General features: G+C 73.0%; 47 protein-coding genes (2 of these 47 cut by a window edge). 39 read left to right on the plus strand and 8 right to left on the minus strand.

Translation table 11 applies throughout. The annotated features are described in order from the left end of the window. Both FHR36_RS04775 and FHR36_RS04780 read left to right on the plus strand, forming a co-directional pair. Window positions 1-640 carry the 3' portion of an IucA/IucC family protein gene (locus FHR36_RS04775; protein WP_253793985.1) on the plus strand. The gene continues 1,226 nt to the left of window position 1, outside the view, so only the last 640 of its 1,866 coding nucleotides appear in the window; its start codon lies off the left edge, out of view; the stop codon is at window positions 638-640. Between the two features lie 12 nt (window positions 641-652). Continuing rightward, entirely contained in the window at window positions 653-2,737 is a 2,085-nt protein-coding gene (locus tag FHR36_RS04780; protein ID WP_253793986.1) for an ATP-dependent DNA helicase, read from the plus strand. A gap of 99 nt (window positions 2,738-2,836) precedes the next feature. On the opposite strand, the gene lexA is transcribed toward FHR36_RS04780, so the two are convergent. Continuing rightward, window positions 2,837-3,565, minus strand: a complete 729-nt coding sequence (lexA, locus tag FHR36_RS04785; protein ID WP_253794748.1) for a transcriptional repressor LexA — start codon at window positions 3,563-3,565, stop codon at window positions 2,837-2,839. Between the two features lie 402 nt (window positions 3,566-3,967). On the opposite strand from lexA, the gene nrdR reads away from it, so the two are divergent. From nrdR to FHR36_RS39820, 17 genes are all read left to right on the plus strand, one after another. After that, window positions 3,968-4,465, plus strand: a complete 498-nt coding sequence (nrdR, locus tag FHR36_RS04790) for a transcriptional regulator NrdR (RefSeq protein WP_253793988.1) — start codon at window positions 3,968-3,970, stop codon at window positions 4,463-4,465. 157 nt (window positions 4,466-4,622) lie between these two features. Beyond that, the gene (locus tag FHR36_RS04795; protein ID WP_253793990.1) at window positions 4,623-7,514 is read left to right on the plus strand and encodes a vitamin B12-dependent ribonucleotide reductase; all 2,892 of its coding nucleotides are present in this window, start codon (window positions 4,623-4,625) and stop codon (window positions 7,512-7,514) included. Between the two features lie 158 nt (window positions 7,515-7,672). After that, window positions 7,673-8,422 (plus strand): dienelactone hydrolase family protein, encoded by a 750-nt coding sequence (locus FHR36_RS04800; protein WP_253793992.1) that lies wholly within the window; start codon window positions 7,673-7,675, stop codon window positions 8,420-8,422. Between the two features lie 196 nt (window positions 8,423-8,618). Continuing rightward, window positions 8,619-9,371, plus strand: coding sequence for an SDR family oxidoreductase (locus FHR36_RS04805; protein WP_253793994.1), 753 nt, complete (start codon window positions 8,619-8,621; stop codon window positions 9,369-9,371). Window positions 9,372-9,435: 64 nt separating this feature from the next. Next, a complete protein-coding gene (locus FHR36_RS04810) occupies window positions 9,436-9,666 on the plus strand; it encodes an RNA polymerase subunit sigma-70 (protein WP_253793996.1) in 231 nt (76 codons plus the stop codon). Between the two features lies 1 nt (window position 9,667). Continuing rightward, window positions 9,668-10,225: a Clp protease N-terminal domain-containing protein gene (locus FHR36_RS04815; RefSeq protein WP_253793998.1), complete on the plus strand. Its 558-nt coding sequence runs from the start codon at window positions 9,668-9,670 to the stop codon at window positions 10,223-10,225. Between the two features lie 199 nt (window positions 10,226-10,424). Further along, window positions 10,425-12,026: a sensor histidine kinase gene (locus FHR36_RS04820; RefSeq protein ID WP_253794000.1), complete on the plus strand. Its 1,602-nt coding sequence runs from the start codon at window positions 10,425-10,427 to the stop codon at window positions 12,024-12,026. After that, complete coding sequence (locus FHR36_RS04825; RefSeq protein ID WP_253794002.1) at window positions 12,026-12,436, plus strand: roadblock/LC7 domain-containing protein; 411 nt, start codon at window positions 12,026-12,028, stop codon at window positions 12,434-12,436. The genes FHR36_RS04820 and FHR36_RS04825 overlap by 1 nt, the downstream gene beginning before the upstream one ends. A gap of 14 nt (window positions 12,437-12,450) precedes the next feature. Next, the gene (locus tag FHR36_RS04830) at window positions 12,451-12,801 is read left to right on the plus strand and encodes a DUF742 domain-containing protein (RefSeq protein WP_253794004.1); all 351 of its coding nucleotides are present in this window, start codon (window positions 12,451-12,453) and stop codon (window positions 12,799-12,801) included. Next, a complete protein-coding gene (locus FHR36_RS04835) occupies window positions 12,782-13,423 on the plus strand; it encodes a GTP-binding protein (RefSeq protein ID WP_253794006.1) in 642 nt (213 codons plus the stop codon). Before FHR36_RS04830 ends, FHR36_RS04835 begins: the two co-directional genes overlap by 20 nt. Further along, on the plus strand, window positions 13,420-14,667 hold the full coding sequence (locus FHR36_RS04840; RefSeq protein ID WP_253794008.1) for a cytochrome P450: 1,248 nt from the start codon (window positions 13,420-13,422) through the stop codon (window positions 14,665-14,667). The genes FHR36_RS04835 and FHR36_RS04840 overlap by 4 nt, the downstream gene beginning before the upstream one ends. Window positions 14,668-14,721: 54 nt before the next feature. Beyond that, on the plus strand, window positions 14,722-15,915 hold the full coding sequence (locus FHR36_RS04845; protein WP_253794009.1) for a cytochrome P450 family protein: 1,194 nt from the start codon (window positions 14,722-14,724) through the stop codon (window positions 15,913-15,915). A 185-nt stretch (window positions 15,916-16,100) separates the two neighbouring features. Further along, the gene (locus FHR36_RS04850; protein ID WP_253794011.1) at window positions 16,101-17,468 is read left to right on the plus strand and encodes an ABC transporter substrate-binding protein; all 1,368 of its coding nucleotides are present in this window, start codon (window positions 16,101-16,103) and stop codon (window positions 17,466-17,468) included. Between the two features lie 74 nt (window positions 17,469-17,542). After that, complete coding sequence (locus FHR36_RS04855) at window positions 17,543-18,547, plus strand: carbohydrate ABC transporter permease (protein ID WP_253794013.1); 1,005 nt, start codon at window positions 17,543-17,545, stop codon at window positions 18,545-18,547. After that, complete coding sequence (locus FHR36_RS04860; RefSeq protein WP_253794015.1) at window positions 18,544-19,497, plus strand: carbohydrate ABC transporter permease; 954 nt, start codon at window positions 18,544-18,546, stop codon at window positions 19,495-19,497. Before FHR36_RS04855 ends, FHR36_RS04860 begins: the two co-directional genes overlap by 4 nt. A 101-nt stretch (window positions 19,498-19,598) precedes the next feature. After that, window positions 19,599-22,712: an Ig-like domain-containing protein gene (locus FHR36_RS39815; RefSeq protein WP_253794017.1), complete on the plus strand. Its 3,114-nt coding sequence runs from the start codon at window positions 19,599-19,601 to the stop codon at window positions 22,710-22,712. Window positions 22,713-23,059: 347 nt separating this feature from the next. Continuing rightward, window positions 23,060-24,499, plus strand: coding sequence for a DUF4153 domain-containing protein (locus FHR36_RS39820; protein WP_253794019.1), 1,440 nt, complete (start codon window positions 23,060-23,062; stop codon window positions 24,497-24,499). Between the two features lie 97 nt (window positions 24,500-24,596). On the opposite strand, the gene FHR36_RS04875 is transcribed toward FHR36_RS39820, so the two are convergent. Next, a complete protein-coding gene (locus tag FHR36_RS04875; protein ID WP_407660783.1) occupies window positions 24,597-26,144 on the minus strand; it encodes an MFS transporter in 1,548 nt (515 codons plus the stop codon). A 236-nt stretch (window positions 26,145-26,380) separates the two neighbouring features. On the opposite strand from FHR36_RS04875, the gene FHR36_RS04880 reads away from it, so the two are divergent. The 3 genes from FHR36_RS04880 to FHR36_RS39825 all read left to right on the plus strand — a co-directional run bounded on the left by FHR36_RS04880 (window position 26,381) and on the right by FHR36_RS39825 (window position 28,493). Further along, window positions 26,381-26,953 carry a TetR/AcrR family transcriptional regulator gene (locus FHR36_RS04880; protein ID WP_253794021.1) on the plus strand — a complete coding sequence of 191 codons (573 nt, stop codon included), beginning with the start codon at window positions 26,381-26,383 and terminating at the stop codon, window positions 26,951-26,953. 100 nt (window positions 26,954-27,053) lie between these two features. Beyond that, window positions 27,054-27,740: a ribonuclease HII gene (locus FHR36_RS04885; protein ID WP_253794023.1), complete on the plus strand. Its 687-nt coding sequence runs from the start codon at window positions 27,054-27,056 to the stop codon at window positions 27,738-27,740. A gap of 384 nt (window positions 27,741-28,124) precedes the next feature. After that, window positions 28,125-28,493 (plus strand): hypothetical protein, encoded by a 369-nt coding sequence (locus FHR36_RS39825; protein WP_308199167.1) that lies wholly within the window; start codon window positions 28,125-28,127, stop codon window positions 28,491-28,493. 162 nt (window positions 28,494-28,655) lie between these two features. Here the strand turns inward: FHR36_RS39825 and FHR36_RS04895 are convergent, their stop codons facing one another. Together FHR36_RS04895 and FHR36_RS04900 are read right to left on the minus strand one after the other, a co-directional pair. Then, window positions 28,656-29,297 (minus strand): hypothetical protein, encoded by a 642-nt coding sequence (locus tag FHR36_RS04895; RefSeq protein ID WP_253794027.1) that lies wholly within the window; start codon window positions 29,295-29,297, stop codon window positions 28,656-28,658. A gap of 277 nt (window positions 29,298-29,574) precedes the next feature. Next, window positions 29,575-31,767: a DEAD/DEAH box helicase gene (locus FHR36_RS04900; RefSeq protein WP_407660801.1), complete on the minus strand. Its 2,193-nt coding sequence runs from the start codon at window positions 31,765-31,767 to the stop codon at window positions 29,575-29,577. A gap of 229 nt (window positions 31,768-31,996) precedes the next feature. Here FHR36_RS04900 and FHR36_RS04905 point away from each other — a divergent pair, with 229 nt between their 5' ends. Continuing rightward, window positions 31,997-33,622 carry a DUF4192 domain-containing protein gene (locus FHR36_RS04905; protein ID WP_253794031.1) on the plus strand — a complete coding sequence of 542 codons (1,626 nt, stop codon included), beginning with the start codon at window positions 31,997-31,999 and terminating at the stop codon, window positions 33,620-33,622. A gap of 64 nt (window positions 33,623-33,686) precedes the next feature. Here FHR36_RS04905 and FHR36_RS04910 read toward each other — a convergent pair whose 3' ends face one another. After that, window positions 33,687-35,000, minus strand: coding sequence for an alpha/beta fold hydrolase (locus FHR36_RS04910; protein WP_253794033.1), 1,314 nt, complete (start codon window positions 34,998-35,000; stop codon window positions 33,687-33,689). A gap of 1,002 nt (window positions 35,001-36,002) precedes the next feature. On the opposite strand from FHR36_RS04910, the gene FHR36_RS04915 reads away from it, so the two are divergent. The 7 genes from FHR36_RS04915 (at window position 36,003) to FHR36_RS04945 (ending at window position 45,655) form a co-directional block, all read left to right on the plus strand. Next, a complete protein-coding gene (locus tag FHR36_RS04915; protein WP_253794035.1) occupies window positions 36,003-38,084 on the plus strand; it encodes a glycogen debranching N-terminal domain-containing protein in 2,082 nt (693 codons plus the stop codon). A 164-nt stretch (window positions 38,085-38,248) separates the two neighbouring features. Next, complete coding sequence (locus FHR36_RS04920) at window positions 38,249-38,992, plus strand: NUDIX hydrolase (RefSeq protein ID WP_253794037.1); 744 nt, start codon at window positions 38,249-38,251, stop codon at window positions 38,990-38,992. Between the two features lie 232 nt (window positions 38,993-39,224). Then, window positions 39,225-40,541: an ATP-binding cassette domain-containing protein gene (locus FHR36_RS04925; RefSeq protein WP_253794039.1), complete on the plus strand. Its 1,317-nt coding sequence runs from the start codon at window positions 39,225-39,227 to the stop codon at window positions 40,539-40,541. A gap of 193 nt (window positions 40,542-40,734) precedes the next feature. Further along, window positions 40,735-41,553 carry a hypothetical protein gene (locus tag FHR36_RS04930; protein WP_253794041.1) on the plus strand — a complete coding sequence of 273 codons (819 nt, stop codon included), beginning with the start codon at window positions 40,735-40,737 and terminating at the stop codon, window positions 41,551-41,553. A 208-nt stretch (window positions 41,554-41,761) separates the two neighbouring features. Next, a complete protein-coding gene (locus FHR36_RS04935) occupies window positions 41,762-42,634 on the plus strand; it encodes a FadR/GntR family transcriptional regulator (RefSeq protein ID WP_253794043.1) in 873 nt (290 codons plus the stop codon). 368 nt (window positions 42,635-43,002) lie between these two features. Continuing rightward, window positions 43,003-44,616 carry an RNA polymerase sigma factor gene (locus tag FHR36_RS04940; RefSeq protein ID WP_253794045.1) on the plus strand — a complete coding sequence of 538 codons (1,614 nt, stop codon included), beginning with the start codon at window positions 43,003-43,005 and terminating at the stop codon, window positions 44,614-44,616. Between the two features lie 184 nt (window positions 44,617-44,800). Continuing rightward, window positions 44,801-45,655 carry a S1 family peptidase gene (locus tag FHR36_RS04945; protein WP_253794047.1) on the plus strand — a complete coding sequence of 285 codons (855 nt, stop codon included), beginning with the start codon at window positions 44,801-44,803 and terminating at the stop codon, window positions 45,653-45,655. Between the two features lie 173 nt (window positions 45,656-45,828). Here FHR36_RS04945 and FHR36_RS04950 read toward each other — a convergent pair whose 3' ends face one another. Next, a complete protein-coding gene (locus tag FHR36_RS04950; protein WP_253794050.1) occupies window positions 45,829-46,059 on the minus strand; it encodes a DUF7455 domain-containing protein in 231 nt (76 codons plus the stop codon). Window positions 46,060-46,572: 513 nt separating this feature from the next. Here FHR36_RS04950 and FHR36_RS04955 point away from each other — a divergent pair. The 6 genes from FHR36_RS04955 (at window position 46,573) to FHR36_RS04980 (ending at window position 53,267) form a co-directional block, all read left to right on the plus strand. After that, window positions 46,573-48,651: a DNA gyrase/topoisomerase IV subunit B gene (locus tag FHR36_RS04955; RefSeq protein ID WP_380230817.1), complete on the plus strand. Its 2,079-nt coding sequence runs from the start codon at window positions 46,573-46,575 to the stop codon at window positions 48,649-48,651. 151 nt (window positions 48,652-48,802) lie between these two features. Beyond that, a complete protein-coding gene (locus FHR36_RS04960; RefSeq protein ID WP_253794052.1) occupies window positions 48,803-49,282 on the plus strand; it encodes a CcdC protein domain-containing protein in 480 nt (159 codons plus the stop codon). 14 nt (window positions 49,283-49,296) lie between these two features. Beyond that, complete coding sequence (locus FHR36_RS04965; RefSeq protein WP_253794053.1) at window positions 49,297-50,475, plus strand: sensor histidine kinase; 1,179 nt, start codon at window positions 49,297-49,299, stop codon at window positions 50,473-50,475. After that, complete coding sequence (locus FHR36_RS04970; protein WP_253794054.1) at window positions 50,472-51,161, plus strand: response regulator transcription factor; 690 nt, start codon at window positions 50,472-50,474, stop codon at window positions 51,159-51,161. Before FHR36_RS04965 ends, FHR36_RS04970 begins: the two co-directional genes overlap by 4 nt. 109 nt (window positions 51,162-51,270) lie before the next feature. Continuing rightward, window positions 51,271-51,651 (plus strand): DUF485 domain-containing protein, encoded by a 381-nt coding sequence (locus tag FHR36_RS04975; RefSeq protein ID WP_407660784.1) that lies wholly within the window; start codon window positions 51,271-51,273, stop codon window positions 51,649-51,651. Further along, window positions 51,648-53,267: a monocarboxylic acid transporter gene (locus tag FHR36_RS04980; protein WP_253794055.1), complete on the plus strand. Its 1,620-nt coding sequence runs from the start codon at window positions 51,648-51,650 to the stop codon at window positions 53,265-53,267. The genes FHR36_RS04975 and FHR36_RS04980 overlap by 4 nt, the downstream gene beginning before the upstream one ends. Window positions 53,268-53,292: 25 nt before the next feature. On the opposite strand, the gene FHR36_RS04985 is transcribed toward FHR36_RS04980, so the two are convergent. Then, on the minus strand, window positions 53,293-53,985 hold the full coding sequence (locus FHR36_RS04985; RefSeq protein ID WP_253794056.1) for a response regulator: 693 nt from the start codon (window positions 53,983-53,985) through the stop codon (window positions 53,293-53,295). Then, window positions 53,985-55,682 carry a sensor histidine kinase gene (locus FHR36_RS04990; RefSeq protein ID WP_253794057.1) on the minus strand — a complete coding sequence of 566 codons (1,698 nt, stop codon included), beginning with the start codon at window positions 55,680-55,682 and terminating at the stop codon, window positions 53,985-53,987. The genes FHR36_RS04985 and FHR36_RS04990 overlap by 1 nt, the downstream gene beginning before the upstream one ends. A gap of 172 nt (window positions 55,683-55,854) precedes the next feature. Between FHR36_RS04990 and FHR36_RS04995 the strand changes: the two genes are divergently transcribed. The 3 genes from FHR36_RS04995 to FHR36_RS05005 form a co-directional block, all read left to right on the plus strand. Beyond that, window positions 55,855-56,673, plus strand: a complete 819-nt coding sequence (locus FHR36_RS04995) for an ABC transporter ATP-binding protein (RefSeq protein ID WP_253794060.1) — start codon at window positions 55,855-55,857, stop codon at window positions 56,671-56,673. Then, the gene (locus FHR36_RS05000) at window positions 56,663-57,523 is read left to right on the plus strand and encodes an ABC transporter permease (protein WP_253794062.1); all 861 of its coding nucleotides are present in this window, start codon (window positions 56,663-56,665) and stop codon (window positions 57,521-57,523) included. The genes FHR36_RS04995 and FHR36_RS05000 overlap by 11 nt, the downstream gene beginning before the upstream one ends. Before the next feature lie 78 nt (window positions 57,524-57,601). Further along, a protein-coding gene (locus tag FHR36_RS05005; RefSeq protein WP_253794064.1) for an ABC transporter substrate-binding protein crosses the window boundary here: on the plus strand, window positions 57,602-57,671 show its 5' portion. It continues 989 nt past the right edge of the window; only the first 70 of its 1,059 coding nucleotides appear in the window; the start codon lies at window positions 57,602-57,604; its stop codon lies off the right edge, out of view.

A 57,671-nucleotide genomic window follows, 5' to 3' on the forward strand; every position in this document is an offset into this window, starting at 1 on the left:
GCTGCACTTCCTCTACCGCTACGGCACGGTGTTCTCCCCGCACGGCGAGAACGCCATCGTGCTGTTCGACGAGCACGACGTGCCGACCCGGCTCGCGGTGAAGGACTTCGTGGACGACGTCAACATCAGCGACCAGCCGCTGCCCGAGCTCGCCGACCTGCCCGGCCCGGTCGCCGAGGTGCTGCTGCGGGAGGACCCGGACTTCCTCTGCCAGTTCATCCACTCCGGCCTGTTCATCGGCGTCTACCGCTACCTCGCCCCGCTGGTCGAGGCCCAGCTCGGCGTCCCCGAGGAGGAGTTCTGGGCGCTGGTGCGCGAGGAGATCCTCGCCCACCAGCGGCGCTTCCCGGAGCTCGCCGAGCGGTTCGAGCTGTTCGACCTGTTCACCCCGCGGATCGCCCGGCTCTGCCTCAACCGCAACCGGCTGCTGCTCGACGGCTACCGCGACCGCCCGCAGCGGCCGCACGCCGCCGTGCACGGATCCGTGGCCAACCCGCTCCACGCGAGCACCGACCCGACCCGCGCGAGCACCGAGCCGACCCGCGCGAGTGCCGAGCCGCGCCACGAGAGCGCCGAGCCGCCCCGGCGGAGTGCCGTGCCGCCCACCCGGCGGCGCGGGACTGTCACCCCCGCGCCGTAGGGTGGGAGGGCCATGACGAACGACTCCGCAACCCTGCCCCCGGACGAGGACGGCGACGCGCCCGCCCCCGTGCCGGCGTCCCGCATCCCCGAGCTGCTGCACGCCGCCGTCACCGCCGTGGGCGGCGTGGAGCGGCCCGGCCAGGTCACCATGGCCGAGGCGGTCTCGGCCGCCGTCGACGCCGGTGAGCACCTGCTGGTCCAGGCCGGCACCGGCACCGGAAAGTCGCTGGCCTACCTGGTGCCCGCGCTCGCCCACGGCGACCGGGTCGTGGTGGCCACCGCCACCCTCGCCCTGCAGCGCCAGCTGGTCGAGCGGGACCTGCCCCGCACCGTCGACGCCCTGCATCCGGTGCTGCGCCGTCGCCCGCTGTTCGCCATGCTCAAGGGTCGCTCCAACTACCTGTGCCTGCACCGGGCCAACGAGGGCACCCCGAGCGACGAGGGCGAGGGCCTGTTCGACCCGGTCGAGGTGATGGGCGGCCCGACCGGCAAGCTCGGCCAGGACGTGCTGCGGCTGCGCGAGTGGGCCGAGGAGACCGAGACCGGCGACCGGGACGACCTCTCGCCCGGCGTCTCCGACAAGGCCTGGGCCCAGCTCGCGGTCACCTCCAAGGAGTGCCTGGGCGCCAGCCGCTGCGCGTACGGGCAGGAGTGCTTCGCAGAGCGGGCCAGGGAGAAGGCCAAGCTCGCCGACGTGGTGGTCACCAACCACGCGATGCTGGCGATCGACGCCATCGAGGGCGCCCCGGTCCTCCCCGACCACGGCCTGCTGATCATCGACGAGGCGCACGAGCTGGTGAACCGGGTGACCGGCGCCGCCACCGCCGAACTCACCGTGAACGCGGTCAACCGGGCGGTCCGGCGCGCCGCCAAGCTCGCCAACGAGAAGGCGGTCGACGCGCTCCAGGCCGCCGCCGAGAACTTCCACGGTCTGATGGAGACCGCGCAGGCCGGCCGGGTCGAGGAGCTGCCCGAGTACCTGGCGTACGCGGTCGCCGGCATCCGGGACGCCTCCCGGCAGGTGATCACCTCGCTCGGCGAGACCCGGGACAAGGCGCTCAGCGACGAGGACGCGGTGCGCAAGCAGGCGATGGCCTCCGCCGAGAGCCTGCACGAGACCGCGGACCGGCTGCTCTCGGAGTCGGAGTGGGACGTCATCTGGATCGAGCGCAGCGACCGGTTCGGTATGGGCACCGCCTCGCTGCGGGTCGCCCCGCTGAGCGTCTCCGGCCTGCTGCGGGAGAACCTCTACAAGGAGCGCTCGGTCGTCCTCACCTCCGCCACCCTCAAGCTGGGCGGCGACTTCAACGGCGTGGCCGCCTCGCTCGGCCTGCCCGGCGAGGGCCGGCTGCCCGAGGTCCGCTCGGCCTCGGAGCCCGAGCTCGACCTCGGCGAGGACTCCCCGCCGTACTGGCGCGGCATCGACGTCGGCTCGCCGTTCAGCTACCCCAAGCAGGGCATCCTGTACGTCGCCAAACACCTCGCCGACCCCGGGCGCGACCCGGAACGGCCCGACATGCTCGACGAGTTGGCCGAGCTGATCGGCGCGGCCGGCGGGCGGACGCTGGGCCTGTTCTCCTCGATGCGGGGCGCCCAGGCGGCCGCCGAGGCGCTCCGCGAGCGGCTGGACAACCGGATCCTGCTCCAGGGCGAGAACACCCTCGGCGAGCTGATCCGCGAGTTCGCCTCGGACGCCTCGACCTGCCTGTTCGGGACGCTCTCGCTCTGGCAGGGCGTGGACGTGCCCGGCTCCGCCTGCCAGCTGGTGGTGATGGACCGCATCCCGTTCCCCCGTCCCGACGACCCGCTGATGAGCGCCCGGCAGAAGGACGTCGAGCAGCGCGGCGGCAACGGCTTCATGGCGGTGGCGGCGACCCACGCCGCGCTGCTGATGGCGCAGGGCGCGGGCCGGCTGGTGCGGGCGGCGGACGACAAGGGGATCGTCGCGGTGCTCGACCCCCGGGTGGAGACCAAGCGGTACGGCGGGTTCTTCCGGTCCTCGATGCCCAACTTCTGGTACACCACGGACCGGAACCAGGTCCGGCGGTCGCTGGCGGCGATCGATGCCTCGGCTCCGCCGGTCCGCGCGAGGTGAACTGACAGGGGCGCGAGGAACTGCGCGCCCAGCCATGCACTCATGTAGAGCGGTGGCTGGGCGCGCAGTTCCTCGCGCCCCTCAAGGTGCGCCCTGTTCTCAGAGACGGCGGAGGACCGCGACGACCTTGCCCAGGATGGTCGCGTTGTCGCCCGGGATCGGCTCGTACGCCGGGTTGTGCGGCATCAGCCAGATCTTGCCGTCCTCGCGCTTGAGGCGCTTGACGGTGGCCTCGCCGTCGATCATCGCCGCGACGATGTCGCCGTTCTCGGCGACCGGCTGGCGGCGGACGGTCACCCAGTCGCCGTCACAGATGGCGGCCTCGATCATCGAGTCGCCCTTGACGGTGAGCGCGAAGAGCTCGCCCTCGCCGACCAGCTGACGGGGGAGCGGGAAGACGTCCTCGACGGTCTGCTCGGCCAGGATCGGGCCACCGGCCGCGATCCGGCCGACCAGCGGCACGTACGAGGTGGAGGGCCGACCGGCGGTCTCGGCGGTGTTGGGGCGGGCGACCTCGACACCGCGGACCTCGTAGGCGCGCGGGCGGTGCGGGTCGCGCCGCAGGAAGCCCTTGCGCTCCAGCGCCATCAGCTGGTGCGCCACCGAAGAAGTCGAGGACAGGCCGACGGCCTGGCCGATCTCCCGCATGGACGGGGGGTAGCCGCGGCGCTGGACGGAATCCCGGATGACCTCGATGACCCGGCGCTGCCGCTCCGTCAGACCGGCCTCGTCGGTGCGAATGCCCGGAGGGCGGCCGGGCAGGGCCCGGACGACGGCAGGGGTGGGCGCGCCGAGGTCGGCATCGTCGATCGGCTGGCTTCGGGTCATGGTCTGGTCCATGCTCTCCTGGTCAGTGGTGCGCGCGGAACGCTCCTGCACCGGGATGGCGGTCGTGGCTTCGACGGTGTTGATCGCGGTCATGGCGGCTCTCATTCGACAGGTGAGCTTCCTTTGCCGGGTTCAACTGGTGCACCTATCGAAAGGTTGCGCCAAACACACGTTCGAGTGAATTTATTCGAGGTTGGCTGACTTGATCAAGGCTCCGGGTGTACATCGATTGAATGTTCGACTCGAACAGTCTATTTCACACCCCCCACGGATTTCGACCCGTTCCGGCGCGTCGGCTCCCCCTCACCACATGTAGTGGCTACTGTCCTCGGTCGGGACTACAGGTAGTGGTCCGGTAGAGTGTTCCGAGTCCGTCGTCATGCCGCAGGGAGGGAGTCCCAGGTGCACTGCCCCTTCTGCCGGCATCCGGACAGTCGCGTCGTGGACAGTCGCGCGAGCGACGACGGGAGCTCGATCCGGCGCCGTCGTCAGTGCCCGGACTGCTCCCGCCGATTCACCACGGTCGAAACCGCGACGCTGATGGTGATCAAGCGCAGTGGCGTCACCGAGCCGTTCTCGCGCGAGAAGGTGATCTCCGGAGTCCGCAAGGCCTGTCAGGGCCGCCCGGTCACCGAGGACGCCCTCGCGCAGCTCGGGCAGCGGGTCGAGGAGTGCGTCCGCGCGAGCGGCAGCGCCGAGCTCTCGACCCACGACGTCGGGTTGGCCATACTCGGCCCCCTGAAGGAGCTGGACGTCGTCGCGTACCTGCGGTTCGCGAGCGTCTACCGCGCCTTCGACAACCTCGAAGACTTCGAGGCCGCCATCGCGGAGCTCCGCGACGAGCGGCCCCTCACCCCGGAGGCCGGCGCCCGCATGCCGGCCCCCGCCGCCGCGTCCTAGTACTCCAGCAGGACTAGTTCCCGCGGCGCGCGTCGATACCGCAACACCCTGTGCACGGTGGCCGGGCTTCCGGCTGCCCGCAGACCAGCAGGAGAACCAGTAGGTGCCCGGATTTTTCGGGGCACTCCGGGCGTTTGCCCAGGAGGAGGAGAACGCAGTGACAGAGACGACGAGCGGTTCCGCCCGCGGATCGAAGTCCGACCGCACCAAGGGCGCCGGCAAGGCCCCGAAGGGCGGCCTGCGGCTGGAGCGGATCTACACCACCCCTGGCGTCCACCCGTACGACGCGGTCAGCTGGGAGCGGCGCGACGTCGTCATGACCAACTGGCGCGACGGCTCGATCAACTTCGAGCAGCGCGGCGTGGAGTTCCCCGACTTCTGGTCGGTGAACGCGGTCAACATCGTCACCTCGAAGTACTTCCGCGGCGCGGTCGGCACCCCGCAGCGCGAGTGGAGCCTCAAGCAGATCATCGACCGCGTGGTGCTCACCTACCGCGCCGCCGGTGAGAAGCACGGCTACTTCGCCTCCCCGGACGACGCCGAGATCTTCGAGCACGAGCTGACCCACGCCCTCCTCCACCAGGTGTTCAGCTTCAACTCGCCGGTCTGGTTCAACGTCGGCACCAAGCAGCCCCAGCAGGTCTCCGCCTGCTTCATCCTGGCCGTCGACGACTCCATGGAGTCGATCCTCGACTGGTACAAGGAAGAGGGCATGATCTTCAAGGGCGGCTCCGGCGCCGGCCTGAACCTCTCCCGGATCCGCTCCTCCAAGGAGCTGCTGTCCTCCGGCGGCAACGCCTCCGGCCCGGTCTCCTTCATGCGCGGCGCCGACGCCTCGGCCGGCACCATCAAGTCCGGCGGCGCCACCCGCCGGGCGGCCAAGATGGTCGTGCTCGACGTCGACCACCCGGACGTCGAGGCCTTCATCGAGACCAAGGTGAAGGAGGAGGAGAAGATCCGCGCCCTGCGCGACGCCGGGTTCGACATGGACCTGGGCGGCGACGACATCACCTCCGTCCAGTACCAGAACGCCAACAACTCGGTCCGCGTCTCCGACGAGTTCATGACCGCAGTCGAGAACGGCACCGAGTTCGGCCTGCGCGCCCGGATGACCGGCGAGGTCATCGAGACCGTCGACGCCAAGAAGCTGTTCCGCAAGATGGCCGAGGCCGCCTGGGCCTGTGCCGACCCCGGCATCCAGTACGACTCGACCATCAACCACTGGCACACCTGCCCGGAGTCCGGCCGCATCAACGCGTCCAACCCCTGCTCCGAGTACATGCACCTGGACAACTCCAGCTGCAACCTCGCCTCGCTCAACCTGATGAAGTTCCTGCGCGACGACGACTCGTTCGACGCCACGACCTTCGCCAAGGTCGTCGAGCTGGTCATCACCGCGATGGACATCTCCATCTGCTTCGCCGACTTCCCGACCGAGAAGATCGGCGAGACCACCCGCGCCTACCGCCAGCTCGGCATCGGCTACGCCAACCTCGGCGCCCTGCTGATGGCCACCGGCCACGCGTACGACTCCGAGGGCGGCCGCGCCCTGGCCGGCGCCATCACCTCGCTGATGACCGGCACCGCCTACCGCCGCGGCGCCGAACTCGCCGGCGTGGTCGGCGCGTACGACGGCTACGCCCGCAACGCCGCCGCCCACCAGCGGGTCATGCAGCAGCACGCGGACGCCAACACCGCCGCCGTCGCGGTGGACGACCTGGACGCCCCGGTGTGGGCCGCCGCCACCGAGACCTGGGCCGACGTGCTCCGGATCGGCGCGGCGAACGGCTTCCGCAACGCGCAGGCGTCGGTGCTGGCCCCGACCGGCACCATCGGCCTGATGATGGACTGCGACACCACCGGCGTCGAGCCCGACCTCGCCCTGGTCAAGTTCAAGAAGCTGGTCGGCGGCGGCTCGATGCAGATCGTCAACGGCACCGTGCCGCGCGCCCTGAAGCGCCTCGGCTACCAGGCCGAGCAGGTCGAGGCGGTCGTCGCCCACATCGCCGAGAACGGCAACGTGATCGACGCGCCGGGCCTGAAGGCCGAGCACTACGAGGTGTTCGACTGCGCGATGGGCGAGCGCTCCATCTCGCCGATGGGCCACGTGCGGATGATGTCGGCGATCCAGCCGTGGATCTCCGGTGCCATCTCCAAGACCGTCAACATGCCGGAGAACGCCACCGTCGAAGAGGTCGAGGAGATCTACTTCGAGGCGTGGAAGCTCGGCGTCAAGGCGCTCGCCATCTACCGCGACAACTGCAAGGTCGGCCAGCCGCTCTCGGCCAAGACCAAGACCCCCGCGGCCGAGGAGAAGACCGCCCCGGCCGTCCCCGCGGTCGAGAAGGTCGTCGAGTACCGCCCGACCCGTCGCCGCCTGCCCAAGGGCCGCCCGGGCATCACCACCTCCTTCACGGTCGGTGGCGCCGAGGGCTACATGACCGCCAACTCCTACCCGGACGACGGCCTCGGCGAGGTCTTCCTGAAGATGTCCAAGCAGGGCTCGACCCTCGCGGGCATGATGGACGCCTTCTCCATCGCCGTCTCGGTCGGCCTCCAGTACGGCGTGCCGCTGGAGACCTACGTCTCGAAGTTCACCAACATGCGCTTCGAGCCGGCCGGTCTGACCGACGACCCGGACCTGCGGATGGCCCAGTCGATCGTCGACTACATCTTCCGCCGCCTGGCGCTGGACTTCCTGCCGTTCGAGACCCGGTCCGCGCTCGGCATCCACTCCGTCGAGGAGCGCCAGCGCCACCTGGAGACCGGGTCGTACGAGCCGGTCGAGGAGGACGTGGACGTCGAGGGCCTGGCCCAGTCCGCACCCCGCGCCGCCGACGCCAGGCCGGCCGCCCCGGTGACCGCCGTGCCGCTGCCGGTGGTCGAGAAGCCCAAGGCCGCCGCCGCGCACAACTCGACCGAGCTGGCCGAGATCCAGTTCGGGCTGAACGCCGACGCGCCGCTCTGCTTCTCCTGCGGCACCAAGATGCGCCGCGCGGGCAGCTGCTACCTCTGCGAGGGCTGCGGCTCGACCAGCGGCTGCAGCTGATCGCTCGACCGCATGAAGGGGACCGGCCGGCGGCCGGTCCCCTTCGTCGTTCCGTCCGGCGCGGCGCGGTGGTCGAACGCCGGGGCCGGGCGCGCCGACTGACGCCCAGTCAGCGCGGGCTACACTCCTCGCGCACACACCGGAACGGAGGGACAGCGGTGGCAGAGGTGGCGGTCGAGTCGCGGTGGGTCGGGCTCGGTGGAGGGCCCGAGGCCTACCTGGCGGCGCCTGCGGAACAGGCGGCCCGCGGGGCGGTGGTGGTGGCCGGGGAGTTCTTCGGCGTCAACCGACACCTGCGGGAGATCTGCGGGCGGCTGGCGCGCGAGGGGTACGCGGCGCTCGCGCCGGACTTCTACTGGCGCGACACCCGGCGGGCCGGGTTCGGCTACGACGAGGAGGGCCGCACCGAGGGGCGCCGGCTGATGACCGCGCTGCGCCGCGAGGAGGTGCTGGCCGACCTGACGGCCGCCCGCCGGGTGGCCGAGGAGTGCGCGGGCACCGGCGGGGTCGGGATGCTCGGGTTCAGCCTGGGCGGGCACATCGCGGTGCTCGGCGCGGGCGAGCTGCCGTTCGACCTGGTGGTGAGCTACTACGGGGGCTGGCTGCTGGACGGCGGGATCCCGCTGGCCGAACCGGTCGCCCCGGTCGCCCGGGCGGAGCGGATCGCCGAGCACACCGGCTTCCTGCTGGGCTTCTTCGGCGCCGACGACTTCGTGATGCCGCTGGACGAGTGGCACCGGGTGGGGGAGCGGCTGCGCGCGGCCGGGGTGGCGCACGAGCAGGTGACGTACGAGGGGGTCGGCCACGGCTTCTTCAACGACGCGCGGCCCGAGACCTTCGACGAGAAGGCGGCGGCGGACGCCTGGCGGCGGACGCTGGACGAACTGGCGGCCCGGGTCCGGCCCTGAGACCCGGCCCGGCGATCGCCTCGACGGCCCGTCCACCGCGAGCGGTGGGCGGGCCGTCGGCCTTGGAGCGGCGTGGTGCGGTCGGGCAGGGCCCGGAAGTCCTTGATCGCGGGGGTGGAATCTCCTGACGCTCGGGATGTCCGCCGCCCCGGCCGGGTGCAGGCTGGTGGCAGGTGCGCGCCGAGAGGGGGTTGGGATGGACCCGATACTCGTGACGGGCGGCACCGGCACACTCGGCCGGGCGCTGGTGGAGCTGCTGCTGGCACAGGGGCGGCCGGTCCGCGTACTCAGCCGTTCGGCGCACACCCCGGGCGAGCACGGCTGGGCGGTCGGCGACCTGGTCACCGGCCGGGGGGTGGACGGGGCGGTCGCCGGGGTCGGCGCGGTGGTGCACTGCGCGACCACCAACGGCAGGCGCGACCTGCAGGCGACGCAGCGGCTGGTGGCCGCCGCCGGACGGGCCGGGGTGGCGCACCTGGTCTATGTGTCGATCGTCGGCGTCGACCGGGTCCCGCTCGGCTACTACCGGACCAAGCTCGCGGCCGAGCGGGTGGTGGAGGAGTCCGGGCTGGGCTGGACGGTGCTGCGGGCGACCCAGTTCCACGACCTGCTGCTGCGGATTCTCGGCACGCTGTCCCGGCCGCCCGTCCTGCTGCTGCCCGCCGGGCTGCGGTTCCAGCCGGTGGACGTCCGGGACGTCGCGGGGCGGCTGGCCGAACTGCTGGCCGCCGGTCCGTCCGGGCGGGCGGCGGACTTCGGCGGGCCCGAGGTCCGCGCGTTCGACGACCTCGCCCGCAGCTTCCTCGCCGCGCGCGGGCTGCGCCGCCCGGTGGTGCGGGTGCCGCTTGCCGGGGCGACCTACCGCGCGTACCGAGCCGGCGGACACCTGGTGCCCGACCGGGCGGCGGGCCGGATCACCTTCGAGCAGGCGCTGGCCGGACGGGCGTGAACCCGGCGCTCTCTTTTGTCAACCTTGGTTGACGCCGCCCCTGGTGTCAACGTAGGTTGACATCATGAGCGAGACGAGGCAGCTCGCGGCGGACGCGAGCAGTGGCGATCCCGCGATCGGACTGAGGGCCGTCCGGGCTCTGCGCGATTTGGCCGACCGACTGGAGGAGTTGCAGGTCGGCAACGCGCGGAGCCGGGGCTGGTCCTGGCACGAGATCGCGGTGTGCCTGGGGGTGAGCCGCCAGGCGGTGCACAAGAAGTACGCGCGGAGGACCTTCGGGAAGGAGGGGGACTGAGATGTTCGAACGGTTTGCGGACGGCGCCCGCCGGGTGGTCGTGGCGGCCGGGGCGGAGGCCGAGCGGCTGCGGCACTCCCACATCGGCACCGAGCACCTGCTGCTCGGCGTCCTGGACCAGCCGCAGGACCCGGCCGCCGCCGTCCTGGTCGGCGCAGGCCTGGACGCGGAGAGCGGCCGGCGCGCGGTGGTCCGGTTGCTCGGCGGTCCGGGCGACGAGCTGGACGGCGCCGCCCTGGCGGCGATCGGCGTGGACCTCGGGGCGATCCGGGAGGCGGTGGAGGCCACGTTCGGTCCCGGCGCACTGGACGCGCCGCCGTCGGACGGCCGGCGCCAGCGATGGGGCGGCCCGCGCTTCACCGACCGGGCCAGGAAGGTGCTGGTGCTCTCCCTGCGGGCGGCCACCGGCCGGGGCGAGCGACGGATCGAGATCGGCCACCTGCTGCTGGGGCTGCTGCGCGAGGGCAACGGGCTGGCGGTCCGGGTGATCCGGGAGCACGGACTGGACCCCGCCGACGTGGAGCGCCAGGTGGAGGCCGCACTCGCACGAGCCGCCTGACTACCGGTCGGTACGGATGCGCAGCGTCAGCGTGCGCAACTGACCGTCAACTGGCCGGTTGAGTCCAAGGAGTGAATGGTTATGATCTGCTGACCGCGTGTACCGATCAACCGCCCGGAGTGTGCAGTCCACCGCACGCGCCGGGCGTTCGCGCGCTGTCGACCGTCCGCCGCTGACGCCTGCCTCGAGGATCAGAGTGATGAGAGCTCGAACACGCCCCGACCGAGCGGTGAACAACGGCCGGGACAGCGGCACCACCCTGTGGTCCACGGCGGGCGTGCTCGCCGGCCTCGGCGCGGCCGTCCTCGCGGTCGCCTCCACCGCCGCCGCCCACCGTGCCGCGGTCGCGGCCACCGCCGGCGTCGCCGCCGTCCTGTGGTGCGCGCTGGTGCTGCTGGCCGCCAAGCTCGGCGGCCGGGCCCTGCGGGCCGAGCGCGAGCTGGGCACCGTCCAGCACGACCTGACGGCGGTACGCGCCCAGGCGGCCGCGCTCCACACCGACCTCGCCGCCACCCACAACGCCGCCGCCGCGCTGCGCGCCGCGCTCGCCTCCGCCCAGGTCGAGGCCGACCGGGACCGCGCCGAACTGCAGGCCGCCCGCGTCGAGCTGACCGAGCTGCAGAACGAGACCGCCGCGCTGCGCGGCGCCGCCCAGAACGCCGCCGAGGAGCGCGCCGAACTCGGCCGGCTGCAGGGCGAGATCCTGCCCGAGGTGGTGACGCGTCTGCGGGCCGGCGCCTCGGTGGACACCGCCCTCGCCCCGTACCGCGCCCTCGGCCACGCCCGCCTGCTGCGCACCGTCGCCGAGGAGGTCGGCCGCGGCGAGCGCCAGCGGGCCGCCGCCCTGGCGGTCTGCGCCACCGCGGCCGGCCGGGTCCAGGCGCTGGCCACCTCGATGCACGCCGAACTGCGCGACATGCAGCACCGGCACGGCGAGGACGTCCTCGGCGACCTGCTCAGCCTCGACCACTCCACCGCCCAGGTGGGTCGGATGGCCGACTCCATCGCCGTGCTGACCGGCGCCCGCTCCGGCCGCCGCTGGACCAAGCCGATCCCGGTGGAGTCGATCCTGCGCGGCGCGCTCGGCCGGATCGGCGCCTACCAGCGCGTCCGGCTGCACTCGGCGTCGACCGCGGCGGTGGCCGGCTTCGCCGCCGAGGGCGTGATGCACACCCTCGCCGAACTCCTCGACAACGCGGCCAACTTCTCCGCCCCGCCGGCCGAGGTCCACGTGTACGTGGAGGAGGTCCACTCCGGCCTGGTGATCACCGTCGAGGACGGCGGCCTGGGCCTGAGCGAGAGCTGGCTGCGCAAGGCCGAACAGGCGGTCTCCGGCAAGCCGCTGGACCTCAGCACGCTCTCCGCCGGCACCCGCCTCGGCCTCGCCGTGGTCGGCTCGCTGGCCCGCAAGCACGGCCTGTCGATCTCCTTCCGGCCGTCCGCCCGGGGCGGCACCGGCGTCGTGGTGCTGATCCCCGAGCAGCTGGTCACCCACCCGTCGCCGGCGCTGGCCCGCGCCCTCGTCCCCGAGGCCCCGGTCGAGCGGCCGGCCCCCGCCGCCCGCCCGGCCATCGAGCCGCGCCGCACCGAGGCCGAACGGCCCGCCGAGCCGGCCGGGACCGAGAACGGCCTGCCGCAGCGCCGCCGCGGCTCCACCCTCCCGACCACCACCCTGCCCGCGCCCGCGGCGCAGCCGGTACGGCCGCTGTCCACGGCCTCGGCCGCGCGGTTCGGCGCCTTCCGCAAGGCCCTGCAGCAGGGGCCGACGACCACAGACGCTCTCCCGGAGGACGATTCCTGATGAGCAGCACGGACCGCGATCTCGACTGGCTCCTGGAGAACCTGCTGGCCGGCACGCCCGGGGCGCGCCACGCCCTGGTGCTCTCGGCGGACGGCCTGAAGCTCTGCCACACCTCCGGCCTCGGCACCGACCAGGCCGACCAACTGGCCGCCATCGCCTCCGGGATGCAGTCGCTGGCCCACGGCGCCTCGATCGAGTTCGGCGACGGCAGCGGCGGCGTCCGGCAGTCGATGACCGAGTTCCACGGCGGCATCCTGTGCATCGTGGCGGCCGGCGAGGGCGCGCACCTCGCGGTGGTGACCGACGACGACGCGGACGTGGGCGTGGTCGGCCACAACATGCTCGGCCTGATCGAGCAGATCGGGACGTACCTCTCTGCCGCGCCGCGCGAGATCGAGGCCGTGGGGTGAGGGCGGGCGGGGGGATGCCGGGGTGGGACGACTCCCCGGACCGGCTGTACACCGTGACCCGGGGGCGCAGCCGCCCCCCGGAGCACGCCTTCGACCTGGTCACGCTGATCGTCACCGAGCAGGAACCGGTGGCGGGCATGCAGTCCGAGCACGCCCGGATCCTCGGGCTGTGCGCCACCCCGACCGCGGTGGTCGAGATCGCCGCCGACCTCGCGCTGCCGGTCAGCGTGGTGAAGATCCTGCTCGGCGATCTGCTGGAGACCAGCCGGATCACCGCCCGCCACCCCCGGTTCGCCCCCACCAAGGCCCGGCTGCCCGACCTCGACACGTTGAAGCAGGTGCTCCATGGACTCCAACGGCTCTGACACCGCCGTCCTCCCCGGTCACCGGGCCCCGCTGCGCCGCACCGCCGACAACGGTCTGAAGATCGTCGTAGTGGGCGGCTTCGGCGTCGGCAAGACCACCCTGGTCGGCTCGGTGAGCGAGATCCGCCCGCTCAACACCGAGGAGATGATGACCAAGGCCGGTGAGGACGTCGACGACCTCACCGGGGTGAGCGGCAAGCGCTCCACCACGGTCGCCTTCGACTTCGGCCGGATCACCCTGGACGAGCACTCGGTGCTCTACCTGTTCGGCGCGCCCGGCCAGGAGCGGTTCTGGTTCCTGTGGGACCGGCTGTTCAGCGGGGCGCTGGGCGCGGTGGTGCTGGTGGACACCCGCCGCCTGGAGGAGTCCTGGTACGCGATCGACCGGCTGGAGCAGCACGGCCTGCCGTTCGTCGTCGCCCGCAACAACTTCGCCGAGCCGGGCCACAGCCTGGCCGACGTCCGGGCCGCGCTCGACCTGCCCGACCACGTACCGCTGGTGGACTGCGACGCGCGCGCCCGCGAGTCCAGCAAGCAGGTGCTGATCGAACTCGTCCGTCACATCCAGTCCCTGGCCGAAGCCGCTGCGGCCGCCGAATCGTTCCCCGAGGTGACCGAGTGACCGAGCCCGCGACCACCCCGCCGCCGGGCTGCCCGGCGCACGCCGGCGCGGCGCCGCTGTACGGCCCGCGGTTCCAGACCGACCCCGGCGCCCTCTACCAGGAACTGCGCCAGCAGCACGGCCCGGTGGCGCCGGTGGAGCTGGCCGGCGGCGTACCCGCCTGGCTGGTGATCGGCTACCGCGAGCTGCAGCTGGTCACCAGCCAGCCCAAGGTGTTCGGCCGGGACTCGACCCGCTGGAACCAGTGGCCGGACATCCCCGCCGACTGGCCGCTGAAGCCGATGATGGCCCCGGTGCCGTCGATCCTCTACGCCGAGGGGGCCGAGCACCAGCGCCGCTCCGCCGCGATCACCGAGGCGCTGGCCGGCATCGACCCGTACGAGCTGAAGAAGTTCAGCGAGGAGATCGCCGACCGGCTGATCGACGAGTTCGCCGGCAGGGGCGAGGCCGAGCTGGTCGCCGAGTACGCCCACCGGATGCCGCTGCTGGTGCTCTGCCGGATCCTCGGGCTGGACGAGGACGAGGCCCCGGTGCTGATCCGCGGCCTGGTGGCGATGCTGGACGGCGGCGCGGACGCCCAGTCCGGCGCCCAGCAACTGCTGGACGTGATGCTGAGGCTGGTGCACCGCAAGCGCGTCGACCCCGGCCCGGACGTCACCTCCCGGCTGCTGGCGCACGAGGCAGGGCTCAGCGACGAGGAGGTCATGCGCGACCTGCGGGTGCTGCTGATCGCCGGTCACCAGCCCTGCGCGTACTGGATCGCCAACGCGCTGCGGCTGATGCTGACCGACCAGCGCTTCGCCGCCTCGCTGACCGGCGGGCGGCGCTCGATCGGGCAGGCGCTCGGCGAGGCGCTCTGGGAGGACACCCCGACCCAGATCTTCGCCGGCCGCTGGGCCACCCGGGACGTCCAGCTCGGCGGCCAGCGGATCGCCGCCGGCGACATGGTGCTGCTCGGCTTCGCCGGGGCCAACGCCGACCCGACGGTCCGCCAGGAGAGCGGCCGCCCGGCCGAGAACAACCGCGCCTACCTCAGCTTCTCGTACGGAGACCACAGCTGCCCCTACCCGGCCCGGGAGGCGGCCGAGGTGATCGCCAACACGGCGATCGAGGTGCTGCTCGACCGGCTGCCGGACCTCCGCCTGGCGGCCACCGAGAGCGCGCTGGTGTGGCGCCCCTCCGCCTGGGTGCGGGCGCTGGTGGCGCTGCCGGTGGCCTTCACCCCGGGCTACGTGGCCGACTGACCCGTAGCCCCCGCACGGGAGGACCGCCCGACCCGATGGACCAGGAGCTTTGAGATGACCGTCCCGTTCGTGATGGACCCGCTGGCCCGGGACAACGCCGCCGAGGGCGCCGCCCTGCGCGCCGCCGGGGCCGTGGTGCCGGTGGATCTGATGGGCGTGCGCGGCTGGGCGGTCACCCACCACGCCGAGGCCCGGGAGCTGCTCACCGACGCCCGGCTGGTGAAGAACGCCCAGCACTGGGCGGCCTTCCGGCGCGGCGAGGTGCCTGCGGACTGGCCGCTGATCGGGCTCGCGGTGCCCGGCCCCTCGATGGTGACCACCGACGGGGCCGAGCACCGGCGGCTGCGGGCGATCGTCGCCCAGGCCTTCACCCCGCGCCGGGTGGAGCTGATGCGACCCAAGGTGGAGGAGATCACCGCCGAGCTGCTCGACGCGCTGGCCGCGGCGGGCCCGGTGGCCGACCTGAAGACGGTCTTCGCCTTCCCGCTGCCGATGTCGGTGATCGGCTGGCTGCTGGGGGTGCCGGAGCACGACCACGCCTACATCCGCGAGCTGTACGAGCGGTTCTTCAGCAGCGTGAAGACCGACATCCAGGCGACGATCGCCGCGCTGAACGCCTTCGTCGCCGACCTGGTCGCCCGGCGCCGGGCCGAGCCCGGCGACGACCTGACCAGCGCCCTGCTGGCGGCCGACGTCGAGGGCGGCGCGCTGAGCGACGCGGAGGCCTCGGCCACCCTGCGGGTGATCATCGCGGCCGGGCACGAGACCACCGTCAACCTGATCACCAACGCGGTGCGGGCCCTGCTCACCCATCCGGACCAGCTGGCCCTCGCCCGGTCCGGTGAGGTCCCGTGGTCGGCCGTGGTAGAGGAGTCGCTCCGCTGGACCCCGCCGACCAGCAACTTCCTGTTCCGGTTCGCCACCGAGGACATCGAGGTCGGCCCGGTGGTGGTGCCCGCGGGCGACCCGGTGCTGATCTCGTACAACGCGATCGGCCGGGACCCGGTGCAGCACGGGATCACGGCGGAGGTCTTCGACATCACCCGCCGGGCGGCCCGGCACCTGTCCTTCGGCCACGGCCCGCACGTCTGCCCGGGATCGCCGCTGGCCCGGCTGGAGGCGGGGATCGCGCTGCCCGCGCTGTTCGAGCGCTTCCCGGACCTGTCGCTGGCCGTCCCTCAGGAGCAGCTGCGGCCCAATCCTTCCGCGGTCGTCAACAGCCTGAGCGGGCTGCCGGTGCGCCTGTAGCACGGCCCGGTCACAACTGGGGCGCTTGCCGATGAAGGTCGAACGAGCGCCTTGGCGTGGGGTAACCGGTGGGTTAACGTCTTCAAGCCAGCGATGGCTGGGTACAACTCGAAGCTCACCGGTACAGCGCAGTGTCGTTCGTCTTACTGCTGGCATATCCGCATGCCCTGGCAAGGAGGACCGCATTGACCACCCCCGTGACCCCTGGACGCCGCCGACTGCTCGCAGGTTCGGCCGTACTCGCCCTGGCGTTGACGGCCGCTTGTTCCAACAGTTCCGGATCGGGCGGCTCCGGATCGTCGGCCGCCGCGCTCACCGGTGACTGTGCGAAGTACCAGGCGTACGCCGGGCACTCCGGGACCAAGGTGACGATGTACGCCTCGATCCTCTCGCCGGAGTCGGACTCCCTGGAGAAGTCCTGGTCCGAGTTCAGTTCCTGTACGGGAATCAAGATCGTCTACGAGGGCTCCAACGACTTCGAGTCGCAGCTCCCGGTCAGAGTCAGCGGTGGCAACGCCCCCGACTTCGCGATCATCCCGCAGCCCGGACTGCTCGCCCAGATGGTCAAGACCGGCAAGGTGGTCAAGCCGCCGCAGCAGACCGTGGACAACGAGTCCAAGTGGTCGCCGGTGTGGAAGACCTACGGCTCGGTCAACGGCACCTTCTACGCCGCGCCGATGAGCGCCAACATGAAGTCGCTGGTCTGGTACTCGCCCAAGGCCTTCAAGGCGGCCGGCTACGAGGTGCCCAAGACCTGGGCCGACCTGATGGCGCTCAGCGACCGGATGGCCAAGGCCGGGGCGGCCAAGCCCTGGTGCGGCGGCATCGGCTCCGGCACCGCGACCGGCTGGCCGGCCACCGACTGGCTGGAGGAGGTCGTGCTCGGCTCGTACGGCGGCGACGTCTACGACCAGTGGGTCGGCCACAAGGTCAAGTTCGGCGACGAGAAGATCACCACCGCGATGAAGACGGTGGCCGACTGGATGCAGAACCCGGCCTGGGTCAACGGCGGCTTCGGCGACGTGAAGTCGATCGCCACCACCACCTTCCAGGACGCCGGCACCCCGATCCTCAGCGGCAAGTGCGCCATGCTCCAGCAGGCGTCCTTCTACCGGGCGCAGTGGCCCAAGGGCACGAACATCGGACCGGACGGCGACATCTTCGCCTTCCACCTGCCCGCGGTGAACCCGCAGGTCTCCAACCCGGTCGAGGGCGGCGGCGAGTTCCTGGCTGCCTTCGCCGACCGGCCCGAGGTCCAGGCCGTGCAGAACTACCTCTCCAGCTCGGAGTGGGCGAGCAGCCGGGTGAAGGTCTCCCAGGGCTGGGTCTCCGCCAACCAGGGCGTCGACAAGAGCCTGTACACCGACCCGATCGACAAGCTCTCGGCCGAGGCGCTCACCGACCCGGCGGCCACCTTCCGCTTCGACGGCTCGGACCTGATGCCGGCCGCGGTCGGCTCCGGCGCCGAGTGGAAGGCGCTCACCGCCTGGTTCGCCGAGGGACAGGCCATCCCGAAGGTGGCGGCCGACATCGACGCGGCCTGGCCGCAGTAGCCGGCCGTCACCGGGCAGCGCGGGTCCACCCGCCCGCGCTGCCCCTCCCCGCGCCCTGAGGAAGGACCCTCCGCATGCCCACCGACCTCCAGCTGGCCGACTCGGCGTGGACGGACGCGGCGATCAAGTTCGGCAACAGCGCCGGCGCCATCGCGGGATTCCTCGGCATCCTGCTGGCCGTCTTCTTCGCCGCCGGCCGGGCCGGCGGCCGCTTCACCCGCCCGCTGGCCATCGCCGTGATGCTCGGACCGGCGGTCCTGCTGCTGGTCGTCGGCCTGGTGGTGCCACTGGTCCGCACCGTCTTCCTGAGCCTGCACAACGACGACTCCACCCGCTTCGTCGGCGGGCGGAACTACGGCTGGGCGCTGACCACCTCCAACATCCAGGACGTGCTGCTCACCACCCTGCTCTGGCTGCTGGTCGCCCCGCTGGTGGCCACCGGACTCGGCCTGGTGCTGGCGCTGCTGGTCGACCGGATGAAGGGCCAGGCGGTCTACAAGGCGCTGCTCTTCATGCCGATGGCGATCTCCCTGGTCGGCGCCTCGATCATCTGGAAGTTCGTCTACGAGGCCCGCGACCCGTCCCAGCCGCAGGTCGGCCTGCTCAGCCGGCTGGCGATCGGCCTCGGCTGGCACCACCCGCCGAACTGGATCCTCTCCCAGCCGCTCAACACCTTCCTGCTGATGGTGGTCATGGTCTGGGTGCAGACCGGCTTCGCGATGGTGGTGCTCTCGGCGGCGATCAAGGCCATCCCGGACGAGATCACCGAGGCGGCCCGGCTGGACGGGGCCAGCGGCTTCCGGCTGTTCCGCTCGGTCACCGTGCCGATGATCCGCACCACGGTGGTGGTGGTGCTGACCACCGTCATGATCACCACCCTGAAGGCGTTCGACATCGTCCGCACCATGACCGGCGGCAACTTCGGCACCCAGGTGCTGGCCAACGAGATGTACTCGCAGTCCTTCGTGCAGTCCAACTACGGCCGCGGCAGCGCGCTCGCCGTGATCCTCTTCCTGGCGGTGATGCCGCTGGTGGCCTACAACATCCTCCAGCTGCGCAAGGAGCGTGCGGTCCGATGAGCGACGTACGGGAGAGCGAGGCGCCGGTCGCCGTGGCGCCGGTGACTACGGCGAAGGCGGTCCGGAAGTCCTTCAGCAGTCCGATCGCCTCGGCCCTGGTGATCGCGGTGACCGTGCTGTGGACCATCCCCACCCTGGGGCTGCTGGTCACCTCGCTGCGGCCCAAGGAGGACGTGGCGAGCAGCGGCTGGTGGGAGGCGTTCGTCCACCCGGACCTCGGGCTCGGCAACTACCACGCGGTGCTGTTCGAGGGCGGCTTCGGCAACAGCGCCGGACTGCTGCCCTTCCTGGTCAACTCGCTGGCGATCAGCGTGCCCGCCACCGTCTTCCCGCTGGTGCTGGCCGCGATGGCGGCGTACGCGCTGGCCTGGGTGAGGTTCCGTGGCAGCGACACGGTGTTCTTCGTGATCTTCGCACTGCAGGTGGTGCCGCTGCAGATGGCGCTGATCCCGCTGCTCCAGCTGTTCTCCGGCGGCGCGCACATCGGCTCGGTGGAGATCATTCCGGCGCTGGACCTCAAGGGCACGTACGCCCCGGTCTGGCTGGCGCACACCATGTTCGCGCTGCCGCTGGCGATCTTCCTGCTGCACAACTTCATCGCCCAGCTGCCGCGGGACCTGATGGAGGCCGCGATCGTGGACGGCGCCTCGCACTTCAAGATCTTCCGATCGATCGTGCTGCCGCTGTGCGCCCCGGCGCTCGCCTCCTTCGCCATCTTCCAGTTCCTCTGGGTGTGGAACGACCTGCTGGTCGCCCTCACCTTCGCCGGCGGCACCCCCGAGGTCGCCCCGATGACCGCCCGGCTCGCCCAGATGGCCGGCTCCACCGGCCAGCGCTGGGAGCTGCTGACGGCCGGCGCCTTCCTGTCGCTGATCGTCCCGCTGGCCGTCTTCTTCGCCCTGCAGCGCTACTTCGTCCGGGGTCTGCTCGCGGGTTCCGTCAAGGGATAGTCACGAATGTGGTGATTTCGGGGACGCGTTCACCTCCGAGCCGGTACACCGGTAGCGGTAATTCCGCCGCTGATGCGGTTATCCGACCTTGGGGGGTTGGCGTGCAATTCAGAAGACGGCTCGCGGGCGTGCTGGTGGCCCTGTTCGCGGCGGCGTCCGCGACGGTGGCGAGCACCCCGGCCCACGCGGCCACCGCGGTGCTCGGCACCAACACGGTGGGCGCGGCCACCGACTCGGGCGACTCCAACTACCTCAACGCCTCGCGCTACGTCACCGGCGCCGCCGGCGGCACGGTCACCAGCATGAGCGTGTACGTGGGCGCGGTGGCGCCCGCGCCCAACAACCAGTACCAGGTGGCGATCTACACCGACAGCGCGGGCAGGCCCGGCTCCCTGGTCTCCTCCAGCGGCGCCGGCACCCTGACCGCCGACAGCTGGAACACCGTCCCGCTCACCGCGACCCTCGCGCCCAACACCCCGTACTGGCTGGCCTACAACTCCAACGGCAACGGCGCCACCGTCAACAACCTCAAGTACGCGAGCGGGGGCACCAGCGGCTACTCCACCGGCGGCACGGCCTACGGAACCTGGCCGAGCAGCTTCGGCGCGGTCTCCACCGGCTCGCTGAACTACTCGATCTACGCCACCTACACCCCCGACGGCAGCGGCACCCCGCCGCCCGGCGCCGGGCCCGGCACCGAGGGGCCGATCCTGCTGGTCGGCGACCCGGCCAACCCCTACACCCGGTACTACAGCGAGATCCTCAAGGCCGAGGGCCTCAACTACTACAAGGTCGCCGACCTCTCCGCGGTCACCGGCACCACCCTCGCCGCGTACGACGTGGTACTGCTCGGCGAGCTGCCGCTGACCGCCGCCCAGACCACGATGTTCAGCGACTGGACCAATGCCGGCGGCCGACTGATCGCCATGCGGCCGGACAAGCAACTCGCCCCGCTGCTCGGCCTCACCGCCACCACCGGGACGCTCACCGACGCCTACCTGAAAATCGACACCTCGGCCGCCCCCGGCGCCGGGCTGACCGGCGACACCATGGGCTTCCACGGCACCGCGGACCGGTACACCCTGGGCGGCGCGACCGCCGTGGCGACCCTGTACGGCGACGCCGCCACCGCCACCGCCAACCCTGCGGTCACCCTGCGCACCGTCGGCAGCGGACGGGCCGCCGCCTTCACCTTCGACCTCGCCAAGTCGGTGGTGCAGACCCGCCAGGGCAACATCGCCTGGGCCGGGCAGCAGCGCGACTCGACCGACGGCTACGAGGCCAGCGAGATGTTCTTCGGCACCAACGGGCAGCCGAACTGGAACAACCTCGACAAGGCCCTCATCCCGATCGCCGACGAGCAGCAGCGGCTGCTGGCCAACCTGATCACCACGATGGACGCCGCCAAGAAGCCGCTGCCGCGGTTCTGGTACTACCCGCGGGACGTCAAGGCGGTGGTCGTCATGACCGGTGACGACCACGGCATCGGCGGCACCACCGGCCGATGGGACGGCTACATCGCGCAGTCCCCGGCCGGCTGCAACGTGGCCAACTGGGAGTGCATCCGCGGATCCTCGTACATCTACACCGACGACCCGATGACCGACGCCCAGGCCAAGGCGTACACCGACCAGGGCTTCGAGGTCGGCGTCCACGTCACCACCGGCTGCAAGCCCTGGGGCACCCCGGCCGACCTGCAGAACACCTACACCACCCAGCTGTCCGCCTGGGCCGCCAAGTACGGCTCGCTGCCGGCGCCGTCCAGCAGCCGCACCCACTGCGTCGAGTGGGACGACTGGGCGACCCAGGCCAAGACCAAGCTGGCCAACGGGATCCGGCTGGACGCGGACTACTACTACTACCCGTCCTCCTTCGTGCAGGACCGGCCCGGCTACTTCAACGGCACCGGTGAGATCATGAAGTTCGCCGACAGCGACGGCACGGTGATCGACGAGTACCAGGCGACCACCCAGCTGACCGACGAGTCCGGCCAGTCCTACCCGAACACCATCAACACCCTGCTCGACGCGGCCTACGGCAGCCAGGGCTACTACGCGGCGCTGACCGCCAACATCCACACCGACTACGCGGCCTCCACCGCCTCGGACGCGGTCATCTCGGCCGCCAAGGCCCACGGCGTCCCGGTGGTCTCCGGCCGGCAGATGCTGACCTGGCTCGACGGCCGCAACGGCTCCGCCTTCTCCAAGATGGCCTGGGCCGGCAACGCGCTGACCTTCGACATCACCGGCGGAGCCAACGGGCTTCGCGCGATGGTCCCGGTCAACTCGGCGGCCGGCACCCTGGCCGGCATCAGCCGCGGCGGGCAGGCGGTCAACTACCGGATCGAGACCATCCACGGCGTCGCGTACGCCTTCTTCGACGGCACCGTCGGCTCGTACACCGCCAGTTACGGCCAGGACACCACCCCGCCCACCGTGACCGGCAGTTCGCCGACGGGCGGGGCGACCGGGGTGGCGATCGGCTCCACCGTGCGGTTCTCCTTCAGCGAGCCGCTCAACCCGTCCACCGTCACCTCCTCGACGGTGACGCTGAAGACCACCAGCGGCTCCACCCCGGTGGCGGGCGCGGTGTCCTACGACTCGGCGACCAGCACGGCGGTCTTCACCCCGAGCTCCCCACTCGCCCTGACGACCGGCTACACCGCCACCGTGGCGGGGGTGAAGGACAGCGCGGGCAACGCCCTGGCGGCGCCGTACGCGATCGCCTTCACCACCGGAGGGGCACCGCCGAAGACCATCGGCAACACCGCGGTCGGCACCCTGATCGACGACACCGACTCCAACCACCTCAATGGGTCGAAGATCACCACCGGGGCCGCCGCGGTGCCGCTGACCTCGCTCAGCGTGCACGTCGGCTCGGTCAGCGCGGCGCCCAACAACCAGTTCCAGCTGGCGGTCTACTCCGACAGCGCGGGCTCGCCCGGCAACCTGGTGGCCTCCACCGCGAGCGGCACGCTGACCGCCAACGCGTGGAACTCGGTGCCGGTCAACGTCACGCTGGCGGCCAACACCACGTACTGGCTGGTCTACAACAGCAACGGCACCAGCACCGCGGTGAACAACATGAACTACGGTGCGGGGGCGTCCGGTTCGGGTGCCTACAGCAACACCGGGGTGCCGTTCGGGACCTGGCCGACCAGCTTCGGTCCGGCGGTGAAGGACTCGCTGGTCTACTCGCTCTACGGCTCGTACTAGCGCTGCCGTTCGGCCCGGTCGCCGGGGCGGCTTGTGTCACAACTCTGTGACCAAGCCGCCCCGGCAGCATTTTGAACCTGTTCAGAAGCGTGCTCGGCCCCCTAGAGTCACGGGCGTTCGAGTTCTGAGGGGGTTTCATGTCGAGTCCGTCCGTACCGTCGGGGCCGTCGTCCGCGGGGTCTGCCGGGGCCGGTGGGGTCAAGGCGCCTGCGGGGGTTGCGGGGGCTGCAGGGGTTGCGGGGCCTGCGGGGGCCAACCCGTACCAGTGGCGGCCGCCGCAGCCGCCGCCGGAGGCCGCCTGGTCCAAGCTGACCCGGGCGCGGCCGGCCGAGGAGCCCCGGCTGCGGGTGGTCGCGGCGGCGGCCGGCGCCGGACTGCTGTCCGCCGCCCTCTACGGCGACGGCGTGGGCGTCAACCTGCTGCTGTGCGCGCTGGGCGCCGCCGCGGCCGCGGCGCTGGTGGCGGTGGCCACCGGGCGGCGCGCCCGGCCCTGGACGCTGGCCTTCGCCGCGTCCGCGCTGGCCCTCACCGCCGTCCCGGCGGTCAGCGACGGCGGCTGGGAGACCGCCCTCGCGCTGATCGCCTCGGTCGGCATCGCCTCGCTCACGCTGCACGGCGGCCGCCGCTGGGCCGGCGTACTGCTCGGCACAGTCGGCCTCTGGGCGCACCTGGTCCCCGGCGCCGCCTGGGCGGTCCGGGCCCTGCGCTCGCAGCACTTCCCAGCCCGCGGCAAGGTGGTGCCGGTCGCGAAGGCGGTCGGCCTCGCGGCCGTCCTGCTGATCCTCTTCGGTTCGCTGTTCGCCGGTGCCGACTCGACCGTGGCGGACCTGCTGGAGAGCCTGATCCCCTCGATGGACCTCGGCGACTTCCCGGTGCGGGTGGTCTACTTCGTCGTCGGGACCGGGCTGGCGCTCGCCGCCGCCCACACCGCCGCCGCCCCGCGCCGCTGGGACCGGCTGGAGGTGCCGGCCGGCCGCGAGCGCGGCCGCCTGGAGTGGGCCATCCCGCTGGTGGCGATGAACCTGCTGTTCGGCGGCTTCGTGCTGGTGCAGCTGGTGGTGCTGATCGGCGGCTACGGCGCGATCATGCGCCGGACCGGAATGACCCCCGCCGAGTACGCCCGGCAGGGCTTCTGGCAGCTGCTCTGGGTCGCGGTGCTGACCCTGGTCGTGGTGGCGTTCGCCAAGTTCTGGGCGCCGCGGAGCAATGACGGCGACCGCCGGCTGGTGAAGATCATGCTGGGTCTGCTGTGCGTGCTCACCCTGGTCGTGGTGGCCACCGCGCTGGTGCGGATGAGCCTCTACCTGGACGCCTTCGGGCTGAGCCAGCAGCGGCTGGCGGTCGCGGCCATGGAGATCTGGCTGGGCGTGGTGTTCCTGCTGGTGCTGGCCGGGGGAGTGCTGGCCGCCCGTAGCTGGCTGCCGCGCGCGGTGGTGCTGAGCGGGGCGCTGGCGCTGGCCGTGTTCGGGCTGATCCGGCCGGACGCGATGGTCGCCGAGCAGAACGTGGCCCGCTTCGAGCAGTCGCACACGCTGGACATCGGCTACCTCCGCGGGCTGTCCGCGGACGCCGTCCCCGCGCTCGACCGGCTGCCCGGCGACTACCGCACCTGCAGCCTCCAGCTGATCGCCGCGTCGCTCGCGGACCAGCAGAGCCCCTGGTACGCGACCAGCCTCGCGGAGAGCCGGGCCCGGCAGATCCTGCACGACCGGCCGGTGGCGCAGGACCGCGGAGCGGCCTGCCTGCGGGTGGGCTACCGGGAGGACCCGTACCGGTACGGGGACTGACGGGGCCGGCAGAGGCCGGCGAGGCCAGTGGGGCCGGCGGGGACGGCGGATGGCGGGCGTGCCGGGGGGCACGCCCGCCATCCGGCGGTCGGAGGCGTCACAGGGCCATGCCGGCCGCTCCCTCGGTGGGCAGGTCGGAGGCCTTCGCCCGGATCAGGAAGACAGCCGCCAGCAGGGCCACGGCGGCGAACACCACGCCGACCACGAAGGCGTGCGAGATGCCGTACGCCAGCACCTCACTGGCCCACCGGGTGCCCGGCATCAGCTGGTGGTTCTGCTGGAGGAAGGCCTTCGCCTCGACCGGGGCGTTGGCCAGGTAGTCGGCCTGCTGCCGACCGAACTCGTCGGCCGAGGCGTTGGCGAACACCGTGGTGAGGATCGACAGGCCGAGCGAGCCGCCGATCTGCTGGACGGAGTTGAGCAGGCCGGAGGCGGCACCGGTCTCCCGGTCGGCCACGCCGGACACCGCGATCAGCATCACCGGAACGAAGATCAGGCCCATCCCGAAGCCGAACGTCACCGTCGGGCCGAGGACGCCGAGGGCGTAGCTGCTGTCCGCCGTGGTCTGGGTGAGCCAGGCGAGGCCGCCCGTGACCAGGACCGCTCCGCCGACCACGAAGGGCCTGGGGCCGAACCTGGCCTGCAGGTTGGAGGCGATCTGGGCGGCGATGACGATCGCGACGCTGATCGGGAGGAACGCCACGCCCGCCTTGAGCGGCGAGTAGCCCAGCACGCGCTGGACGAAGAGCGTGACGTAGAAGAAGATCCCGAACATCGCGGCGGCCAGGCAGAGCATCATCACCAGGCCGCCGGTCCGGTTCCGGTCGCGGAACAGGTGCAGCGGGGTGATCGGCCGGGCGGTGCGCCGCTCGATGACCACGAAGGCCGCGAGCAGCGCGGCGCCGACCGCGAAGGACGCCAGCGTCGGGGTGGAGCTCCAGCCGTCCGAGGCGGCGTGGATGAAGCCGTACACCAGGGTGACCAGGCCGAGCGTGGAGGTCAGGGCGCCCGGCAGGTCGAAGGTGCCCTCCTGGCGCTCCGACTCGTTGATGTACATCGGCGCGAGGACCGCGATCAGCACGGCGATCGGGACGTTGACGAAGAAGACCCAGCGCCAGTTCAGGTACTCGGTGAGCACGCCGCCGGCCAGCAGGCCGATCGCGGCTCCGGATCCCGCCACCGCGGAGAAGACGCCGAAGGCGCGGTTGCGTTCCGGCCCTTCCTCGAAGTTGGTGGCGATCAGGGCGAAGGCGGTGGGCGAGCAGATCGCGCCGCCGATGCCCTGGAGGGCGCGCGAGGCGAGCAGCATGGTGCCGTCCTGCGCGAAGCCCCCGAGCAGGGAGGCGAGGCCGAACAGCAGCACGCCGGTGATGAACACCCGTCGCCTGCCGAGGATGTCGCCGGCCCGGCCGCCCAGGAGCAGCAGGCCGCCGAAGGTGAGGGTGTAGGCGTTGATCACCCAGGACAGGTTGGTCGTGGAGAACTTCAGCGCGTCCTGGATGTGCGGGAGCGCGATGTTCACGATGGTCGCGTCGAGGACGACCATGAGCTGGGTGGCCGCGATCACCGTGAGGGTGATGCCCTTGCGTCGGCCGCGGCCGGCCCGTGCTGGAGCGGACTTGCTGAGCGTGTCGGAGACAGCCACTGTGTCGGTTCCCCCTGCTGGCTACGTGCTGTTCGGTTCTGGTGCTCGGCGGTGCTCGGTACACGTGCTTTTTGTGAACGGATCCGTTCACTATGATGGGAACGATAGACGGGGGTGATTGTGAACGCAAGCGTTCTCTAGGGTGGGTGACGATGGATCAGTTGGTCCGGCGACAGGGTGTGTCGACGTCGGCGGCGGGGGGTGGGGGAGCCGCTCCGGAGGGTGCCGCTCCCGCGGTGCAGCGCAAGCGCGGGAAGGCGCTGGAGGCCGCGATCTTCGAGGCGGCCCTCGACCTGCTCACCTCCGGCGGGTTCGCGCGGATGACGATGGAGGGGGTCGCCGGCGCGGCACAGACCGGGAAGGCCGCGCTCTACCGGCGGTGGGCCTCCAAGGCCGATCTGGTCAAGGACGCCCTCGCGGCCACCCTGCCACTCCCTACGGACATCCCCGACCTCGGGTCCGTGCGCAGTGAGTTGCTGCACGTCATCGGGCTGACCGCCGAGGTGATGCACTCGCCAGCCGGCGCTGCGGTGCGGGTCCTGATGGCCGAACTCGACCACGAACAGGCCCGGGAGTTCAAGGAGTTCCTGGGGCAGCGGGTGCTCGCCCCGACCGCCGCGACGCTGGTCGGCATCCTCCGGCGCGGCGAGCAGCGCGGTGACGTCCGGCCCGGTGCGGCCGACCCGATGGTCGCGGACGTCGTGCCCGCGATGATGCTCTTCCGGGCCAAGATCTGCGAGGACCCGATCGACCGGGCCTTCTGCGAGCGACTGGTCGACGAGGTGCTGGTGCCGATGATCCGGCCCTGAGCGGGGCCGGCCGGAGTGGCGTTCGGGGTCGGTCGGGGGCAGGGGCGCGGCGGCGTAGGCTGGGCGGTGCCAGCGCCCGACCGGACGGAAGTCGATACCCATGCCCTACGACCCCCCGACCCACGCGGTGGAGCGCTCGCTGCGCCGGGCCGGCGCGAGCGTCGTCGTCGGCCTGGACGAGGTCGGCCGCGGCGCCTGGGCCGGACCGGTCACCGTCGGCGCCGCCGTCACCGGACTCCGCAAGCCGCCGGAGGGCCTGACCGACTCCAAGCTGCTCACCGAGCGCCGCAGGGCCGCCCTCGCCCCCGTGCTGGCCGACTGGGTCACCGCGTACGCGATCGGGCAGGCGTCGTCCGAGGAGTGTGACGAACTCGGCATGACCGCCGCGCTGCGGCTGGCCGCGACCCGTGCGCTGGAGGCGCTCCCGGTCCGGCCGGACGCCGTCATCCTGGACGGCAAGCACGACTACCTCGGCGGGCCGTGGCGGGTGCGCACGGTGATCAAGGGTGACCAGTCGTGCGTCTGCGTCTCGGCCGCCTCGGTCCTGGCCAAGGTCCAGCGGGACGGCCTGATGGCCGAGTTGGGGGCCGACCACCCCGCGTACGCCTTCGAGGAGAACGCCGGCTACCCCTCGCCGGTGCACCGCGCCGCGCTGGAGGAGTTCGGTCCCACCGAGCACCACCGGCTGTCCTGGGCCTACATGGACAACCTGCAGCGGTGGAGCCACCTCAAGCGGTACCGCAGCACCGAGGAACCGCAGGGCGAGCAGCTCTCACTCGGCTTCTGACTCCCCGTCGGGGGCCGGTCGGCGCACCGCGCGGGGCGCGCCGCACGCGGCGCGAACCTGCCAACCGGTGGGGCGCCCGTGCGCATCCGACCGGCATTTGATAGACATCCGGGTATGCCTGTCTTCCCCGAGGAGCCGGAGATTCACGAGAGTATCCCGGGCCCCGGCGTTCCCTTTCCCCACAAGTCGGACGCATCTGCCCCCCGTATGCCCGCCGCCGTCGGCCGGGCCACCTCCCCCGCCGTGACCACCGCCGCTCCGGTGCCGGGCCCTCGCCCTGCCCCGCCGCGGCCGGTACCCCCGCGCGCGGCCCGTCCTGTACCCGGTCCCCGGCCCACCCCCGGACCGCGTCCCAGCCCTGGTCCCCGCCCGACCGCACCGACGGTGCAGCTGCTTCCGGCCGGCGTCGCCGACGCGGTCGAGCGCGCCGACGAGGCGGTGGACGCGCTGCTGGAGTCCGGCCGTCGCCCCGGCGACGTGCTGGTCCTCACCGTCGGTGAGGCGCACCCCTGGCAGCAGCACGAGCTGAGCTTCGGCGAGGAGTCCTACTGGGCCCAGCTCGCCGACGGCGGCGACGTGTTCTACGCCGATGCCGACGTGTCCCGGCCGCTGCGCCGGGACGTCGTGGTGCTCGTGGTCAACGAGGGCACCGCCGGTCGGGTCGAGCAGGCGGCCAAGAAGGCGCTCGGCCACGCCGGCGCCCTGCTGGTGGTCTGCGGCGAGCAGGACCTGGTCGCACCGCTCTTCGCCTGACGGGCAGGGGTCGCGTCGACGACGACGCGACCCGTCCGCCCGTTTCGTTCGTTCCCCACCCACCGTTTCCGTTCGCGGCGCCGCGAACGGAAACGGTCGGCGGGCCCGGCATGCAGCGTGGCAAGTGGGGTCAGCGCGCGGTGGGGTCGGCGCTCCGCGGGGTCAGCGCGCGGCAGCGCGCCGGATCACTTCGATCGGCGTCACTGGTGCGACCGGGACCGGTGGCCACACGTACTCGCGCGAGGCCTCGCGGTTCACCCGCGGCGGCAGCTCGGTGACGGTGTGGACCGGGCCCAGCGCCCACGACCCCGAGTGCGGGTTGCGCCCGCGCCGTCCGTCACCGATCGAGTGCCAGCCGGCCGGCGTCAGGGTCAGGTACGACCCGCAGCGCAGCCCGTGCAGCTCCGACGCGGCGCGCAGCGCCCACATCCAGGCACCGTCCTGGTCCGTCCACTCCGGTACGCCCTCACGGCAGCGCAGCAGGACCGCGGTCCGCGCCGGCTGGGTCAGCCGCAGGTCGTGCGGAATGATCCGGCGCAGGTGGAGGAGGAGGGCGTTGCGGTGGTGCCAGCCGTCCGTGACGTGCGGGCGGGTGGCGAAGGACGCCGAGGCCACCACGTGCTGGTCCGGGTCCAGCACCGCCACCACGGTGGTGCCCGGTGCGGGCAGGTGCCGCTGGTGCAGCTCGGTGACGAACTCCCGCGGGGTCCGCAGGAGTGGAACGTCCAGCTCCGTCCATCTCTCCGGATCGATGACTCGGCCGTTCTCGGAAGCGGAAGGACCTCGGTCGATACCGTTGATCACGATCCTCCTTCCTGGGTCCGTGCCAGTGAGCAGCACGGACGTACGCCGAAGGCCGGGTCCGACGGACCGGGCGCTGGATACGGTCCAATTCTCGGGCCATCGCGGGGCAGGCAGCAATGATGAAATGACAAATCCTGCCTGAAAGCCGCGCTTCTGCCGGATATATTCCGTACGCCCGATGCCGCCATTCGGCTGACTCCGGCGGTCTGCTCCGCGGTTGACTCCGGTGGACGCGTGGTGGACCCCAGGTGGACGTGCGGGGCCGCGGTCGCTCGGGTCAGGCCTGGACCGCCAGGACGAGCGGGAGCACCGCGGTCGCACCCGCCTGCCGGAGCAGCCGTGCGGCGACCGTGACGGTCCAGCCCGAGTCCACCAGGTCGTCGACCAGCAGCACCGGCCCCGGGGCGGCGGCCAGCGTCTCCCGCAGGCCCGGTGGGATCGCCAGGGTCCCCGACAGCGAGTGCAGCCGCTGCGCGCTGTTGCTCCGCGGGCCGTGCGGCGGCCGTCCGGTCGCGTACTCGACCCGGCCGAGCAGCGGCAGCCGGCCGATGGCGGCCAGCTGCTCGCCGAGGCTCCCGACCAGCGCGGGCCGGGTGGACGAATCCAGCGTGACCACACCGACCGGCCGGTCGAGCCGGCCGCCGTCCGGACCCTCCGGGCCGGCCCAGCCGCCGGGCCCGCGGGCCCAGTCGGCCAGGACGCCGACCAGCGCGTCCAGCATGTCGCGCGGCACCGGGCCGTCCGCGGCCTGCTCGCCGAACAGCGCCCGCAGCCGGGTGCCCCAGCCGATGTCCGAGAGCCGGCCGAGCGCGCGGCCGGTCTCGGCCTGCTCGCCCGCCGGGATCCGCCCCTTGAGCGGGACCCCGAGCGCCTCCATCCCGGTCGGCCACATCCGGCGCGGCTCGGAGGAGACGCCGGGCCGCCCGAGCGCCGCCCGCGCGGCCTCCAGCGCGGCGGGGGTGACCTCGGCGGAGTGCTTCGGCCCGGCGCAGGAGTCGCACCGGCCGCAGGGCACCGCCTGGGGGTCGTCCAGCTGGCGGCGGAGGAACTCCATCCGGCAGCCGGAGGTGGCGGCGTACTCCCGCATCGCCCGCTGCTCGGCCTCGCGGGACTCGGCGACCTTGGCGTAGCGCGCCGCGTCGTACGTCCAGGGCCGGCCGGTCGCCTCCCAGCCGCCGCGGACCCGGCGGACCGCGCCGTCCACGTCCAGCACCTTGAGCATGGTCTCCAGCCGGGCGCGGCGGAGGTCCACCCGGGCCTCCAGGGCCGCGGTCGACAGCGGGCGCCCGGCCTCCGCGAGGGCGTCGATGGTCCGCCGGACCTGCTCCTCGGCCGGGAAGCCCAGCGAGGCGAAGTAGCGCCAGATCGCCTCGTCCTCGCGGCCGGGGAGCAGCAGCACCTCGGCCCGGTCCACGCCGCGCCCGGCCCGGCCGACCTGCTGGTAGTAGGCGATCGGCGAACTCGGCGAGCCGAGGTGCACCACGAAGCCGAGGTCGGGCTTGTCGAAGCCCATGCCCAGCGCGGATGTGGCGACCAGCGCCTTGACCCGGTTGGCCAGCAGATCGGCCTCGGCGCTGCGGCGCTCGGCGTCCTCCGTCCGCCCCGAGTAGGAGGCGACCGGGTAGCCGCGCTCGCGCAGGAAGTCGGCCACCTCGTCGGCGGCGGCCACCGTGAGCGTGTAGACGATCCCCGAGCCGGGCAGCTCGGCCAGGTGGTCCGCGAGCCAGGCGAGCCGGTGCGCCGGGTCGGGCAGCGACAGCACCCCGAGGCTGAGGCTCTCCCGGTCGAGCGGGCCGCGCAGCACCAGCGCCTGCCCGTCGGTGCCGGTGCCGAGCTGCTCGGCCACGTCGGCGGTGACGCGCGCGTTGGCCGTGGCGGTGGTGGCCAGCACCGGGACGCCCGGGGACAGCTCGCCGAGCATGGTCCGCAGCCGGCGGTAGTCCGGCCGGAAGTCGTGGCCCCAGTCGGAGATGCAGTGCGCCTCGTCCACCACGAGCAGGCCGGTCGAGGCGGCGAGCTTGGGCAGCACCTGGTCGCGGAAGTCGGGGTTGTTCAGCCGCTCCGGGCTGACCAGCAGGATGTCGACCTGCCCGGTGGCCACCTCGGCCTCGATGCCGTCCCACTCCTCCGGGTTGGCCGAGTTGATCGTGCGGGCGTGGATGCCGGCCTTGGCGGCCGACTCGACCTGGTTGCGCATCAGCGCGAGCAGCGGGGAGACGATCACCGTCGGACCGGAGCCGCGCGAGCGCAGCAGGGCGGTGGCGATGAAGTAGACCGCGGACTTGCCCCATCCGGTGCGCTGCACCACCAGTGCCCGGCGGCCGTCCACCACGAGCGCCTCGATCGCCAGCCACTGGTCGTCGCGGAGCACGGCCGAGGGGCCGGCCAGCTCGCGCAGCACCGCCTCGGCGCGGGCGCGGACCGCGGCCCGGTCGGGGGCGTTGGTGAGGTGGGGCGTGCTCTCGGCCATGGGGTCCATGGCTCATGGATACCGTGCGGCACCGACAAAGCACGAATGGCGACATTCGGATGATCGGCCGATTGTCGGCTGAACGACCGTCAGCCCCTCGGGTGGTGGCCGCCCGGGGGGCGGTGGAGCCGGGCGCGGCGGGCGGGGCCGGATGCTGACACCTGCGTGTCGTCCACAGCCATTCGGGTGATCGGCCCGAGGTGCCGGCCGACCGGGCACGCTTCCCGCCATGAACGACGACCGCACCACCGTGCCCGCTCCGATTCCCGGCCCGATTCCCACTCCGATTCCCGGCCAGATCCCGGTCCGCATGCGCGGTCCGGCCGACATGGCCGAGATGCTCCCGTACCTGCTCGGCTTCTTCCCGGACGACTCCATCGTCGCCGTCGGACTGCAGGGGGCCGCCCTGGAGCAGGGCGGCGTGATCCGCATCGACATCCCCGACGACCCCGAGCACTGGCCGCGGGTGGCCGCCGAGACGGCGCGACTGCTGGTCGAGCTGTCGGAGCAGCGGGACCGACGCCCGGACCAGGTGCTGATCTACCTCTGCCGGGATCCCGAGCCGTGCCGTGGGGGTGGGAGCGGGGGAGGGGGCGGACCCGGCGATCCCGCCGAGCCGGTTGTCGGCGGGTGGGCGGGCCGGGCGATCCTCGAGCGGTTGAGGCCGCTCGCCCAAGCGCTCGCCGGGGCCTTCGAGACCCACGGCGTCTCGGTGAAGGAGTCGCTGTGCGTCTCGGACGGGCGCTGGCGCTCCTTCCTCTGCACCGGTCCGAGTTGCTGCGACCCGGACGGCACCCCGATCCGACCGGCCCACCACCCCAGTCCGCTGGCCGCGGCGGCGACCTTCGCCGGGCTCGCGCCCAGGGGCAGCCGGAAGGCGATCATGGCCGGTCTGTCGCCGGTCGGCCCGCCCCTGTCGGAGATCCAGCGCCGGGCGGTGGAGGACGCCGGACCGCCGTTCATCCGCGAACTGGCCGGTCCCGACGGCCGGCAGCGCACGGTCGAGCGAACCGGTGAGCTGCTCGCCGAGGCGATGACCGAGTTCCGGTCCGGCGCCTGTGAACTCGATGCCACCCGGACCGCGCGGCTCCTGGTCGGGCTGCAGGACAAGCTCGGCCGCGACCGGGGCGCCGAGTACGCCGAGCCGCACGAGCTGATCGCGGCCCAGCGGCTGTGGCGCTTCCTGATCCAGCGCTGCGTCTCGCCGTTCGACTACCTGGCGACCCCGCCGCTGACCCTGCTCGCCTGGACGTCCTGGCTGGGCGGCGACTCGGCGACCGCCCGGATCGTGCTCTCGCGCGCCCTCGACCTCGACCCCGGGTACACGCTGGCCCAACTGCTGTACGAGTCCCTCAACGCCGGGCTGGCGCCGGACAAGCTGCTGGAGGCGGTGCGCCGGGAGCGGTCCGCCCGCACGCCCCGCGGGGGCGCGCGGCCGGCGACGGAGGCGTGCGACCCGGAGCCGATCACCGATCCGACGGGGCCGGGGGAGGGCGGCGGCGATCCGGTCCCGGTGGAGCCGGGCGGGCCGCCCCGCGCGGGGACGCCGGACAGCGGTCCCGCCGCGCCGGCGCCGGCGGCGGAAGAGGTGACGGCGGCGGACGAGCCCGGGGGCATTGACTCCCGCCGGCCCGGTGCTCCGACCGTGCATGGAACCGGCGACGGCCCGGCCTCCGACGCTCCGCCGCCGGGAGACGGCGGCGGCGCGGTACCGCCGGTGGGCGAAGCCGCGGCGGGTGGGGGTCAGCGGCTGGTGCGGCGCAGGATCAGGCTCCGCGGCCGGCTGGTGGCCGATCACTCCGCCGTACGGCTCCCGCGCGGGCGCCACGCACGCAGGTACACGGCGGGAGCTTGAGATGGCTGTCGGGACCTGCGACCGGGGGAGGGCGGCCGATCCGCCCGCTCTCCCCCGCGCGCGGCTAGACCTCGCCGCGCGCCATCCGCATCAGGCGGTCGAGCACGGTGCCGCCGCTCACCCGCAGACCGTCGTGCTCCCACTCGTTGGTCACCCACGCGCGCACGTTGCCGACCGCGTCCGCGGTCTCCAGCGAGTGGGCGGTGTCGACGTACATGTCGTCGTGGTAGACCGCCGCGAACACCGGGACGGTGTTGGCCTCGAGCCGCTCCGGGTCGTACAGGTCGGCCCAGTCCGTGCGCTCCGCGAGCAACTGCGCGGTCTCGCGCAGCGGGCGCAGCGCGGGGTCGGTCTCGAACATCCAGGGGTAGATCATCTCGCCGGTCAGCAGCACCGGCCGGTCCGCGCGCAGCGCCTGCTCCGCGTCGAACTCCGGGAACTCCTTGCGGACGCGCTCCGCCGACCACTCCGTGCCGCCCGCGTCCACAGAACGCTGGCCGTAGATGGACTCGTGCAGCACGGCGTACAGCGGTTCCTGGGCGAAGGAGAGCTGGGCCTTGGCGCCGGCGAGGAAGGTGTCCGACAACTCGGGGCCCCCGGCGCCCTCCACCCACGCCTCCTCCAGGAGGTGGTGCAGGCTGTGCGAACCGGTGCCGCTGCCCAGCATCAGCCCGAGCGCCTGGAAGGCCTGCACGGTCAGCACACCGCCGTCCGGCAACGCGGCCGGGCGCTCGGCCAGGTGCGCGGCGATCCCCCGCACGACGGCCACATCCTGCGGGTAGCGCGCGTAGTGCGCGGCGTTCTTGCGGGCGACCCGCGGATAGGCCGCCCGGTACACCTCGTCCGCCGACCGGCGAAGGCCCGCCAGGCCGCCGGTGACGAACGCCTCGCGCAGGCCCTCGGGCGCCAGCGACAGGTACGTCAGCGTGCAGAAGCCGCCGAAGCTCTGCCCGAGCAGGCTCCACCGGCCGCCCTCGCCCAGCAGGTGACGGCGGATCAGCTCGGCGTCCCGGACGATCGAGTCCGCGCGGAAGCCGGCCAGGTAGTCGGCCTGCTCCTGCGGGCCGCCGCGGCGGCCCAGCGTCTGGCGGGTGGCCGGGGTGGAGCGGCCGGTGCCGCGCTGGTCGAGCAGCAACACCCGGTAGTCGTCCAGCGCGCGGGTCAGCCAGCCGTCCCGCCCGAGCGGCCGGTTGGCCTTCCCGCCGGGGCCGCCCTGGAGATAGAGCAGCCACGGGAGGTCGTCGCCCTCACGGCCGGCGGCCACCACCTCACGCGCGTAGACCTCGATCAGTTCGCCGTCCGGAGCCCGGTGGTCGAGCGGGACCCGGAAGACGTGGTCGGTGGTCACGATTCCGGGCAGGCGGCTGACGGTGGACATGCGACTCCTTGGTGCGGGCTGGTCACAGGCGTGTCGGGACGGGTCCCGCCGGGGTCTCCGGTGCGGGCGCCGATGCCCCCGCACCGTATCCTGACGGCGGACAGGAGCCGCTGCGGGGCGGCCGCCACACACGGCACCCCGGGGGCGGCGACACGACCCACCCCGCACCGGCGGTGCTCGCACAGCACCGCCGAGCCGGGCCCGGCCGGACACCACACCGGTTCCGAGACCCGGCGGGCGGCCGTGACCTGGCACAGGTGCGCCGCGTTCAACCTGCGGGACACCGCCCTCCACGGGCGGTCCCGGCGGCGGGTCGACGGCCGGGCCGGCGCAGCGCAGCGCCGTACGGCCGGTGCCCCGGAACGGGCGGCACGCCCGCGCGGGCGGTACCGCACCCCGCAGCGCGGGGAGCCGGCCGGGCCAGTCCACGTCGGACCCGCACGGTCCGGCGGAGGAGCAGCACAGATCGCGATCGAGCACACTGGCGGCCGACCGAGGACGCAGCAGCCGTCGGCCGATCAAGGGGAGGAGTACCCGGTGACCGCGTCAAGGCCACCACAGGCCGCACCAGATTCGGTGTACCCCACCGCGGCGCCGCCTCCGACCCCGCCGGGCCCCCCGGGCCCCGCCGTCCCGCCCCGCCCCGTCGCACCGCCCGTGGGTGCGGCCGACCTCCCGCGTCCGACGGGCGCGCCCGGTGCCGCCGGGGGCCCGCCGGCCGGTACGCAGTTTGCAGGTGCGCCCTTCGCCGGTGCGCCGTTTGCCGGCGGTTCGTTGGCCGGTGCGTCGCTTGCCGGCGGTCCGTCCGTCGCTGGTCCGCCGATCGGCAGTCCGTCCACCGGTAGTGCGTCCCTCGGCAGTCCGTCCCCTGGCGGGCCGTCAGCCGGTGGTCCGGCGCTCGGCGGAGCCGCGGTCGGCGGGCCGAGGCCGCCCGTCGGCGCGCCTCCACGTCCGCAGCCGGCCGTCTCGCACGACGCTGTGATGTGCGTGAACGCTCCCGGCATGGCGCTCTCCGCCCCCGACGGTCAGCTCCGCGGGCAGGGACTGCACGGCTTCTTCCGGGCCGGCGTCCGGACCGTGGCCAGGATGGAGGTCCGCCTCGGCGGGATCGAACCGATGCCGCTCCAGGGCACGCTGACCACCTCTGCCTCCGCCCGCTTCCTCGGCTCCGTCCGGATCCCCGGAGATCCCGATCCGGACCCGGCGCTGACCGTGGAGCGCCTGCGCCACGCCGACGGCGCGGAGACCATAACGGTGCGCAACACCGGTGCCCGCCCCGCCCGGCTCCCGCTGGAGATCGCACTCGGTACCGACCTCGGCCTGCTCACCGAGGTCGCGGCCGGCCGCCGGCTCGCCGACCTGCCCGGCCAGGTGCAGTCCTCCGGTCTCCGCTGGTCCGGCCACGGGCGGGCCGCGGCGGTCTCCGCCCGCCCCTCGCCGCACGCCGTCCTGGCCGGCGCGGGCGTGCTGCGCTGGGACTTGGAGGTGCAGCCCGGCGCCCGCTGGTCCGTCGAGCTGCGGGCCGAGCTGGAGACCGCCCCGTCCAGCGGCCGCCCGCCGACCGGTCGCGGCGCGGGCGTACCGCTGCCCTGGGCCGAACCTGAGATCCGCTGCGACGACTCGCGGGCCGAGCGGTTGGTCACCCGCTCGCTGGACGCTCTCGGCGCCCTGCTGAGCGCCGATTCCGATCGTCCCACCGACCTGTACACCGCCTCCGGGGCGCCGTGGCGCTTCGGTCTGACCGCCGCCGACGCGCTCTGGGCGGCCCGGTTCACCCTGCCCCTCGGCACCCGCCTGGCCGCCGGCACGCTCCGCGCGCTGGCCCGCCGCCAGCAGGGCACCGCCGGTTCCGGCGCCCCGGGCGCGCCCACGGGATCGGCGGGCTCCGGTGGCGCTGCCGGGCCGGGCGCGACCGCCGCCGCTGGAACCTCCGGCGCGACAGGCGCAACAGGGGCGGCCGGGTCCGCGGAGTCCGCGCAGGCGTCGGACGGTCTCATCCCCGGCCCGCTGCGCCACGGCGGCCCCGAGCTGCCGCCCACCTGCACCGCCACCGAGGCGACCCTGCTGTTCGTCACGGTGTTGGCGGAGGCGTGGCGCTGGGGTCTGCCCCGCGCCGAGGTCGCCGAGCTGCTGCCCGCCGCCGAGCGGGCGCTGGCGGCCCTGCGTGCCTCCCTCGCCGACGGGACGGACGGCCCGGAGGGGTTCGTGGTCGACTTCGGGAGGTCGGCCGAGGAACGGACGGCACGACCGGTCCCGGCCCGGTGCGAGGTGCAGGCGCAGGCCCACCGTGCCGCGCTGCACGGCGCCGACCTGCTGGAGGCCTTCGGTCGCCCCGGCGCGGCGGAGTGGCGCGCCTGGGCCGCCCGGCTGCGGGAGAGATTCCGTGACCGGTTCTGGGTCGACGACCTGTCCGGCGGCCGCCCGGCCGCCGCGCTGCTGCCCGACGGCCGCCCGCTCCCGGCACTCGCCTCCACCGTGGTCCACCTCTTCGACCTCGGGCTGGCGGCCGACGGCGAGGCGTACGAGGGACTGCTCGACCGTGAGCAGACCCGCGTCCTCGCCCAGCGCCTGGCCACCCCCGAACTCGACTGCGGCTGGGGCCTGCGGACGCTGACCGCCAAGTCGCCCAGGTTCAACCCGCTCGGCCACCGCAGCGGTGCCGTCCGGGTGCACGAGACGGTGCTTGCCGTGACCGGGCTGGCCGAGGCCGGCTTCGAACGGGAGGCCGGGGCGCTGCTGGAGGGCCTGCTGGACGCTGCTGCGCACTTCGACAGCCGCCTGCCCGAGATGTACGCGGGCGAGCAGAAGGTGGCCGACTGTCCGCCGGTGCCGCACCCGGCGGCGTGCCGTCCGGCGGCGGTCGCGTCCGCGGCGGCGGTCCACCTCGTCCTGGCGCTCGCCGGGGTCCGCCCCGACGTGCCCGCGAACCGGGTGACCGTCCGCCCGGCCAGCACGGCGCCGCTCGGCGAGCTCCAGCTCACCGGACTCCGGGTGGCGGGCGAGACCTTCTCGATCCGGGTCAGTCGCATCGGCGTCGCGGTGGTGGAGGAGGCGGCGGCGTCCCTGCAGCTGGGGGCGCGATAGCGAGGCGCCGCGGGAGCGGGAGCGGGTGCGCGGAGGCGGGCGCGGTGGCGGGCACGGTGGCGGGGCATGGAGGCCGACCGGGCCGGCCTCGGCGACCCGGCTCCCGGGGGCGGGCCGGTCGACGGTCTGTGTTTATCGTCAGAGAGACGACTATGATCGTCGCCATGTCGCGTTATGACCCGTCGGCCTTCCCCCCGTTCGCCGTCACCGTGGACCTGGTGGTGCTGACGGTGCGGGAGCACGCGCTGTGCGCGCTGCTGGTGAAGCGCGGTGAGGCGCCGTTCCAGGGGTACTGGGCCCTGCCCGGCGGATTCGTCCGCCCGGACGAGGGCCTGGCCGAGGCGGCCTCCCGCGAACTCGCCGAGGAGACCGGCCTGCGCGCCCACTCGACGCCGGGCCAGGCCACGGCCGGTGCGCACCTCGAACAGCTCGCGACGTACGGCCACCCGCAGCGCGACCCGCGGATGCGTGTGGTCAGCGTCGCGTACCTGGTGCTGGCGCCCGACCTGCCCACCCCGCGGCCGGGCGGCGACGCCAGCAGCGCCCGCTGGGCGCCGGTCGGGGAACTGCTCGGCAAGACGCCGTCCGACGGCGTGCCGCTCGCCTTCGACCACGGCCAGATCCTGGCCGACGGCGTGGAGCGGGCCCGCTCGAAGATCGAGTACTCCTCGCTGGCGACCGCCTTCTGTCCGCCCGAGTTCACCGTCGGTGAGCTGCGCCGGGTTTACGAGGCGGTCTGGGGCGTGGTTCTCGACCCGCGCAACTTCCACCGGAAGGTGACCGGTACCCCCGGCTTCCTGCTGCCCTCCGGCGGGACGACGACCCGTCAGGGTGGCCGCCCGGCCCAGCTCTTCACGGCGGGCGGGGCGACCGTCCTCAACCCGCCGATGCTCCGCCCGGAGTCCTGAGCCCCGCCGCCCGCTCTACCGCAGCGGCCCGCTCCGGGCGTCCGAGGCCCGTCGGGGGCAGTCAGGGGCCCGCCCGAGGCCCGTCGGCGGCCGGGGCTGTCGCCTGATCGGGTGAGGTGGGCGGGCGCACCGCTGCCGAGGGATCCGGAATGCCCGGAATCTCCGTTCCCGCGTCCTAGCCTGCTGGCTCAGGCACTGCGGGGACGGCGCCCGGACATGGGAGCAGGCAGCGATGATCCAGATCACCGGACTGACCAAGGTCTACCGGCGCGGGCGTCCGCCGGCACTGCTGGACCTGGGATTCGACGCCCGCCCGGGAGCCGTGACGGTGCTGCTCGGGGACGAGGGCGCGGGCAAGACCACCGCGCTGCGGCTGATGGTCGAACTCGAACGCGGCCTCGGCATCACGCTCTTCGACGGCCGCACGTACCGGCGGCTCCGCCGTCCCGAGCGCGAGCTCGGCGTGCTGCTCCCGAGCAGCCGTCCCACCGCCGGCCACCCCGGGCAGCGGGCCCGCAGCCACCTGCGGATGCTGGCGGGCGCGGTCGGTGTGCCCGCCCGGCGGGCCGACGAACTGCTGGAGCAGACCCGGCTCGCAGCGGTCGCCGACCACCGGCTGCGGTCCTTCTCGCCGGGCATGCACCGCCGGATGGCGCTGGCCGCCGCCCTGCTCGGCGATCCGAAGGCCCTGCTGCTGGACGACCCGACCGAGGGGCTGTCACCGCGCAACGAGGAGTGGTTCCACTCCTTCCTGCGCTCCTTCGCGGTGGCCGGTGGAACGCTCGTGGTCACCACCCGCAGCCCGCAGGAGGCGGCCGCGTTCGGGGACCGGGTGGTCACCCTCGATCGCGGTCGGATGCTCGCGGACCAGCCGGTCGCTGAGTTCCGGCGCACCCGGCTGCACCCGGAGGTGGCGGTCCGCGGTCCGCAGATGGCGCGGCTGGCCGATCTGCTCGTCGGCCACGGCGCCCAGGTCCGGCGGGACGGCGGCGCCGGGCTCGCGGTGAGCGGCATCGGCCGCACCGAGATCGGCGAACTCGCCTACCGGCACGGGATCCTGCTGCACGAGCTGGCGGACCGCGTGGTGGAGCAGCCCGCTCCGCGCGTGGTGCTGCCGACCGGGTCCGGCCGTTCGGGGCAGGTGAGGGTCCGGTCGCGGCACCGCGATGCCGAGCCCGTCCCGGCGGCCCGGCCGCAGTCGCCTCCGGCCGCGGTGCCGGGCGAACCGTCGTCCGGCGGACCGCTGTTCGAGGAGCCGCTGCCCCGGGTGTCCCGGTCGCGGCGTCCGTCGCAGGAGTCGCTCGTCCCGGTGGTGGAACGGTCCGGTGCCGGGCTCCCGGGGCGGGAGTCCGGAGCGGCCGACGCGCCGACGGCCGTCATCCCGTCGGTGGCCGCGGCGGAAACCGAGGCCGAGCGGACGGTCGTCCTCGGCCCGCCGGTCGCGGCAGGGCCGGACCTCCGTCCCATGCGCCGGTCCGTACCCCCGCTGTTCCGGGACGAGCAGCACCATCGCACCGAGCCCGAGCCCGAGCCCGAGCCCGAGCCCTAGCCCTAGCCCTAGCCCTAGCCCTAGCCCTAGCCCTAGCCCTAGCCCCGGCTCTAGCCCCGGCCGGAGACCGGCCGGTAGCCCTCCCCGACGGCGGCGACCACCCGTCCCGCTGCCCCGCCCGCCCACCGGCCCTTCCGCCCACCCCACCCCGCCCGCGCGGCTCACGCGCGGACCGACCCGAAGCGAGTGACCCGTGCGCGTACTGGCCTACGAGCTGCGCCGTCTGCGCGGCCTGCGTTCGACCTGGCTGATCCTCGCCGCCGTGCTGCTCTGCGACGCCGCCGTGGCGGCGGTGCTGGCGCGGCAGGTGCCGGACGGCGCGCTGGCGGTGCCGACGGCCGTCCGGTCCGTGGCGGCGGCGGTGCCGCTGTTGCCGCTGCCGATCGCGGCGCTCGGTGCCGGTGCGCTCGGGGCGCTGTCGTACGGGCACGAGGTGCGGCACCCGGGGCTGGCGGCGTCGAGGGTGGCGTTCGGGCGGCGGGTCGGGCTGCTGGTGGGCAAGTCGGTGGTGATCGGGGCGGTCTCGGCGGCGCTGGCGGTGGTGACGCTGCTGCTGGACGCGGTGGCGGTGCGGCTCGCGCTGCCGTCCTCGGTCGATCCTGCGCCCGCCTTCCGGCCGGACGTCTTCGGGTCGGATCCGGCGGGTCTGCTGGCGGCGGGGGCGCCGGGGCGTCCGCTGCTGGCGTTCGCCCTGCTGGTGGTGGTGGGCGGTTGGGCCGGTCTGCTGACCACCTCGCTGGTGCGCAGCGCCGCGGCCGGGCTGCTGGTGCTGTGCGCGCTGCCCGTGCTGCTGGAGCCGGCGGTCGGGATGATCCTGCGTCAGGCAGGCCGGTACTGGCCGGCGTGGGTGCGCGAGCTGCTGCCGTTCCAGTATGGGCTGGACTGGGTGCGGGGCGAGCCGGGCGCAGCGGCCGTCGGACCGGATCCGGTGCTGTTCGCGGCGCTCGCCGCCCCGGTGCTGGTGCTCCTGGTGGCGGCCGTGCTGGCGCAGGTGCGACGCCGCGCCCTCTGACCGACCCGGCCCGGGCCCACCAGCAGCCTCGCCGAGCCCCAACCCACACCCCGCCGACCCCGCACCGAACACACGGCGGACCCGTTATGACGCTTATGGCCACTTCTTCCTGATAAGAAGTCAATTATCCGGTCACGGCCGATCACCCTTTCGTGTGCTTTTCAGGAGAATCCTCAAGGCGGCTCCGCCGATCGCCGACAAAGGACCTGTGAGTACCCTTGCGCACCCCACCATGACCGCGGCCCGCCAGACCGAGTCGATCTCCGTCGGCGAGCTGGACCGTTTCCCCTACGCCGATCGGCCCACCCCGCCGGCCCCCCGCTGGGAGGGCGCGGAGTCCGAGCTCGCCCGGGTCGGCCGCAAGACCACCAGCAGCCGCGGCCGCGGCCTGCACGGCCAGCTGGTGCAGCAGCTCGGCCAGATGATCGTCTCCGGCGACCTGGGCGCCGACCGGCCGCTGGTGCCCGAGGAGATCGGCCAGCGCTTCGAGGTGTCCCGCACCGTCGTCCGCGAGTCGCTGCGGGTGCTGGAGGCCAAGGGCCTGGTGTCCGCGCGGCCGAACGTGGGCACCCGGGTCCGTCCGGTCGGCGACTGGAACCTGCTGGACCCCGACATCATCGAGTGGCGCGCCTTCGGCCCGCAGCGCGACGAGCAGCGCCGCGAGCTGTTCGAGCTGCGCTGGGCGATCGAGCCGCTGGCCGCCCGGCTGGCCGCCGGCCACGGCCGGGAGGACGTCCAGGCCCGCCTGGTCGAGCTGACCGAGATCATGGGCCACGCCGGCGCCCAGGGCGACCTGGTCAGCTACGGCCGGGCCGACGCGGAGCTGCACGGCCTGGTCCTGCAGATGGCGGGGAACCGGATGCTGGAGCACCTCTCCGGGATCGTCTCGTGCGCTCTCCAGGTCTCCGGGGGCACCGGCACCACCTGCGAGCGGCCCTCGGACTCCGCGGTGAGCCTGCACGCCCGGCTGGTCGACGCGCTCGGCACCGGGGACGGCACGGCGGCGGAGGCCGCGGTACGGGCGCTGCTCACCGTCCACCCGGACGTGGAGCACGCCGTGCCCGCCCCCCGCGAGCACTGAGCCGGCCGGGTCGGCCGAGCGGAACGGACGGGACTCCGGCCGGCCGGGCACGGATCGCGCGATCGGCGCGGACCGCGCGGCGGGCGTGGCCGGAGGGCCGTCGACGGCCCCGGACGTAGGCTGCTCGGGGCAGGTGGGAGCGGCTTCGCGGTGGTGTGACCGGCGCCACGACGGGCATGCGTAACACTTGAGGGGCGGCAGCGATGTGTACGGAGCGGAAGCAGCTCCGGAATACCACCACATGTCACAATGCTGTGTTGGTCTGCGGCGCTGCTGCCGTCCTGCAGACCCACGCCCCGTCCACCCACCCGAGTCCTCGGGCGGTCGGGTCCGGGTTCGTGTCCACTCATTCGTCCGAGAGGTAGTTCGTGTCGGCCAGCACATCCCGTTCGCTTCCCCCCGAGATCGCCGAGTCCGCGGCTCTGCTGGCGCTCATCGAGCGGGGCAAGGCCCAGGGGCAGATCGCCGGTGACGACGTGCGCCAGGCGTTCGAGGCGGACCAGATCCCGGTCACCAAGTGGAAGAACGTCATGCGCAGCCTCAATCAGGTGCTGATTGAGGAAGGCGTCGACCTGATGGTCAGCGCTGCTGAGCCGGCAGGCTCCAAGCGCAAGAGCGTTGCCGCCAAGAGCACCACCAAGCGCACCGCGACCAAGGCGGTCACCCGCACCCCGGCTGCTCCGACCAAGCCCCCGGTGCGGATCGCCCCGGCCGCGACCCCGGCTCCGGCCGCCGTCGCCGCCGCGGTGTCCACCTCCGAGGTGACCGTGGTCGAGACGATCGAGGTGGCCGAGGTGAAGCCCGTCGCCAAGAAGGTTGCTGCCGCGCCCGCGAAGAAGGTCGCCGCCAAGAAGACCACCGCCGCGCCGGCCAAGAAGGCCGCCGCCAAGAAGACCGCCGCCGGCAAGGGCAAGGGCGACGAGGAGCTGCTCGGCGAGGAGGAGCTGCTCGAGGAGACCGCCCTGCCCGGCGACAAGCCCGAGGGTGAGCCGGAAGAGGAGTCGGACCAGGGCTTCGTGCTCTCGGACGACGACGAGGACGACGCGCCCGCCCAGCAGGTCGCCGTCGCCGGTGCCACCGCCGACCCGGTCAAGGACTACCTGAAGCAGATCGGCAAGGTTCCGCTGCTCAACGCCGAGCAGGAGGTCGAGCTCGCCAAGCGCATCGAGGCCGGCCTGTTCGCCGAGGACAAGCTGAGCCAGGCCGACAAGCTCGCCCCCAAGCTCAAGCGCGAGCTGGAGATCATCGCCGAGGACGGTCGCCGCGCCAAGAACCACCTGCTGGAGGCCAACCTCCGCCTGGTGGTCTCGCTGGCCAAGCGCTACACCGGCCGCGGCATGCTGTTCCTGGACCTGATCCAGGAGGGCAACCTGGGCCTGATCCGTGCGGTCGAGAAGTTCGACTACACCAAGGGCTACAAGTTCTCGACCTACGCGACCTGGTGGATCCGCCAGGCGATCACCCGCGCGATGGCCGACCAGGCCCGCACCATCCGCATCCCGGTGCACATGGTCGAGGTCATCAACAAGCTGGCCCGCGTCCAGCGCCAGATGCTCCAGGACCTGGGTCGCGAGCCCACCCCGGAGGAGCTGGCCAAGGAACTCGACATGACCCCGGAGAAGGTCATCGAGGTCCAGAAGTACGGTCGCGAGCCGATTTCGCTGCACACCCCGCTGGGTGAGGACGGCGACAGCGAGTTCGGTGACCTGATCGAGGACTCCGAGGCGGTCGTCCCGGCCGACGCGGTCTCCTTCACCCTGCTCCAGGAGCAGCTGCACTCGGTGCTCGACACCCTGTCCGAGCGCGAGGCGGGCGTGGTCTCGATGCGCTTCGGTCTGACCGACGGTCAGCCGAAGACGCTGGACGAGATCGGCAAGGTCTACGGCGTGACGCGTGAGCGCATCCGCCAGATCGAGTCGAAGACCATGTCCAAGCTGCGTCACCCGTCGCGCTCCCAGGTGCTGCGCGACTACCTGGACTGATCGGCAACACGGTGTGCGAGAGGGCCCCGCGGCTTCGGCCGCGGGGCCCTCTCGCACATCGCTGCGCCGTTTCGCGGGCGGGTCGTCGCTCGTCCGGGTGGATCAAGGCCCGGCGCCCGTACGGTGAGTGATCGCTCGACTACGCTGAGCCGGTTGCTCCTCGTCGATCACCCTGGAGATCCCGGTGCCGCCCATCCTGGACACGCTGTCGGCCCGTCTCGGCCGCCGGGCTGTCGCCCTCGTCGCGCTGGCCGCCCTGCCCTCGCCGCTGCTCGTGCTCGGCGCCGCGGAGCCGGCCGGTGCGCAGCGCCGGATCGTCGGCGGCTCGGCCGCCTCGACCAAGGACCACCCGTGGATGGTGGCACTCTCCAGCCGGCAGCAGTTCGGCACCGCCCGCTCCGGCCAGTTCTGCGGCGCGGCGCTGGTGAGCGAGACCAAGGTGGTGACGGCGGCGCACTGCTTCTACGACGAGTCGACCGGCCGCCCGACCGACCGACCGGGCCTGCGGGTGGTGATCGGCCGGGACGATCTGCGCGGCAGCGCCGGCCGGGAGGTGGCGGTCCGCGACATCTGGATCGATCCGGGTTACCGCTTCGCCGCCAACACCCGTGATGTGGCGGTCCTCACGCTGGCCGAGGCGCAGACCGGCCGCTCGGTGATCGAGCTGGTGGGTGCGGGGGAGACCGAGCCGTACCAGGCCGGGACGGCGGCCGAGGTCCTCGGTTGGGGCGACACCCGCGGCAACGGCAGCTACTCGCCGACGCTGCGCGAGGTGCAGGTGCCGATCGTCTCGGACGCGGTCTGTGGTCACGCGTATCCGCAGGGTGGTGAATCCGCCTACGACGCCGCGACGATGGTGTGCGCCGGTGCGGAGCAGGGCGGCAAGGATGCCTGCCAGGGCGACAGCGGCGGCCCGTTGGTGGTGGCCGGACGGCTGGCGGGCCTGGTCTCCTGGGGCACCGGCTGCGCGGAGGCGGCCCATCCGGGGGTCTACACCCGGATCGCGGCGGTCTCCGACGCGGTGCATTCCGTGCTCTGACGGACACTCCGGGTGATGCCCGCGCTGCCCTGAGTGCGGCGCCGGTACGTGGAGCGAGCTGACGGACACTCACCGTGAGGTGCCGGAAAGCCGAAACCGGGCGGCGGACCCGAAAGTCCACCGCCCGGTCCGGTCGACCGTGGCCGGTTCAGCTCGGCGGGCCGACGGAAGCGTCAGCGCTCGTCTTCGCCGGCCGTGGCCGGCGTCGCCGTGAGGCGGCCGCTCTCGTCGTGTATCTCGGTGGCGATCTTCTTGAGCTCCGGCTCGAACTTCCGCCCGTGGTGGGCGCAGAAGAGCAGCTCTCCTCCGCTGGCGAGGACGACGCGCAGGTAGGCCTGGGCGCCGCAACGGTCGCAGCGGTCAGCCGCGGTGAGCGGGCTCGCAGGGGTCAGAACAGTAGTCACGTCGCCTCTTCTCTAGCTCGACGAGCTGTGTACCAGGATCAACATCCAACCAGGTCGAATTCGTTCCCGCTCGTGGCTTTTCTCTTGGAGGATTCTGCTTCGGTTCGAAGTGTGTTGTCGATGAGGACGTGCCCCGGTGCCCGGTGGTTCATGCGTACCGGATCGGTGGGGCGGGCCCGTACCTCGAACGCCCGAACGGATTTTGTGGTCGGGGTCCGCGTAGCATAATCCTCCGCCGGGTTGGAGCATAGCCTCGTCCCGGTGCCCGGTAGCCTGCATCACAGCAGCTCGGCCGCCTGTTCCGACCGCCGCCTTCCGCCGGAAGCCGTGGTGTCAGCAGGAGATGGCACGCTTGGGCCCGCGTGGCCGGTGACGGTCTTGTTCGCGCAGCGCGTACAAGCCGCACAGGCCCTGGAGGACGGCGTCTCAGTTGCTGAGAGCATGCGGGGAGTCCGTCAACGTCGTGGAGGAGTGCAGAGCGTGAGTGGAGAATCGACCGTCCCGTCCTCTCTGATGGCAGGGGAGGACGGTTCCAACTACACCGCGCGGCACCTGCTCGTCCTCGAGGGCCTGGAGGCGGTCCGCAAGCGCCCCGGTATGTACATCGGCTCGACCGACAGCCGCGGTCTGATGCACTGCCTCTGGGAGATCATCGACAACTCGGTCGACGAGGCCCTCGGCGGCTTCTGCGACAAGATCGAGGTGCTGCTGCACGAGGACGGCTCGGTCGAGGTCCGTGACAACGGCCGCGGCATCCCGGTCGACGTGGAGCCGAAGACCGGCCTGTCCGGCGTCGAGGTCGTGATGACCAAGCTGCACGCCGGCGGCAAGTTCGGCGGCGGCTCGTACGCGGCCTCCGGCGGCCTGCACGGCGTCGGCGCCTCCGTGGTGAACGCCCTCTCCGCCCGGCTGGACGTCGAGGTCGACCGCAGCGGGCACACCCACGCCATCAGCTTCCGCCGCGGCACCCCCGGCTTCTTCACCGAGCTCTCCCCGGACGCGCCGTTCGAGGCCGCCAGCGGCCTCACCAAGAAGGGCAAGGCCCCGCGCGGGAAGACCGGCACCCGGATCCGCTACTGGGCCGACCGGCAGATCTTCCTCAAGGACGCCAAGCTGTCGCTGGAGTCCCTGCACAGCCGCGCCCGGCAGACCGCCTTCCTGGTGCCCGGCCTGACCATCGTCGTCCGTGACGAGCGCCTGACCGAGAGCGACAAGGTCCGCACCGACACCTTCCGCTTCGACGGCGGCATCGGCGAGTTCTGCGAGTTCCTCGCCCCCGACAAGCCGGTCTGCGACGTGCTGCGGCTGCGCGGCGAGGGCACCTTCAAGGAGACCGTGCCCGTCCTCGACGAACTCGGCCACATGACCCCCACCGAGGTCACCCGGCACCTCGGCGTCGACATCGCCATGCGCTGGGGCGCCGGCTACGACACCACCCTGCGCTCGTTCGTCAACATCATCGCCACCCCCAAGGGCGGCACCCACGTCACCGGCTTCGAGCGCTCGCTCGCCAAGACCGTCAACGAGGTGCTGCGCTCGGCCAAGATGCTGCGCGTCGCCGAGGACGACATCACCAAGGACGACGCCACCGAGGGCCTCACCGCCGTGGTCACCGTCCGGCTCGCCGAGCCGCAGTTCGAGGGCCAGACCAAGGAGGTCCTGGGCACCTCCGCCGCCAACCGGATCGTCGCCGCGGTGGTCGCCAAGGAGCTCAAGCAGTTCCTCGCCTCCACCAAGAAGGACGAGAAGGTCCAGGCCCGCGCCGTCCTCGACAAGGTGGTCGCCGCCGCCCGCACCCGGGTCGCCGCCCGCCAGCACAAGGAGGCCCAGCGTCGGAAGACCGCGCTGGAGACCAGCTCGCTGCCGGCCAAGCTCGCCGACTGCCGCAGCGACGACGTCGACCGCAGCGAACTCTTCATCGTCGAGGGAGACTCCGCGCTCGGCACCGCCAAGCTCGCCCGCAACTCCGAGTTCCAGGCGCTGCTGCCGATCCGCGGCAAGATCCTCAACGTTCAGAAGGCCTCGGTGAGCGACATGCTCAAGAACGCCGAGTGCGCCTCGATCATCCAGGTCATAGGAGCCGGCTCGGGCCGCAGCTTCGACATCGACCAGGCCCGCTACGGCAAGGTCATCTTCATGGCCGACGCCGACGTCGACGGCTCCCACATCCGCTGCCTGCTGCTCACCCTCTTCCAGCGCTACATGCGCCCGATGGTCGAGCAGGGCCGCGTCTTCGCCGCCGTCCCCCCGCTGCACCGGATCGAACTCACCAACCCCAAGCGCGGCCAGGAGAAGTACCACTACACCTACTCCGACGCCGAACTGCGCCGCACCCTGCTGGAGTTCCAGGGCAAGGGACTGCGCTGGAAGGACCCGATCCAGCGGTACAAGGGCCTCGGCGAGATGGACGCCGACCAGCTGGCCGAGACCACCGTGGACCCGCGCCACCGCATCCTGCGCCGGATCAACCTCGGCGACCTGGAGGCGGCCGAGAAGACCTTCGACCTGCTGATGGGCAACGACGTGGCCCCGCGCCGCGAGTTCATCGTCGACTCGGCGGCCACCCTGGACCGCGCCCGCATCGACGTCTGACGAAGGCGCCCGCGAAGGGGCTCTCCACCCACGGGTGGAGAGCCCCTTCGGCATCAGGATCAACCCCGGCTCCGAGGCCCGGCGGCCCGGCGGTCCGTAGCGTCGGTGGGGTCAGCAGCACCGAGCACAACCCCCTTCCGGGAGACCCGTGATGACCGCCCTCGCCAACGTCCTGATCGCCCTCGTGGTCGTCGCCCTCGTGGTGAGCCGCCAGCTCAAGGCCCGCCGGCTCGACACCGAGCGCCGGTTCTGGCTGCTCCCGGTGATCCTCGCCGCGGTCGCCCTGCGCGACCCGACCCTGATCGACCACGCCCACCGCACCACCGCCGTCGTGCTCCTCGGCGGCTCGCTGGTGACCACCGTCGCCATGGGCTGCGTCTGGGGCTGGACGGTCCGCCTCTGGCGCGACGAGGCGGGCGCCCTGTGGTCCAGGGGCACCCGAGCCACCCTGTTCGCCTGGCTCGGCGTGATCGCCGTCCGGATCGGCTGGTACGGCGCCGGCGCCGCCCTCCACGTCCACCAGAGCAGCGACGCGCTGCTGCTCTCCCTCGCCGGGCTGCTGCTCGTCCGGGGCCTCGTGGTGAACTGGCGGGCACAGAACGTCGAGCGCCCGCACACGCTGGCCGCCTGAGAGAGGACCCGACGGTGACCACCCTCGACCGCTGGACCCGCTGGCCCGCCGGGGACGCGCCCCTCCAGGAACGCTTCTCCCGGGCCCGGCAGGTGCTCGCCGTCGTCCTGCGGGCCGCTCTGCTGGTCGCCGTCGTCGCGAACACCTTCTCCGGCGACCGGTACACCGGCTGGCAGCTGGCCGCCGCGATCGGCTGGATCGTCAGCTCCGCCGTCCTGTTCGCGATCTGGCACCGCGCCAGCCGCGCCCACCGCCTCGCCCCCGCCCTCGGCTCCGCCGCCGTCCTGCTCACCATCGCCGCCCTCGCCGCCGAGGGCGGCGCCACCCTGCTCGCCGGCGTCATCTGGTGCGGCCTCGCGGTGATGGCCGTGGTCCGGCTGCCGCTGGGCGCCGCCCTGATCACCGCCGCCGGCTCGCTCGCCTCCTACGCCTTCACCACCGGCGACTCGCTGATCGCTGTCGCCGCCGTCACCGGCGGCATCGGCCTGCTCGGCTACCTGCTGCGCAGGGACGCCGAGGCCCGCTCCGCCCAGCGGGCCCTGCTGGCGCAGGAACGCGCCGCGCACGCCGCCGAGGCCGAGTCCGCCGCCCTCACCGAACGGGCCAGGATCGCCCGGGAGATCCACGACGTGCTCGCCCACAGCCTCTCCGCCCAGCTGGTCCACCTGGAGGCCGCCCGGCTGATGCTGGACCGCGGCGCCGACCGCGAGCAGATCCGCGAACGGGTGGTCGCCGCCCGGCGGATGGCCCAGGACGGCCTCGCCGAGACCCGTCAGGCGCTGTCCGCGCTGCGCGGCGAACTCACCCCCGTCGCCGACCAGCTGGCCGACCTGGCCCGCCAGGAGCAGGCCGAGCTCACCGTCCGGGGCGCCCCGCGCCCGCTGCCCGCCGAGGCCGGCCTGGCCCTGCGGCGTACCGCGCAGGAGGCGCTCACCAACGTCCGCAAGCACGCCCCGGGCAGCCGCACCACCGTCCGGCTCGCCTACCTGGACGACGGGGTGGAGCTGGAGGTCCGCAACGGCCGCCCGCCGCGCGGCGGGGACCGGGCGCTCGCCGACAGCGGGAGCGGGTACGGTCTGCTGGGGATGCGCGAACGCGCTGAGCTGCTCGGCGGCGACCTGCTGGCGGGCCCGGACGACGGAGGGTGGCGCGTGCTGCTGCGGCTGCCCGGGGACAGGGAGTTGCCAGCATGACGGTGGGGCCGACCAGGGTGGTGGTGGCCGACGACCAGACGGTGGTGCGCGAGGGCATCGTGATGCTGCTCGGACTGCTGCCCGACATCGAGGTGGTGGGCGCCGCCGCGGACGGCGAGGAGGCGGTCCGGCTGGTCGCCGAACAGGCGCCCGACGTGGTCCTGATGGACCTGCGGATGCCCCGCTGCGACGGTGTCGAGGCCACTCGGCGGATCCGCGCCGAGCACCCGGGCACCGAGGTGGTGGTGCTCACCACCTACGCCGACGACGACTCGCTCTTCCCCGCCCTGCAGGCCGGGGCGCGCGGCTACCTCACCAAGGACGCCGGGGCGGAGGAGATCGCCCGGGCGGTCGCCGACGTCCGCTCGGGCGCGGCCGGACTCTCGCCGCAGGTCCAGCGCCGCCTGCTGGAGCGCCTCTCGGGGCCGGCCCCCGCACCGCGGCCGGCGGCGGAGCCCGCCCCGGCGAAGCCGGCGGCGCTGCCCGACGGGCTGACCGCCCGGGAGGCCGAGGTGCTCGCCCTGATCGCCGAGGGCCTGTCGAACGCGGAGATCGCCGAACGTCTGTTCGTCAGCCCGGCGACGGTCAAGACGCACATCAACAACCTCTTCGCCAAGACCGCCGTCCGGGACCGCGCACAGGCTGTGGCATATGCGTTCCGACACGGATTGTCCAGCGGTTCGTAACCTGACGGGCCCTCATCCCAACGGGTGAACGTATCTGCGTGGGTGCGTGAAGCGGAATCCGATGCCCCATTCTGGTCCAGTTCAACCAGGCCGGAACGATGGAGCAGCGGTGGCACAGCAGCAGAAGGTGTTCGACCCGTGGGCGGCGGACCGGCCCCCCGCCGCCGCGGCGGAGCCCCGCGCCGGGGTCTACCGCGAGGTCCAGGCCGGCGCCGCCTTCCAGGCGATCCGCAGCGGCTACCGCGGCTTCGTGCTGCCCGCCACCGCCGTCTTCCTGGCCTGGTACCTGCTGTTCGTGGTGGCCCAGGCGTTCGCACCGAACCTGATGCGCCGCCAGGTCGCCGGCCCGCTGAACGTGGCCTGGGTACTGGGCCTCGGCCAGTTCGCCTCCACCTTCCTGCTGACCTGGCTGTACGCCCGCAACGCCCGCACCAAGCGCGACCGAGCCGCCCTCGATCTGCGCTGGGACACCCAGGACCAGCTGCGATGAGCCCGGTCGCGGTCAACCCGCTGCCCGACCACACCGTGGCCGTCGCCCTGTTCGCCGTCGTCGTCCTGGTCACCCTGGCGATCACCGTCTGGGTCGGCCGGCGCAGCTCCGCCGCCGAGGACTTCTACGCCGGCGGCCGCGACTTCAGCCCGCTGCAGAACGGCTTCGCCCTCTGTGGCGACTACCTGTCCGCCGCCTCCTTCCTCGGCGTCACCGGCCTGATCGCGCTCTACGGCTACGACGGCGTGCTCTACAGCATCGGCTTCCTGGTCGCCTGGCTGGTCGTGCTGATGCTGGTCTCCGAGCTGGTCCGCAACACCGGCCGCTACACCCTCGCCGACGTGCTCGCCCTGCGGATGCGCCAGCGCCCGGTGCGGGCCGCCGCCGGAACGGCCTCCCTGGTGGTCACCCTGATGTACCTGATCGCCCAGATGGTCGGCGCCGGCAGCCTGGTCGCCCTGCTGCTGGGCACCGACAGCGGCCGGGCCAAGGGCTGGACCATCGTCGCCGTCGGCGCCCTGATGATCGTCTACGTCACGGTCGGCGGGATGCGCGCCACCACCTGGATCCAGATCGTCAAGGCCTTCCTGCTGGTCGCCGGCTCGGTGGTGCTCACCGTCCTGGTGCTGCTGCGCTTCCACGGCGACCTCGGCGAGCTGATGCGCACCGCCGCCGCCCGCAGCGGCGTCGGCGACGCCTACCTGCAACCCGGCCTGAAGTACGGCGCCGGCACGGTCAGCCGACTCGACTTCGTCAGCCTCGGCCTCGCCCTGGTCCTGGGCACCGCCGGCCTGCCGCACATCCTCAGCCGCTTCTACACCGTCCCCACCGCCCGCGCCGCCCGCCGCTCCACGATCTGGGCGATCGGCCTGGTCGGCTGCTTCTACCTGATGGCCATCGTGCTCGGCCTCGGCGCCGGCGCCGTGGTCGGCGCCCGCGCGGTACGCGCCGCCAACCCGGCCGGGAACACCGCCGTCCCGCTGCTCGCCCTCGACCTCGGCGGCGGCCCCGGCACCAGCGGCGGCGTGCTGCTCTTCGCGGTGATCTCCGCGATCGCCTTCGCCACCATCCTCGCCGTGGTCGCCGGGCTCACCCTGGCCTCCTCCGCCGCCTTCGCGCACGACCTGTACGCCCGCGCCTGGCGCCGCTCCGACGAACGGGAGGTGACGGAGCGCCAGGAAGTGGTCGCCGCCCGCATCGCCGCGGTGGTGATCGGCGCACTCGCCGTCGTCCTCAGCCTGTACGCGCAGCGGCTCAACGTGGCCTTCCTGGTCGGCCTCGCCTTCGCCGTCGCCGCCTCGGCCAACCTGCCGACCCTGCTCTACAACCTGTTCTGGCGCCGCTTCACCACCCGCGGCGCGGTCTGGTCGGTGTACGGCGGGCTCGTCCCCGCAGTGCTGCTGGTGATCTTCTCCCCGGTCGTCTCCGGGGCCAAGACCTCGGTCGTCCAGGGCGTCGACTTCCACTGGTTCCCGCTGGAGAACCCCGGACTGGTCTCCATCCCGCTCGGCTTCCTGGCCGGCTGGCTCGGCACCGTGCTCTCCCGCGAGAGCGCCGACCCGGACCGCTACGCCGAGCTGGAGGTCCGCTCCCTCACCGGCGCCGGCGCCGCCTGAACCGCCCCGACCACCCGCGCCGCGGTCACGGCCGGGCCGCGGTCAGCACATACCGGTGCTCCGGGCGGCCGGTGTCGCCGTAGCGCAGGGTCAGCCGCAGCCGACTGTCGCGCTCCAACTGCTTGAGGTAGCGCTGCGCGGTGGAGCGGGACAGGCCGGTCTGCTCGGCGACCTCCTGCGCGGACAGCGGCCGGTCGGCCCGGCGCAGCACGGCGAGCACCAGATCGGTGGTGGGCGCCGAGTGGCCCTTGGGCAGGACCGCGTGCGGGGACTGCGCGGTACGCAGGGCGGAGAACATCCGGTCCACCTCGTCCTGGCAGGTCTCACGGGCGCCCGCCCCGGCCAGCGCGTGCCGCAGCTCGGCGTAGCCGGTCAGCTTGTCCCGCAGGCCCGCGTAGCTGAACGGCTTCACCAGGTACTGCAGCGCGCCGTGCTGCATCGCCGCGTGCACCGTGGACACGTCCCGGGCGGCGGTCACCATCATCACGTCGCTGGCGATGCCGGACTGCCGCATCCGGCGGACCAGCGCGAGCCCGGTCTCGTCCGGCAGATGGTGGTCGAGCAGCACCAGGTCCACCGGATGGCGTTCCAGCGAGGCCAGCGCCTCGGCGGCGCTGTGCGCCCGCCCGGTCACCCGGAAGCCCGGCACCTTCGCCACGTACGCCGCGTGCACCTCGGCGACCCGGAAGTCGTCGTCCACCACCAGTACGTCGATCATCACGCCTCCACCGGTGCGATGTACAGGGCCTCGGGCAGCCGGACCGTGAAACGGGCGCCGCCGAGCTGTGCTTCCCCCACCGAGATCGTGCCGCCGGCCCGCTCCACCAGCCGGGCGACCATGGCCAGGCCCAGCCCGCGCGGCCGGTGCGCGGGGGCCTGCTTGCTGGTCCAGCCCTCCTCGAAGATCCGCGTCCGCAGCTCGGGGGCGACCCCCGGGCCGGAGTCGCCCACCTCGACCAGCAGCACCGGACCGTCGGCCCGCAGCGCCACCTCCACCACCGGCCGACGCGAACCGGCGGACGGCCCGGCGCTGGCGGGGGAGCGGCCGGGGAAGAAGACCGCGCCCGGCGGCAGCGCCCCGCGGACCGGGCCGCCGGCGGCCCGCGCCGGGCCCGGACCGGCCGCGGCGTCCAGGGCGTTGTCGATCAGGTTGCCGACCACGGTGACCAGGGCGCGGGCATCCACCGCGGCGTCCGGCAGGTGACTGTCGGCGGACAGGACGAGCTCGATGCCGCGCTCCGCCGCGACCGCGGTCTTGCCGGCCAGCAGCGCCGCCACGTGCGGGTCCTGCACCTGCTCGGACACCTCGGCGGCCACCGCCGCGTGCGACCCCGACTGCTCGGAGATGAACTCGGCCGCCTGCTCGTGCCGGCCGAGCTCCAGCAGCCCGAGCAGCGTGTGCATCCGATTGGCGTGCTCGTGGTCCTGCGCGCGCAGCGCCTCGGTGAGACTGCGCGTGTTGTCCAGCTCGCGAACGAGCGACTCCAGCTCGGTCCGGTCCCGCAGCGTGGTGACGGCGCCGCCGTCCGGCGTGGCCATCCGGTTCACCACCAGCACCCGGTCGTCGCGGACCGCCGGCAGGTCGGTCCCCTCGATCCGCCCGGCGAGGACGTCCGCCAGCCGGCCCTGCGGCAGCACCTGGTCGACCGACCGCCCGACGCAGTCGTCCGGCAGCGCCAGCAGCCGCACCGCCTCGTCGTTGGCCAGCCGGATCCGGCCGTCCGGGTCGAGCGCCACCATGCCCTCGCGGATGCCGTGCAGCATCGCCTCCCGCTCCACCAGCAGCGCCGCGATGTCGGCGACCGCGATGTTGTGGGTACGCCGCTTCAACCGCCGGGCCAGCACCAGGGTGGCGGCCAACCCGGCCGCCAGGCCCACCCCGGCGCACAGCAGGATGCCCGTCGCCATCGACATCAGCCGGTGCCGGATCGAGTCGTCGCTGATCCCCACCGACACCTCGCCGACGATCCGCCCGTCCACCGCCCGCAGCGGCACCTTGCCGCGCGCGGTCCGCCCGAGAGTGCCCTGCTGGATCGCGGTGACGCTCTCCCCGCGCAGCGCCGGCTCCGGGTCGGTCGACACCCGCTGCCCGATCCGCCCCGGGTCGGTGTGCGAGAGCCGGATGCCGTCCACATCGGTGATCACCACGAAGCTGGCGCCGGTGGCCAGCCGGATCTGCTCGGCGTTGCGCTGCACCACCGCCGCGTCCCTGGCCTCCGCCGCCCGCGCGATCACCTCGTCCTGCGCGGTCACCTGGGCGATCGACAGCGCCCGCTGCATAGCGTCACGGTCCAGCTCCCGGCTCACCGGCGCCAGGAACAGCCCCGCGGTGACCGCGGTGACGCCCACCGTGACGACCGTCTGGCTCAGCAGCAGCTGGGCGAAGACCCGCCGGGGCCAGTGCGGTCGCCGCATCGAGGGTCTCCTTCGTTCTCCGTCAGCCCCCGACCATCGTTCTAGCCTAAGCAAAACGAGCAGAACAGCCCTCAACGCCCGAAAACCGCGTTACGCCGACAAGACTGCCGCCCACCGGCAACCGGCTCCTAACCTCCCGGAAACACAGCACAGACCCAGGAGGTGGTGGCCGATGAACCTGCCCGGAGCAGCCCCGGCGATCGAATTGACCGGTGCGACCAAGCGCTTCCGCACCCCGTCGGGCACCCTGCACACGGCGGTGCGCGACCTGGACCTGACCGTCGCCCCCAGCGAGTTCGTCGCCGTCGTCGGCCCCACCGGCTGCGGCAAGTCCACCACCCTGACCCTGGTCAGCGGCCTGGAGGAACCCACCGAGGGCGAGGTACGGGTCTACGGCGAACACGTCGCCGGCATCAACCCGAACGTCGGCTTCGTCTTCCAGCAGGACGCCGTCTTCCCGTGGCGCACCGTGCTCTCCAACGTCACCGCCGGCCCGCGCTTTCGCGGCGTCCCCGCCGCCGAGGCCCGCGAGAAGGCCCGCGACTGGCTGGCCCGGGTCGGCCTGGCCGCCTTCGAGGACCGCTACCCGCACCAGCTGTCCGGCGGCATGCGCAAGCGCGTCGCCCTCGCCCAGACCTTCGTCAACGACCCCAGGATCCTGCTGATGGACGAGCCGTTCTCCGCGCTCGACGTGCAGACCCGGGCCCTCATGTCCGACCAGCTGCTCGACCTGTGGGCCGGCACCGGCTCCTCGGTCGTCTTCGTCACCCACGACCTCGACGAGGCGATCGCCCTCGCCGACCGGGTCGTCGTGATGACCGCCGGACCCGCCACCGTCAAGGAGATCTTCACCGTCGACCTGCCCCGCCCCCGCACCGTGGAAGCCGTCCGCCTGGAACCCCGCTTCGTCGAGCTGTACCGCGAGATCTGGGCCTCGCTCGGCGAAGAGGTGCGCATCACCCGTGAGAGAGGAGCGGGACATGCCGCTTGAGACCGCCCCAGCCCCCACCCCCGCGACCGTCACCCGCACCGAGGTCCGCGAACGCGCCGCCCGCAACCGCCGCCTGCGCGTCCTCGGCGCCCGCGCCGGCGTCCTGGTCGCCTTCCTGGGCCTGTGGGAGATCTGCGCCCGCCAGAAGATCATCGACCCGTTCAACTTCTCCCAGCCCTCCAGGATCTGGGACCAGATCTGGCAGTGGACCACCCACGGCACCGCCCAGGGCTCCCTCGGCGAACAGATCGGCTACACCCTGTACGAGGCCCTCACCGGCTGGGTCCTCGGCGTCGTCGGCGGCGTCCTGCTCGGCATCGCCCTCGGCCGGATCCGCTTCCTCGCCGACGTGTTCGGGCCCTACATCAAGGTCCTCAACGCCATCCCCCGGATCGTCCTCGCCCCGATCTTCCTGATCTGGTTCGGCCTCGGACCGGCCTCCAAGGTCGCCTCCGCCGTCGTCCTGGTCTTCTTCCCGGTCTTCTTCAACGCCTTCCAGGGCGCCCGCGAGGTCGACCGCAACCTCGTCGCCAACGCCCGGATCCTCGGCGCCGGCAACCGCAAGGTCACCCTCCAGGTCGTCATCCCCGCCGCCACCAGCTGGATCTTCACCAGCCTGCACGTCAGCTTCGGCTTCGCCCTGATCGGCGCCATCGTCGGCGAGTACATCGGCGCCACCAAGGGCCTCGGCCTGATGGTCGCCGCCGCCCAGGGCACCTTCAACGCCGCCGGCGTCTACGCCGCCATGACCATCCTCGCCGTCGTCGCCCTCCTCACCGAAGGACTGCTCACCTTCGCCGAGAAGCGCCTCTTCCGCTGGAAGCCCGCCGACTCCGGCGACGGCCGCTGACCCCGCCCCACCCCGCCTGGATCAACCCCATCGCGTCGCGCCCACCCCCGCGCCCACCCCAGGAAGGCCCCACCCCCCATGCGCAGAACCCTCACCGCCGCCCTCGCCGCCGCGCTGCTCCTGCCGCTCGCCGCCTGCGCCAACGACG

The organism is Kitasatospora cinereorecta (assembly GCF_024172095.1).
Taxonomy (GTDB): domain Bacteria; phylum Actinomycetota; class Actinomycetes; order Streptomycetales; family Streptomycetaceae; genus Kitasatospora; species Kitasatospora cinereorecta.

What these genes read in the sequence shown, in the direction of transcription:
- FHR36_RS04780 (WP_253793986.1), top strand. Translation starts at nt 653, where the DNA reads ATGACGAACGACTCCGCAACCCTGCCCCCGGACGAGGACGGCGACGCG.
- lexA (WP_253794748.1), bottom strand. Translation starts at nt 3,565, where the DNA reads ATGACCCGAAGCCAGCCGATCGACGATGCCGACCTCGGCGCGCCCACC.
- FHR36_RS04805 (WP_253793994.1), top strand. Translation starts at nt 8,619, where the DNA reads ATGGACCCGATACTCGTGACGGGCGGCACCGGCACACTCGGCCGGGCG.
- FHR36_RS04810 (WP_253793996.1), top strand. Translation starts at nt 9,436, where the DNA reads ATGAGCGAGACGAGGCAGCTCGCGGCGGACGCGAGCAGTGGCGATCCC.
- FHR36_RS04815 (WP_253793998.1), top strand. Translation starts at nt 9,668, where the DNA reads ATGTTCGAACGGTTTGCGGACGGCGCCCGCCGGGTGGTCGTGGCGGCC.
- FHR36_RS04820 (WP_253794000.1), top strand. Translation starts at nt 10,425, where the DNA reads ATGAGAGCTCGAACACGCCCCGACCGAGCGGTGAACAACGGCCGGGAC.
- FHR36_RS04825 (WP_253794002.1), top strand. Translation starts at nt 12,026, where the DNA reads ATGAGCAGCACGGACCGCGATCTCGACTGGCTCCTGGAGAACCTGCTG.
- FHR36_RS04830 (WP_253794004.1), top strand. Translation starts at nt 12,451, where the DNA reads ATGCCGGGGTGGGACGACTCCCCGGACCGGCTGTACACCGTGACCCGG.
- FHR36_RS04835 (WP_253794006.1), top strand. Translation starts at nt 12,782, where the DNA reads ATGGACTCCAACGGCTCTGACACCGCCGTCCTCCCCGGTCACCGGGCC.
- FHR36_RS04845 (WP_253794009.1), top strand. Translation starts at nt 14,722, where the DNA reads ATGACCGTCCCGTTCGTGATGGACCCGCTGGCCCGGGACAACGCCGCC.
- FHR36_RS04855 (WP_253794013.1), top strand. Translation starts at nt 17,543, where the DNA reads ATGCCCACCGACCTCCAGCTGGCCGACTCGGCGTGGACGGACGCGGCG.
- FHR36_RS04860 (WP_253794015.1), top strand. Translation starts at nt 18,544, where the DNA reads ATGAGCGACGTACGGGAGAGCGAGGCGCCGGTCGCCGTGGCGCCGGTG.
- FHR36_RS04885 (WP_253794023.1), top strand. Translation starts at nt 27,054, where the DNA reads ATGCCCTACGACCCCCCGACCCACGCGGTGGAGCGCTCGCTGCGCCGG.
- FHR36_RS04900 (WP_407660801.1), bottom strand. Translation starts at nt 31,767, where the DNA reads ATGGCCGAGAGCACGCCCCACCTCACCAACGCCCCCGACCGGGCCGCG.
- FHR36_RS04905 (WP_253794031.1), top strand. Translation starts at nt 31,997, where the DNA reads ATGAACGACGACCGCACCACCGTGCCCGCTCCGATTCCCGGCCCGATT.
- FHR36_RS04910 (WP_253794033.1), bottom strand. Translation starts at nt 35,000, where the DNA reads ATGTCCACCGTCAGCCGCCTGCCCGGAATCGTGACCACCGACCACGTC.
- FHR36_RS04915 (WP_253794035.1), top strand. Translation starts at nt 36,003, where the DNA reads ATGGCGCTCTCCGCCCCCGACGGTCAGCTCCGCGGGCAGGGACTGCAC.
- FHR36_RS04920 (WP_253794037.1), top strand. Translation starts at nt 38,249, where the DNA reads ATGTCGCGTTATGACCCGTCGGCCTTCCCCCCGTTCGCCGTCACCGTG.
- FHR36_RS04925 (WP_253794039.1), top strand. Translation starts at nt 39,225, where the DNA reads ATGATCCAGATCACCGGACTGACCAAGGTCTACCGGCGCGGGCGTCCG.
- FHR36_RS04955 (WP_380230817.1), top strand. Translation starts at nt 46,573, where the DNA reads ATGGCAGGGGAGGACGGTTCCAACTACACCGCGCGGCACCTGCTCGTC.
- FHR36_RS04960 (WP_253794052.1), top strand. Translation starts at nt 48,803, where the DNA reads ATGACCGCCCTCGCCAACGTCCTGATCGCCCTCGTGGTCGTCGCCCTC.
- FHR36_RS04970 (WP_253794054.1), top strand. Translation starts at nt 50,472, where the DNA reads ATGACGGTGGGGCCGACCAGGGTGGTGGTGGCCGACGACCAGACGGTG.
- FHR36_RS04980 (WP_253794055.1), top strand. Translation starts at nt 51,648, where the DNA reads ATGAGCCCGGTCGCGGTCAACCCGCTGCCCGACCACACCGTGGCCGTC.
- FHR36_RS04985 (WP_253794056.1), bottom strand. Translation starts at nt 53,985, where the DNA reads ATGATCGACGTACTGGTGGTGGACGACGACTTCCGGGTCGCCGAGGTG.
- FHR36_RS04990 (WP_253794057.1), bottom strand. Translation starts at nt 55,682, where the DNA reads ATGCGGCGACCGCACTGGCCCCGGCGGGTCTTCGCCCAGCTGCTGCTG.
- FHR36_RS04995 (WP_253794060.1), top strand. Translation starts at nt 55,855, where the DNA reads ATGAACCTGCCCGGAGCAGCCCCGGCGATCGAATTGACCGGTGCGACC.
- FHR36_RS05000 (WP_253794062.1), top strand. Translation starts at nt 56,663, where the DNA reads ATGCCGCTTGAGACCGCCCCAGCCCCCACCCCCGCGACCGTCACCCGC.